The 54,429-nt window shown below is 62.4% G+C and carries 63 protein-coding genes (1 of these 63 cut by a window edge); 20 read left to right on the top strand and 43 right to left on the bottom strand.

The window, feature by feature from the left end; translation table 11 throughout:
• Window positions 1-46: 46 nt before the first annotated feature.
• The 6 genes from Q0X85_RS10060 to Q0X85_RS10035 form a co-directional block, all read right to left on the bottom strand.
• Window positions 47-823 (bottom strand): hypothetical protein, encoded by a 777-nt coding sequence (locus Q0X85_RS10060; RefSeq protein ID WP_297771755.1) that lies wholly within the window; start codon window positions 821-823, stop codon window positions 47-49.
• Between the two features lie 54 nt (window positions 824-877).
• A complete protein-coding gene (locus tag Q0X85_RS10055; RefSeq protein WP_297771754.1) occupies window positions 878-1,177 on the bottom strand; it encodes a helix-turn-helix domain-containing protein in 300 nt (99 codons plus the stop codon).
• 73 nt (window positions 1,178-1,250) lie between these two features.
• Window positions 1,251-1,583: a hypothetical protein gene (locus tag Q0X85_RS10050; RefSeq protein ID WP_297771753.1), complete on the bottom strand. Its 333-nt coding sequence runs from the start codon at window positions 1,581-1,583 to the stop codon at window positions 1,251-1,253.
• A gap of 572 nt (window positions 1,584-2,155) precedes the next feature.
• A complete protein-coding gene (locus Q0X85_RS10045; protein WP_297771752.1) occupies window positions 2,156-5,230 on the bottom strand; it encodes an efflux RND transporter permease subunit in 3,075 nt (1,024 codons plus the stop codon).
• On the bottom strand, window positions 5,227-6,525 hold the full coding sequence (locus Q0X85_RS10040) for a hypothetical protein (protein WP_297771751.1): 1,299 nt from the start codon (window positions 6,523-6,525) through the stop codon (window positions 5,227-5,229). The genes Q0X85_RS10045 and Q0X85_RS10040 overlap by 4 nt, the downstream gene beginning before the upstream one ends.
• 4 nt (window positions 6,526-6,529) lie before the next feature.
• A complete protein-coding gene (locus Q0X85_RS10035; protein WP_297771750.1) occupies window positions 6,530-6,745 on the bottom strand; it encodes a hypothetical protein in 216 nt (71 codons plus the stop codon).
• Between the two features lie 95 nt (window positions 6,746-6,840).
• Here Q0X85_RS10035 and Q0X85_RS10030 point away from each other — a divergent pair, with 95 nt between their 5' ends.
• Complete coding sequence (locus Q0X85_RS10030) at window positions 6,841-7,464, top strand: TetR/AcrR family transcriptional regulator (protein WP_297771749.1); 624 nt, start codon at window positions 6,841-6,843, stop codon at window positions 7,462-7,464.
• Between the two features lie 322 nt (window positions 7,465-7,786).
• Here the strand turns inward: Q0X85_RS10030 and Q0X85_RS10025 are convergent, their stop codons facing one another.
• Window positions 7,787-8,152 carry a hypothetical protein gene (locus tag Q0X85_RS10025; RefSeq protein WP_297771748.1) on the bottom strand — a complete coding sequence of 122 codons (366 nt, stop codon included), beginning with the start codon at window positions 8,150-8,152 and terminating at the stop codon, window positions 7,787-7,789.
• Between the two features lie 92 nt (window positions 8,153-8,244).
• Between Q0X85_RS10025 and Q0X85_RS10020 the strand changes: the two genes are divergently transcribed.
• Window positions 8,245-8,595 carry a hypothetical protein gene (locus Q0X85_RS10020; RefSeq protein WP_297771747.1) on the top strand — a complete coding sequence of 117 codons (351 nt, stop codon included), beginning with the start codon at window positions 8,245-8,247 and terminating at the stop codon, window positions 8,593-8,595.
• 506 nt (window positions 8,596-9,101) lie between these two features.
• A complete protein-coding gene (locus Q0X85_RS10015) occupies window positions 9,102-10,889 on the top strand; it encodes a DUF3987 domain-containing protein (RefSeq protein WP_297771746.1) in 1,788 nt (595 codons plus the stop codon).
• A gap of 69 nt (window positions 10,890-10,958) precedes the next feature.
• On the opposite strand, the gene Q0X85_RS10010 is transcribed toward Q0X85_RS10015, so the two are convergent.
• Window positions 10,959-11,552, bottom strand: coding sequence for a hypothetical protein (locus tag Q0X85_RS10010; RefSeq protein ID WP_297771745.1), 594 nt, complete (start codon window positions 11,550-11,552; stop codon window positions 10,959-10,961).
• 94 nt (window positions 11,553-11,646) lie between these two features.
• On the opposite strand from Q0X85_RS10010, the gene Q0X85_RS19805 reads away from it, so the two are divergent.
• Window positions 11,647-12,102, top strand: a complete 456-nt coding sequence (locus Q0X85_RS19805) for an HNH endonuclease signature motif containing protein (RefSeq protein WP_366129747.1) — start codon at window positions 11,647-11,649, stop codon at window positions 12,100-12,102.
• A 71-nt stretch (window positions 12,103-12,173) separates the two neighbouring features.
• Here Q0X85_RS19805 and Q0X85_RS10000 read toward each other — a convergent pair whose 3' ends face one another.
• Both Q0X85_RS10000 and Q0X85_RS09995 read right to left on the bottom strand, forming a co-directional pair.
• Window positions 12,174-12,773: a DEAD/DEAH box helicase family protein gene (locus tag Q0X85_RS10000; protein WP_297771743.1), complete on the bottom strand. Its 600-nt coding sequence runs from the start codon at window positions 12,771-12,773 to the stop codon at window positions 12,174-12,176.
• Between the two features lie 15 nt (window positions 12,774-12,788).
• On the bottom strand, window positions 12,789-13,979 hold the full coding sequence (locus tag Q0X85_RS09995; RefSeq protein WP_297771742.1) for a plasmid recombination protein: 1,191 nt from the start codon (window positions 13,977-13,979) through the stop codon (window positions 12,789-12,791).
• Window positions 13,980-14,452: 473 nt separating this feature from the next.
• Between Q0X85_RS09995 and Q0X85_RS09990 the strand changes: the two genes are divergently transcribed.
• The 3 genes from Q0X85_RS09990 (at window position 14,453) to Q0X85_RS09980 (ending at window position 15,331) form a co-directional block, all read left to right on the top strand.
• A complete protein-coding gene (locus tag Q0X85_RS09990; protein ID WP_297771741.1) occupies window positions 14,453-14,728 on the top strand; it encodes a hypothetical protein in 276 nt (91 codons plus the stop codon).
• Window positions 14,725-14,979: a hypothetical protein gene (locus Q0X85_RS09985; protein ID WP_297771740.1), complete on the top strand. Its 255-nt coding sequence runs from the start codon at window positions 14,725-14,727 to the stop codon at window positions 14,977-14,979. Before Q0X85_RS09990 ends, Q0X85_RS09985 begins: the two co-directional genes overlap by 4 nt.
• 76 nt (window positions 14,980-15,055) lie before the next feature.
• Entirely contained in the window at window positions 15,056-15,331 is a 276-nt protein-coding gene (locus Q0X85_RS09980) for a hypothetical protein (RefSeq protein WP_297771739.1), read from the top strand.
• Here Q0X85_RS09980 and Q0X85_RS09975 read toward each other — a convergent pair.
• From Q0X85_RS09975 to Q0X85_RS09965, 3 genes are read right to left on the bottom strand one after another with little or no spacing between them, the layout of a single operon-like run.
• A complete protein-coding gene (locus Q0X85_RS09975; RefSeq protein WP_297771738.1) occupies window positions 15,302-15,580 on the bottom strand; it encodes a hemerythrin domain-containing protein in 279 nt (92 codons plus the stop codon). The two genes, Q0X85_RS09980 and Q0X85_RS09975, sit on opposite strands and share 30 nt — an antisense overlap.
• 6 nt (window positions 15,581-15,586) lie before the next feature.
• Window positions 15,587-15,799: a hypothetical protein gene (locus Q0X85_RS09970; RefSeq protein WP_297771737.1), complete on the bottom strand. Its 213-nt coding sequence runs from the start codon at window positions 15,797-15,799 to the stop codon at window positions 15,587-15,589.
• Window positions 15,800-15,814: 15 nt separating this feature from the next.
• Window positions 15,815-16,270, bottom strand: coding sequence for a group III truncated hemoglobin (locus Q0X85_RS09965; protein ID WP_297771736.1), 456 nt, complete (start codon window positions 16,268-16,270; stop codon window positions 15,815-15,817).
• 85 nt (window positions 16,271-16,355) lie between these two features.
• Between Q0X85_RS09965 and Q0X85_RS09960 the strand changes: the two genes are divergently transcribed.
• The 10 genes from Q0X85_RS09960 to Q0X85_RS09915 are packed head-to-tail and all read left to right on the top strand — an operon-like array spanning window position 16,356 to window position 21,992.
• Window positions 16,356-16,781, top strand: a complete 426-nt coding sequence (locus Q0X85_RS09960; protein ID WP_297771734.1) for an Rrf2 family transcriptional regulator — start codon at window positions 16,356-16,358, stop codon at window positions 16,779-16,781.
• Window positions 16,782-16,826: 45 nt separating this feature from the next.
• A complete protein-coding gene (gene ccoN, locus Q0X85_RS09955; RefSeq protein ID WP_366129742.1) occupies window positions 16,827-18,467 on the top strand; it encodes a cytochrome-c oxidase, cbb3-type subunit I in 1,641 nt (546 codons plus the stop codon).
• Window positions 18,468-18,471: 4 nt separating this feature from the next.
• The gene (gene ccoO, locus Q0X85_RS09950; RefSeq protein WP_297771733.1) at window positions 18,472-19,200 is read left to right on the top strand and encodes a cytochrome-c oxidase, cbb3-type subunit II; all 729 of its coding nucleotides are present in this window, start codon (window positions 18,472-18,474) and stop codon (window positions 19,198-19,200) included.
• A complete protein-coding gene (locus Q0X85_RS09945) occupies window positions 19,197-19,364 on the top strand; it encodes a CcoQ/FixQ family Cbb3-type cytochrome c oxidase assembly chaperone (protein WP_297771732.1) in 168 nt (55 codons plus the stop codon). Before ccoO ends, Q0X85_RS09945 begins: the two co-directional genes overlap by 4 nt.
• Complete coding sequence (gene ccoP / locus Q0X85_RS09940) at window positions 19,361-20,314, top strand: cytochrome-c oxidase, cbb3-type subunit III (RefSeq protein WP_297771731.1); 954 nt, start codon at window positions 19,361-19,363, stop codon at window positions 20,312-20,314. Before Q0X85_RS09945 ends, ccoP begins: the two co-directional genes overlap by 4 nt.
• Window positions 20,315-20,322: 8 nt before the next feature.
• On the top strand, window positions 20,323-20,478 hold the full coding sequence (locus Q0X85_RS09935; protein WP_297771730.1) for a hypothetical protein: 156 nt from the start codon (window positions 20,323-20,325) through the stop codon (window positions 20,476-20,478).
• 12 nt (window positions 20,479-20,490) lie between these two features.
• Window positions 20,491-21,288, top strand: coding sequence for a DUF2189 domain-containing protein (locus tag Q0X85_RS09930; RefSeq protein ID WP_297771729.1), 798 nt, complete (start codon window positions 20,491-20,493; stop codon window positions 21,286-21,288).
• A complete protein-coding gene (gene ccoS, locus Q0X85_RS09925) occupies window positions 21,285-21,461 on the top strand; it encodes a cbb3-type cytochrome oxidase assembly protein CcoS (RefSeq protein WP_297771728.1) in 177 nt (58 codons plus the stop codon). Before Q0X85_RS09930 ends, ccoS begins: the two co-directional genes overlap by 4 nt.
• A gap of 1 nt (window position 21,462) precedes the next feature.
• Entirely contained in the window at window positions 21,463-21,696 is a 234-nt protein-coding gene (locus Q0X85_RS09920; protein ID WP_297771727.1) for a hexameric tyrosine-coordinated heme protein, read from the top strand.
• Window positions 21,693-21,992 (top strand): DUF6522 family protein, encoded by a 300-nt coding sequence (locus tag Q0X85_RS09915; protein WP_297771726.1) that lies wholly within the window; start codon window positions 21,693-21,695, stop codon window positions 21,990-21,992. The genes Q0X85_RS09920 and Q0X85_RS09915 overlap by 4 nt, the downstream gene beginning before the upstream one ends.
• A 352-nt stretch (window positions 21,993-22,344) precedes the next feature.
• Here Q0X85_RS09915 and Q0X85_RS09910 read toward each other — a convergent pair whose 3' ends face one another.
• Genes Q0X85_RS09910 through Q0X85_RS09865 form a run of 10 tightly spaced genes read right to left on the bottom strand, consistent with a single transcriptional unit; the run spans window position 22,345 to window position 35,631 of the window.
• Entirely contained in the window at window positions 22,345-22,866 is a 522-nt protein-coding gene (locus tag Q0X85_RS09910; RefSeq protein WP_297771725.1) for a DUF2478 domain-containing protein, read from the bottom strand.
• Between the two features lie 11 nt (window positions 22,867-22,877).
• A complete protein-coding gene (locus Q0X85_RS09905; RefSeq protein ID WP_297771724.1) occupies window positions 22,878-24,155 on the bottom strand; it encodes a molybdopterin molybdotransferase MoeA in 1,278 nt (425 codons plus the stop codon).
• Entirely contained in the window at window positions 24,152-24,769 is a 618-nt protein-coding gene (locus Q0X85_RS09900; protein WP_297771722.1) for a carbonic anhydrase, read from the bottom strand. The genes Q0X85_RS09905 and Q0X85_RS09900 overlap by 4 nt, the downstream gene beginning before the upstream one ends.
• Before the next feature lie 3 nt (window positions 24,770-24,772).
• Window positions 24,773-25,318, bottom strand: a complete 546-nt coding sequence (locus tag Q0X85_RS09895) for a hemerythrin domain-containing protein (RefSeq protein ID WP_297771721.1) — start codon at window positions 25,316-25,318, stop codon at window positions 24,773-24,775.
• A 19-nt stretch (window positions 25,319-25,337) separates the two neighbouring features.
• Window positions 25,338-26,132, bottom strand: coding sequence for a peptidylprolyl isomerase (locus Q0X85_RS09890; protein ID WP_297771720.1), 795 nt, complete (start codon window positions 26,130-26,132; stop codon window positions 25,338-25,340).
• A gap of 5 nt (window positions 26,133-26,137) precedes the next feature.
• The gene (narI, locus tag Q0X85_RS09885) at window positions 26,138-26,923 is read right to left on the bottom strand and encodes a respiratory nitrate reductase subunit gamma (RefSeq protein WP_297771719.1); all 786 of its coding nucleotides are present in this window, start codon (window positions 26,921-26,923) and stop codon (window positions 26,138-26,140) included.
• A gap of 1 nt (window position 26,924) precedes the next feature.
• Window positions 26,925-27,623, bottom strand: coding sequence for a nitrate reductase molybdenum cofactor assembly chaperone (gene narJ / locus Q0X85_RS09880; protein ID WP_297771795.1), 699 nt, complete (start codon window positions 27,621-27,623; stop codon window positions 26,925-26,927).
• A 2-nt stretch (window positions 27,624-27,625) separates the two neighbouring features.
• On the bottom strand, window positions 27,626-29,152 hold the full coding sequence (narH, locus tag Q0X85_RS09875) for a nitrate reductase subunit beta (protein ID WP_297771718.1): 1,527 nt from the start codon (window positions 29,150-29,152) through the stop codon (window positions 27,626-27,628).
• Window positions 29,149-32,895 carry a nitrate reductase subunit alpha gene (locus tag Q0X85_RS09870; protein WP_297771717.1) on the bottom strand — a complete coding sequence of 1,249 codons (3,747 nt, stop codon included), beginning with the start codon at window positions 32,893-32,895 and terminating at the stop codon, window positions 29,149-29,151. Before Q0X85_RS09870 ends, narH begins: the two co-directional genes overlap by 4 nt.
• Window positions 32,896-32,910: 15 nt before the next feature.
• On the bottom strand, window positions 32,911-35,631 hold the full coding sequence (locus tag Q0X85_RS09865) for an MFS transporter (protein ID WP_297771716.1): 2,721 nt from the start codon (window positions 35,629-35,631) through the stop codon (window positions 32,911-32,913).
• 257 nt (window positions 35,632-35,888) lie between these two features.
• Between Q0X85_RS09865 and Q0X85_RS09860 the strand changes: the two genes are divergently transcribed.
• Window positions 35,889-36,587: a helix-turn-helix domain-containing protein gene (locus Q0X85_RS09860; RefSeq protein ID WP_297771715.1), complete on the top strand. Its 699-nt coding sequence runs from the start codon at window positions 35,889-35,891 to the stop codon at window positions 36,585-36,587.
• A 10-nt stretch (window positions 36,588-36,597) separates the two neighbouring features.
• A complete protein-coding gene (locus tag Q0X85_RS09855; RefSeq protein ID WP_297771713.1) occupies window positions 36,598-36,909 on the top strand; it encodes a carboxymuconolactone decarboxylase family protein in 312 nt (103 codons plus the stop codon).
• 27 nt (window positions 36,910-36,936) lie between these two features.
• On the opposite strand, the gene Q0X85_RS19800 is transcribed toward Q0X85_RS09855, so the two are convergent.
• The 20 genes from Q0X85_RS19800 to Q0X85_RS09755 form a co-directional block, all read right to left on the bottom strand.
• A complete protein-coding gene (locus Q0X85_RS19800) occupies window positions 36,937-37,164 on the bottom strand; it encodes a DUF6455 family protein (protein WP_366129767.1) in 228 nt (75 codons plus the stop codon).
• A 151-nt stretch (window positions 37,165-37,315) separates the two neighbouring features.
• Window positions 37,316-37,978 carry an NnrU family protein gene (locus tag Q0X85_RS09845; RefSeq protein WP_297771710.1) on the bottom strand — a complete coding sequence of 221 codons (663 nt, stop codon included), beginning with the start codon at window positions 37,976-37,978 and terminating at the stop codon, window positions 37,316-37,318.
• An 11-nt stretch (window positions 37,979-37,989) separates the two neighbouring features.
• Window positions 37,990-39,198 carry an NnrS family protein gene (locus tag Q0X85_RS09840; protein WP_297771708.1) on the bottom strand — a complete coding sequence of 403 codons (1,209 nt, stop codon included), beginning with the start codon at window positions 39,196-39,198 and terminating at the stop codon, window positions 37,990-37,992.
• Window positions 39,199-39,219: 21 nt separating this feature from the next.
• The gene (locus Q0X85_RS09835) at window positions 39,220-40,131 is read right to left on the bottom strand and encodes a U32 family peptidase (RefSeq protein ID WP_297771707.1); all 912 of its coding nucleotides are present in this window, start codon (window positions 40,129-40,131) and stop codon (window positions 39,220-39,222) included.
• 5 nt (window positions 40,132-40,136) lie between these two features.
• Complete coding sequence (locus Q0X85_RS09830; RefSeq protein WP_297771706.1) at window positions 40,137-41,135, bottom strand: peptidase U32 family protein; 999 nt, start codon at window positions 41,133-41,135, stop codon at window positions 40,137-40,139.
• Window positions 41,132-41,662, bottom strand: a complete 531-nt coding sequence (locus Q0X85_RS09825; RefSeq protein WP_297771705.1) for an SCP2 sterol-binding domain-containing protein — start codon at window positions 41,660-41,662, stop codon at window positions 41,132-41,134. Before Q0X85_RS09825 ends, Q0X85_RS09830 begins: the two co-directional genes overlap by 4 nt.
• Window positions 41,659-42,345 carry a 5-formyltetrahydrofolate cyclo-ligase gene (locus Q0X85_RS09820; protein WP_297771704.1) on the bottom strand — a complete coding sequence of 229 codons (687 nt, stop codon included), beginning with the start codon at window positions 42,343-42,345 and terminating at the stop codon, window positions 41,659-41,661. The genes Q0X85_RS09825 and Q0X85_RS09820 overlap by 4 nt, the downstream gene beginning before the upstream one ends.
• Window positions 42,342-42,827: a hemerythrin domain-containing protein gene (locus Q0X85_RS09815; RefSeq protein ID WP_297771703.1), complete on the bottom strand. Its 486-nt coding sequence runs from the start codon at window positions 42,825-42,827 to the stop codon at window positions 42,342-42,344. The genes Q0X85_RS09820 and Q0X85_RS09815 overlap by 4 nt, the downstream gene beginning before the upstream one ends.
• 77 nt (window positions 42,828-42,904) lie before the next feature.
• Window positions 42,905-43,432, bottom strand: a complete 528-nt coding sequence (locus tag Q0X85_RS09810) for a DUF2478 domain-containing protein (protein WP_297771702.1) — start codon at window positions 43,430-43,432, stop codon at window positions 42,905-42,907.
• Window positions 43,433-43,544: 112 nt separating this feature from the next.
• Entirely contained in the window at window positions 43,545-43,925 is a 381-nt protein-coding gene (locus Q0X85_RS09805; protein WP_297771701.1) for a hemerythrin domain-containing protein, read from the bottom strand.
• Window positions 43,926-44,447: 522 nt separating this feature from the next.
• Window positions 44,448-45,368: an FAD:protein FMN transferase gene (locus Q0X85_RS09800; protein WP_297771700.1), complete on the bottom strand. Its 921-nt coding sequence runs from the start codon at window positions 45,366-45,368 to the stop codon at window positions 44,448-44,450.
• Window positions 45,369-45,380: 12 nt separating this feature from the next.
• On the bottom strand, window positions 45,381-45,941 hold the full coding sequence (locus Q0X85_RS09795) for a nitrous oxide reductase accessory protein NosL (RefSeq protein ID WP_297771699.1): 561 nt from the start codon (window positions 45,939-45,941) through the stop codon (window positions 45,381-45,383).
• Window positions 45,938-46,759: an ABC transporter permease subunit gene (locus Q0X85_RS09790; protein WP_297771698.1), complete on the bottom strand. Its 822-nt coding sequence runs from the start codon at window positions 46,757-46,759 to the stop codon at window positions 45,938-45,940. The genes Q0X85_RS09795 and Q0X85_RS09790 overlap by 4 nt, the downstream gene beginning before the upstream one ends.
• Window positions 46,756-47,652: an ABC transporter ATP-binding protein gene (locus Q0X85_RS09785; RefSeq protein WP_297771697.1), complete on the bottom strand. Its 897-nt coding sequence runs from the start codon at window positions 47,650-47,652 to the stop codon at window positions 46,756-46,758. The genes Q0X85_RS09790 and Q0X85_RS09785 overlap by 4 nt, the downstream gene beginning before the upstream one ends.
• Window positions 47,618-48,949 carry a nitrous oxide reductase family maturation protein NosD gene (locus Q0X85_RS09780; RefSeq protein WP_297771696.1) on the bottom strand — a complete coding sequence of 444 codons (1,332 nt, stop codon included), beginning with the start codon at window positions 48,947-48,949 and terminating at the stop codon, window positions 47,618-47,620. The genes Q0X85_RS09785 and Q0X85_RS09780 overlap by 35 nt, the downstream gene beginning before the upstream one ends.
• Window positions 48,950-48,952: 3 nt before the next feature.
• A complete protein-coding gene (nosZ, locus tag Q0X85_RS09775; RefSeq protein WP_297771695.1) occupies window positions 48,953-50,902 on the bottom strand; it encodes a TAT-dependent nitrous-oxide reductase in 1,950 nt (649 codons plus the stop codon).
• Window positions 50,895-53,192 carry a NosR/NirI family protein gene (locus tag Q0X85_RS09770; protein WP_297771693.1) on the bottom strand — a complete coding sequence of 766 codons (2,298 nt, stop codon included), beginning with the start codon at window positions 53,190-53,192 and terminating at the stop codon, window positions 50,895-50,897. The genes nosZ and Q0X85_RS09770 overlap by 8 nt, the downstream gene beginning before the upstream one ends.
• Before the next feature lie 3 nt (window positions 53,193-53,195).
• Window positions 53,196-53,582 (bottom strand): DUF2946 family protein, encoded by a 387-nt coding sequence (locus Q0X85_RS09765; RefSeq protein WP_297771692.1) that lies wholly within the window; start codon window positions 53,580-53,582, stop codon window positions 53,196-53,198.
• Between the two features lie 44 nt (window positions 53,583-53,626).
• Window positions 53,627-53,881 (bottom strand): DUF1858 domain-containing protein, encoded by a 255-nt coding sequence (locus Q0X85_RS09760; RefSeq protein WP_297771691.1) that lies wholly within the window; start codon window positions 53,879-53,881, stop codon window positions 53,627-53,629.
• A gap of 147 nt (window positions 53,882-54,028) precedes the next feature.
• Window positions 54,029-54,361, bottom strand: a complete 333-nt coding sequence (locus Q0X85_RS09755; protein ID WP_297771690.1) for a hypothetical protein — start codon at window positions 54,359-54,361, stop codon at window positions 54,029-54,031.
• A 30-nt stretch (window positions 54,362-54,391) separates the two neighbouring features.
• On the opposite strand from Q0X85_RS09755, the gene Q0X85_RS09750 reads away from it, so the two are divergent.
• A protein-coding gene (locus Q0X85_RS09750) for an ABC transporter ATP-binding protein (protein WP_297771688.1) crosses the window boundary here: on the top strand, window positions 54,392-54,429 show its beginning. The gene runs 1,669 nt beyond the window's last position; only the first 38 of its 1,707 coding nucleotides appear in the window; it begins with the start codon at window positions 54,392-54,394; its stop codon lies off the right edge, out of view.

Raw genomic sequence — 54,429 nt, 5'->3', positions numbered from 1 at the left:
GTCGTGGGCTTCCGCGAAATTTTCTCTATTCCCTTATTTTTTTGACTCACCCAATTCTGTAATTCGGGCTCTCACGGGTGATCTGCACGTCAATAGCATCGAGATCCCAAAGGATTTGATCGGTGAGCATCTCTGGAAACACACCGCTCCTGGTGGCGCATCCGAGTTCAAGCAGCATCATGTGAAGGTGATGAGGAAATACGCAGGCATCGATCAGCTTTCCGATTTCCTCGAAGCTGACATGCCGCCCCTTTGGATCCCGATCCATCGGTGATGTCCGCCCCGCCACTCGAATCGTGGGCACAGGGCTCGGGCCCACGATGATCCTCTCCTCGAGCAGGAAATTCAGTGTGGCCCTCGCGATATTCACGAGGTCTTCTATTGTGTTGGGATGAATGGGCTGGTGCCTCACTCCACGGCTGTTGTTGCGACCATCTCCGGTCCAGCCGCTCAGCATTCGATCTCGCATCTTTCGGATTGCGTCAGGAAGATCGCTCGCCGGAACTTTCGCCAGGGCTGGTTTGAAATAGAGTTTATAGGCCTCTTCGAGGCGACGGACGCGACCTTCCGACAAGTTCGGCTTCTTCTCGCGACAATAGAAGTGCCAGAGTTCTTCGAATGTCGGGTTGTTCGGGCGCTCGATCACGTCGTCCGGCGAGACGAGCGCCGCCATTCGTTTCCATGCTTCACTCTCAGCGCGCTCTTGGTCTCGCCCAAAGCTCTCGGATTCCTGCTTTCCCGTATTCTTGTTCGTCCACCGGAGATGGTAAGTGTTCCGGTTCAGTGCGATCGTGAAGTGCCCGATCCTCTCGACTGTCTTCATGCCTGCATCTATCTCCGTGACTTTCGCTCACGTCTATAGATGCAGCCTGAATGGTCAACCGAGAATTCCCTTCCGAAGGGCAGCCTTACTGTGATTGGTCTTGTAGGTCGTGCAGCGCTTTGGTGCTGGATCAGGTGCCACTTTCTTCGCTGGGATCTCCTGAGCTTTCATCCATTCCAGGAGCGATGACCTCAGGTAGCGGATTGGCTTCTGCGGATTGTGCGGTATTTGCTCGGCACGACGCATCGCACGGAGTTTTGTCAGGCCGATGCGCAGGAACTCTGCAGCCTCGGGCTCGGTCAGGATTTCTGGGCATACAGTGGAAAATTCGGTGGGACTGGATTCAAACGACACGTGGGACTCCTCATTTTAGAGGAGTTCGGTCGATCCAAATTCACCCGGAAATCGGGAGACAGGTGTTGCGTGATCACGCGCCCCGGGGTGCATCATCCCGATCTTGCACGGCTTGTGCACGGCGCTGATGGAGTTCCTGCGCGTTACCGGCCTCGCCATATGTCTCGAGAATCCAATCATAGCTGAACTGATGGGCCTGCAACTGGCCGTCGTGCATGTCATACAGGATCACTGCACCGTTCCATTCTTTGGGCTTGAGACGACTGGGCGGCTGGAATGTGCCAATATTCACCGCCTGGATGAATGATCCACCGATCTCTCGCTTCATGTCCAAACCAAAGTAGTGCGTATGCGAATACACAAATGACCGGTGTGCTTCATTTAAGACAGAGCAAAGGGCATTCATCCACTCCGTCAACGTCTGGCACCGCACACCAAACCAGCGCGGCTTCGGAAACGGAGTTCGGATTGGGCTTTGTCGACATGATATTTCCTGCCTTTGCCCTGGACATGTGTCCAATCAGCTCAAACGCGGCCGGTGTTTTTGTGCGGTGGCATTTTTGCGATTCATGCACGAGAACGCTGCAAGTCGCTCGCCCTCCGCATTACCAGGGACCCCGGGATGCCAGCCCTTTGCATTTCGTGGTGCAGATGAGCGCAGAGGGCTCTGAATGCAATGTCCGTTTCGAGCCCTTACTGACCGCGGCTCGCCACCTCGAATTCGCGCATGCAGCGTGTCTCGCCTCATCACGGACGGCCCAGTCCAGAACTTCACCTATCAAACAAACGCTGCAAGGCGGCTTAACAGGGCCGTCATTCGTGCGTTTCGCAGCGCACCTTTCTGGCGCCCGGGGTTGGCAACGCGATGAAGGCAGCAAGTCGCGTCGCGGCACGAAATTTCGGTCTATGGGATTTCTGATCAATTCCTGTTGCCTATGGAGTGTAAAAACGCCTCTCTCCGCAACAGCGTTCCGCGTCTCACCGATTGTCCGGACGCATGTCATCGAGCATCGCGTATAACGCCGGAAGCACCAGCAGGGTCAGCACCGTGGCGGCCAGAAGGCCAAAGACCACTGCGATCACCAGCGGCTTGAGCGTCTGCGCCTGGGTCGAGGTTTCCCGCAGCAGCGGCGCCATGCCCATTATGGTGGTCGAAACGGACACGACGATCGGCCGGAACCGGGCGCGGACGGCGTCTCCGGCGGCATCCGTGGCGGAACGGCCTTCGGCGCGGCGGGTCTTGATCACGCCGACCAGCAGGATGGCGTTGTTCACGACGATCCCCGCCAGCGAGGCCGCCCCCACCAGCGACGGCATGGAGATGTTGTAGCCCATCAGCACATGCCCCCAGATCACGCCCAGAAAGGCCAGCGGGATGCTGATCATGACGATCAGCGGCTCGATGTAGCTGCGGAACTGGAAGCTGAGCACAATGTAGACGCCGACAAGGCCGATCGCGAAGCCCCGCAGGATCGAGCCGACGGTTTCCGCAGAATTCGCGGCCTGCCCGCCAATCTCGAAGCCGAGGCCGGAGGTCGTGACGACGAGCTCTGGCAGGAATCCTTCGGCCATCCGGGCCGTGATCGCGTCGGCATTGCCGACACGTCCGTCGACATCCGCGGAAACGGTCAGGGTGCGCTGACCGTCGCGGCGGGTGATGATGCCCCACCCCCGACCCTCAGTCTGGGTGGCCACGGTTCCCAACGGAACAGTGTCGCCTTCAGGCAATGCGATCTCGAACTCGGTCAGGTCGGCGCGGGTGGCCCTGTCGGCGTTGTTCAACCGGACTTCCAGATCCCAGGCAAGGTCGCCGCGCCGGATCTCGGCAAGCTGCGTGCCAAGGAAGGCGGCGCGCAGCTGCGCCGCGACATCGCTTGCCGTCAGCCCCAGGGCCTCGGCCCCTGGCGACAGGCTTAGCCGCAACTCGGGCGTGCCGGGTCGCAGATCGAGGATCGCGTTGCGGACGCCCGCGTAGGTCTGCAACTCGGCCATCGTGGCGCGGCCCGCATTCTCCAGCGTCGCGATGTCGGGATGGGTCAGGCGCAGTTCCACCGCAATCCCCTGCGGGCCGATGCCCGGTTCAGTCAGGATCGGCGAGGAGACGCCGGGCAGCGGGCCGATTTCCGCGCGCCAGAGGCTGGCGATCTCGTCGAGCGTGGTGGTCCGCGTCTCGGCCCCCAGAAGGTCTACCGCGACGGTGGCGACATGGGCGCCGGCCTCGCCGGCCGACAGGTTGCGCCCCATGCGCGTGATATGGCGGATCACCAGCGCCTGTCCGTCTGGCTGCTCGGGCGTGAGGCGCGCGTTCACACGGTCGAGCGCAGCCTCGACCAGCGCGACAGCCTCCGACGTGCGCGCCACCGGTGCGCCCGCGGGCAGCATCAGCCGCGCTTCCAGCACGTCACCGTCGATCTCGGGCATCGCCTCGCGCTTGACCACGCCGCCGCCGAGGGCGCCGACCGTCACGATCAGCGCGGCAACGGCCAGCCCCGCCACCAGCCAGCGGCCCCGGATCGCGGCATCGGCCAAACGCCCCACGCCGTGCTCGCGGAGCGCGTCGAACCCCGCTTCGAAGCGGCGGCGAAAGCGTGACGGCGCGCGCTCTTTCATCCCGCCCTTCAGGTGATGCGGCAGGATGAAGAAGGCCTCGACCAGCGAGGCGGCAAGGGCCGCCAGCAGAACGACCGGCAGAACCTCCAGCACCGCGCCCAGCTCGCCGGCCAGAAAGGCCAGGGGCAGGAACACGGCCAGCGTGGTCAGGAAGGACGAGAGGACACCGGGCGCTACGGCGGCAACGCCAGCGGCCACGTTTTCAACCGTTGCCCCCTTGGCGGCATGCACCGCAATCGAATCCGCGATCACGATGGAATCGTCCATCACGATCCCGATCGCCATGAGCAGTGCCACCAGCGTCATCATGTTCAGGCTGAAGCCGGTTAACGCCATCCAGGCGAAGGCCCCGGCAAAGGCCACGGGCAAGCCCATCGCGGCCCAGATCGCGAAACCGGGGCGGAAGAAGAGGCTCATCACGGCGACGACCAGCACAAGGCCGATCACGCCGTTCTGCACCAACATCAGCAGACGGTCGCGGATGATGGAAGTCACGTCCTGCACCACCTCAACCTTGACGGTGTCTGGCAGGCGCGCCGTTTCTGCCGCCACCAGCGCCGTCACGTCATCGAGGACGCCCAGCGCGTCGGCGTCCAGCGCCTTGGCAACGTCGATCAGGATGGCCGGCCTGCCATCGACGAAGGCACGGTCCTGCGGCGGCTCGAACCTTTCCTCGATCAAGGCCACGTCGCCCAAGGTCAGGGTCGCGCCGTTGGGCAGGACCAGCACCGGGATCGTGGCAAGCGCCGTCGCCGTGTCCCGCTCGGCGGCAAAGCGCAGGGTCAGGTCGGCGCCCGCGCCCTCCAGCGTGCCGGCGGGCAGGTCGATGTTCTGGGCGGCGATGGCGTTGGCCAAGGACGCGGGCGTCAGCCCGTGGCTGGTCAGCACCGCCTCGCGCGCCGAGATGCGCAGCGTGCGCGCCCCGAGCCCCGACCGCGTCACCGTCGCCACCCCGGCCAAGACGCTCAGCCGGTCGGACAGGTCGTCGGCGTAGAGGTCCAGTTCGGCCAGCGGCAGATCGCCCGAGACGGCGACGGAGGTGACCGGATCGGTCCGGTTCAGCTCGCGTGTGATGGCGGGATCGGCCGTGGCCGGAAATGTATCGATCGCCGCGACCTCGGTGCGCAGGGAATTGACAAAGCGCAGGGCGTCGTTGCCGGGGGCCATGGTCGCGACAGCACGGGCGCGGCCGGTCTGCGCGGTGCAGGTCAGGGTCTCGAGCCCCTCGACGCCCTGCACCCTGTCCCAGAGCGGCGCGCAGATGGCACTTTCCACGTCCTCCGCCGTGGCGCCACGCCAAGGGACGATTATCTCGGCCTCGGTTGCGCGGAAATCGGGAAAGGTCTCGCGCAAGAGGCCGGGCGCGGCGAAGACACCCGCGGCCAGGAACAGGAGCAGCAGAAGGTTGCTTGCCGTCGGATGGCTGGTGAACCAGCGGATCATTCCTTAGCCTCTACCGGCGACAGCACCATGCCGGGAATGGCGGGCGCGATATCGTCGATCACCACGCGGTCGCCCGGGGTAAGCCCCTCGGCAATCACCACCTGCCCGTCCTGGGCGAAGGCGGGTGTGACGGCGCGCAGTTCCAGCAGATCATCGGGGCCGGCGACACGCACCATTCCGGCGTGCAACGCCGCTTCGGGGATCGCGATGACCCCGTTTCGCGGCGCGCCCTTGAAGGCAAGCTGCACCTGCATGTTGGAGACCAGCGGCAGACGACGGGGCGGGTCCGCGCCGGCGTAAGGCTCGTCAACCGTCACCACCACGGGAACGGTGCGGACGCGGATGTCGAGCACCCCCTTTATCCGGCTGACGCGCGCGGGCCATTCCTGCGCGGGGTCGGACAAGGGGCTGAGCGTCACGTCGATCTGCGTGGCAGGCAAGTCGCGCATCATGTCACCCAGGGTGACACCGCCGGGCACACTGGCGACGAGGCGGCGAAAGCTGTCGATCGGCAGATGCGCTACGACCTCGGCCGCGGCGATCCCGTCGGCGCGGATGACCACCTGGCCGGGTGCTATGGTCTGAAAGCGTTCGGCGCTCACCTCGGTCACGCGCAGGTCGAAGGGCGTCGTCAGCGCGGTCCGGTCAAGCGACCTTCGGGCGCGGTCGAGGGCGGCCTGCGTCCGCGCGATCTGCGCCACGATCCGCGCCTCGCGCGACGGGATGAGGGCCAGCGTGTTTTCCAGCTCCGCCACCGTGCGCCGGGCCAGAAGTGTGGCACGCTCAGCCTCGTCCAGACGCGCCTGGGGCACGGTGCCCTGTTCGGCCAGCCGGCGGGTCCGGGCAAGGTCGCCCTCGGCCAGCGCCAGCCGTTCGCGCTCCAGCGCGAGGATACGGGTCGTGTTGGCGGTCTCGGCGGTCAGTTGCGCGGCTTCGGCGGAAAAGGCGTCGATGTCGGCCTCGGCCTGCGCCAGCGCCAGTTCGTAATCGGCCGGATCGATCCGCAGCACCTCCGTCCCGGCCGGGATCAGGCGGCCCGGCTCAAGGTCGGGGTGACGCCAGATCACCTCGCCCTGCACCTCGGACACCGCCACCCAGCTCTCGGCGGCCCGCAGGTTGCCCCAAGCGGTGGCGCTGGGACGGATCTCCTGCGCCGCGACGGTGAGGACGCGGACAGGATGGGCCGGTGCTTCCCCTTCGAGCTGTGCGGGGCCTGGGGCCGATGAAATCATCCAGACCGCGGCAGCGATCCCGAGCGCGATGGGCGGCAGGGCGAAGAGAGGCGCAAACCGCATGCGCTCAGCCCTGCGCCCGGCGCATCCGCGCGAGCGCCGCGCCTGCCCCGTGGGTTAACACAAGCGGGTCGAACTCGGCCTCGGGGCCCTTGGCGATACGATCCCATGCCTCGGACATCGCATCCTTTGACAGGTATTGCCGCGCAATCAGCGCGCAAACGGGCCCGTGCAGTGCGAGTTGCAGGCCGGAATGGCCGTTTGGGGCAGTCTCGGGGCGCATGCGCGGCCTTTCTGTCGGATAGGTACGACTCGGAATGGAGGTTGCGGATGACGGAAGTGTATGTAAGTTATCTATCACTAACAAGAGAGGCGCGCATGGCAGGCCGCAAAAGTGCGGAAGATCGAAAGGCCCAGATCGTCGCAGAGGTGCTGCGGCTGGCAGACGAGACAGGCCCAGACCGTCTCAGCACGACGGATGTGGCCCGGGCGGTCGGGCTCAGCCAGCCGGCGATCTTTCGACATTTCCCGTTCAAAGGCGCCCTCTGGCTGGCCGTCGCCGAGGACATCGCGGAGCGACTTCGCCAGCGGTGGAGTGCGGCCGAGGCACGGGCCACCGCGCCAGACGCGCGCCTGAAGGCGCTGATCGAGGCGCAACTGACCGCCATCGCCAGGACGCCCGCCCTGCCCTCGATCCTGTTCTCGCGAGAGTTGCAGGTGGACAATGCCGCACTAAGGGACGTGTTTCGCGAGCTTCTCGCCACGTTCCAGGGGCGCCTTGTCGCCGCGCTTCGGGATCAACAGGCCTCGGGCGATCTGCGCCGCGACGTCGCGGCCGAGGATGCCGCGATGCTGCTGGCATCGCTGGTGCAAGGGGTCGCGATCCGGTGGACGCTGGGCGCGCGCGGCTTTCCCCTCGTCGAGGAAGGCCTCCGTCTCTTCGAGCTACAGACGGCGCTGCTACGCACGCAGGAGGACCCACCAGATGTGCAAGACAAATAGGGCCTCGCGCATCGCGGGCGTCATGGGGACCCCTCGGTTTTGGTCGCTTGCTGCAAAGCAAAAACCCCGGCGCGGTGGCCGGGGTCAAAAGGCTAATCGACCATTGTCTTGCGTATGAAAGCAAGACGCTCATGCGCAGATTCGCTATCGAGCAACGCCTGGAGTCGGCCTGCAGCGATACATCTGAGATGATCTGTGTCAGCATCCGGAGATGCATTGAGCGTGTGACCATCTATTATGACGCCGTTGTAGCTGACGTCGTGTCGAAATTGATGCGGGTGAGGTCGGCGATGGACTTCAATGAGGGCGGGGTCTATTTTCATCAGTCCGGCCCGAACACTGGATTTCCATCCTCGAGCCATACAAGAGTATTCAACCAGTCGATCGGAAGCGGCGGCACAGCGTCTGACCACACCCCGGCGGCGATAGGCTCGCCGCTATACCAGCGAACATGCCAGTCGTATTTCTTCAAGCATCGCTTTGCTTCGGTGACTGCCAGGCCTGGGTCCAGGCCCTCTCCGTTGGCTTCAACCAGGACTGCAGCGACCTCGCGGAAAGGTACGCCTGGGTCTTGGAGTGCGCTATGGATCCGGATCCGCCCGAGCTCGGGGAAGCGGTGTTCTATCCACGCCGCAACCCGGCCCAGGTCTGATTCCAGTTCGTCGATGCGCGCTTCGATGGGTATCACAGCAGGTCCCCCCTCTCGCGTGCCGACATTCTCTCATGCGCGCTCAGACTCTTGGCGGATCCGCATAGGGTGTATGTCATGGGCGCGCCGCGGTGCCATTCGACGCGGTAGCCGAAGAGGTGGAGAAAGAGGTGGGCCTTATCGTTGACGGGACCTCGGAATGTCACGTTACCGAGATAATCGACCATCACATTTGCGATAACCCGGTGCTCGATGAAACCCTGCTGACCTACCGCAATGATCATCACCGGCGCGCAGTCCGGAAATGCGCTATCGAGGTTCCCGGCTATAAGGCTGAGATCGCGCTCCACCTCTGTCTGTATGTCTCTCATGGCTGGCGTTGCTCCCTTTCTGTTCAGAATTGGGAGATTGGCCAGGTTGAGAGGGGCGAAGGATTTCACACTTTCCGCACCAAGGCAGGGCGTATTTTTGTGAAAAACTGAAAATAACCTGGTTTTACTGGGGGTTTTCGGGACTAAGCACTTCAATTTCAGGCCAAATCGCCCATTTTGACCGTCTCGATTTCCTGTTCATTGTCAATGGTTTAGGACTTTTTCACAATTTCCGCACTTGCGCGTGTGTGAGAGACAGGATCCCCAGTATGACATGGAAGACAGACAGATACCCTTAATGATCTATGGGTATGGGTGTTAAAAACAATTGAAGTACTACTTTCGCGCGCGCAAGTGCTGTTTTTGTGGAAACATAAAAAGCCCCTGTTTTTACTGGCATTTTTAACGGCCCTCGAAACGCCAAAAATCGACGAAGAACGCCGCCAACGGAATAAAAAAGTCCCTGTTTTTACGGAGGTTTTTTCACCTTTCACAAAAAAACACCGTACCCAATGTGATTTTTGTGAAAATCTGATTTCCGAGATGCCGGTGCCGGGACCCATGTCCCTTTTGCTCCCGTCAAGAGGAGTAGATAACTACCGAGCACTGAGGTCATTATGACAAAGCACATCACCGCGCATGAGCGCAATGTCGCCGCTTCATACGACGACATCCTGGAAGAGATCGCCGGCGAGAGCCGCACCATCCGGAAAAATGCAGAAGACGATCAGGATGAAGATGGGGAAACCGAAGAGACGGACAGGTCTCCGTCAGCGGTTGAGCCTCTCGACATCTTCGGATCCATTGACCTGACAGGCGAGCAGGTTCTCGACGCGACAATGATCCCGCCGGAGATCTTCGAGTATGCAAAGGACCAGGGACGCATCAACGGGATCAACGCTGCCGCGATCGCGATCCCGGCCCTTGGATCGGTTGGCACCGCTATCCCTGCCGGGTGGAAAGTGCAGCCCAAGCCGAAGAACCCCTATTGGAAGGAACCTCCGATAACATGGACGGGTCTGACAGGGGACTCCGGCGTCAAGAAGACCACGGCCATCAAGTTGGGCGCTTTGCCTCTGCTGGTCCTTCAGAAAGAGTGGCGTGCAGAGTTCGAAGAGGAGATGGAGGAGTATCGTCGCGAGTTCGCGATCTGGAAAGAGGCCTGCGAGGATGTGAAGGCCCAGCGCCGCGAGCTTCGAAAGGAAGGCAAGGCCGGCGTCAAAATTGAGATGCCCGAGAAGCCCGAAGCACCGATCCTCAAGCGCGCTTTTGTCGACGACGCCACGACCGAGGCACTCGTTGCGATCTGCGCCGAGAACGAGCCCGGTGTGACAATGGTGCGGGACGAGCTGACTGCCCTGTTCGGATCATTTGGAGCATACACAGGTGCCAGCGACAAGGACCGCGCCATGTGGCTTTCCGCTTACAATGGCGACCCGGTGACTGTCGATCGAAAGGGGGCGGTCAAGGACGGTCAGCCACGGGAGCCACTCATCGCGGATCCTTTCTCGGTCTCGCTCATGGGCGGCATTCAAGACAAGCGCCTGGCTGATATCTTCAAGGGAAACACCGAGGACGGCTTCCTGGCTCGCTTCATGATCGTGCGCGGTTTCGAGTTGCCGGAAAGTGAGGACGCCCCGAATGAGACATTGGTCAAGCAGTATGTCGATGTAGTCCGGACGATCTCGACCAAGTTCGAGTTGATGCCAGACACCCAACAGACCGTCATTTTCTCAAAACAAGCCGCGGCGGTGCGCCGCTATCTCAAGATCTTCACCAGCGCGATGAAGAGTATGCCGGGCGTTCCGGCTGGTCTCGCGCTGCACCTCAATAAATGGGCCGGTATGCATGCGAGGATCTCGATGGTCTTCCACTTCATCAAGTGCGCCCAGTCCGGCAAATGGCCCAGCTCCACCCCGGTCTCCGGATCGACTGCGCGGCAAGCCTACCGCCTCCTGACGAAGTTCCTCCTGCCCGAGGCAGCCCGGGTCTATACCGAGGTCATGGGTGAGGGCGATAAGGTGATGGATGAGGGCCGCTGGATTGCGGACTACATCCTGACCCATGGTATCGGTAAAGGCGACGATACATCGAAGCCCGACAACAAGCGCGAGAGGGTCTCAGTCTATGATCTCACCCGCGTCCGCAAGGGCCTCAAGAATGATCAGGCGACCCTTGATCAGTCGATGAAAATGCTCGAGATGTCGGCGTGGGTGCGCCCATCCGAGGGGTGCTCTCGGCGGGACTTCGGCAAAATGAAGTGGATCGTAAACCCTCGCGTCCATGAGATCTTTGCCCTGCGCGCTGAGAAAGTACGTGCTGAGCGTGAGGCGGTAAAGGCGGAGATCGCGAAGGCGGCCACTCGTGTCCGTCGGATGCGAAAGGCGGTGTCTAAGGCTGCCTGACAGTTCCCTGGCTCCGGGGTAATGGGCACTCGGTAGTGAACTTGCCCCGGCCCAGCGCCGGGGCCTTTTTTATGCGTCAGCGTGAAGCTCCAGGAAGAGTATTTCCGCGATCCCGGATCCAGGTTTATCCATGACATCCGTGGTTCCATCGTCGAGCACATCGAAGGAAAAATACTGATCTCCGCCATCGTGAGCGACATATGCCGCCCGGCCCTCTTCTTTGATCCCCGGAATTCTGTCGATCGGATGCGCGGTCCATGTGTATCCCGTCGCGGGCTCGGAGATTTCGGGGTTGCGCGCGAGAGCGTCGGCGAGTTGGCTAAGATACCGCTTGTCCATCTCTGACTTGATCGCGGTGACAGTCTCCTCATCAGCGTGCACCGGAAATTCATACCGGCCCGAGATCGCGCCAAGAAATGTCGTTCTGTCAACGTCATTGAAGAACTGCGTGATCAAAAACAGGTCGCCACTCCCCGTCGGCTCCTTGATGCCGCGCTCTGCCGCGATGTCGTCCGGGATCCTACGCATCCTGAAGCCTGGGCCGGGCACTTCCGCGACACCATCGTCATATAGATGACAAGTAAAGTCTTGCTTTGTGTCATCGCCGAGCTGAACCAACAAGTCACCGAGACTATTCGTCGATCTGTAAAGTGTTTTTTCCATTCTGCTCAATCCTTTCCTGATTCTGGCCGAACCTGCCAGCGGACTGTGACGAAAATTTGGAGCGGATGCGAAATCCGGGCCCGACTTCCCGGGTATGGCACACCGCGTCAAATATCGCTGGATCAGCCAGGACGGATATATCCACCTGGGCTTCCGCGACGGCCGCATCGTCGCCGAGCACCGGCATGTGTGGGAATGCGCGCATGGCCCGATCCCGGGTGGCTACCAGATCCACCACCGAGACGGCGACCGGACGAACAATAAGATCCGGAATCTCGAGGCGTTGCTGCCCCAAGATCACAAGCGCGAGCACTGCGGCCACTGGACTGACCAGGACGGCCGCTGGTGGAAGCGATGCACGACATGCCGTCGGCCAGCGCCCGAGGATGACTTCCCGACCAAGCGATACCGCGACGGTGTGAGACTCACTCGCGGCAACTGCAAGACCTGCGAGAGAGACAGACAGAGAGCCAAAAACGGCTACCAGGGCTGCTTTGAGAAAAACCTGGGCCTCCATTTTGGACCGAGATCTGCGGGGCGTATCCCCTGAGAGAGCAGGAACGAAGCTCGAACATCAGGAGTTACCAATGTCTGAAGAAAAGAAAACCACGGTCCGAGATCTCATCGCGCAGGGGCGGGTGAAGAATACGAATAGCCCTGGGCGATGAGCACAGAGAACGCAGGGCCGACGATCATCTCCTGGTAAATGTCGGAGAGCGACTGGCCATCGAGACGGTCAGGCGTCGCGGTGACACCGACATGCCTGGCGCGCTCGAAATGCGCATAGACCCGGCGGTAGTTCGCGGCGCAGGCGTGGTGGCATTCGTCGATGATCAGCAGGTTGAAGTCACCCACACGATCGAGTCTGTTTGCGAGCGTTTGGATGGACGCGACCTGGACGATCTTGTCGAGTTCCTCCGGGTAGCCTGCTCTTATCATTCCGGCGTCGATGCCGAATAGTTCGAGGCGCTCCCGAAGTTGCTGACAGATGCGCTCGGTGTGTGCGATGACACAGACGCGCCACAGCTTGTCGATTGCCGCCAGGACTGCGACCAAGCGGGAAAGTTCGCTCAGCGTCGTTGTCTTGCCGGACCCAGTGCAGCTTTCCACCAGGACAGACTTGAGCCCGCGCCGGAACGCCTCTCGGATCGCCTGGATCTGGGCTTCTTGATAGTATCTGAGCGTGACCTTTTGCATACCGAGAATATCGGTCCCGACCACGAATTTGTTGCGCCGTCAGCGGGCGGCCTTGTCCTTCTTCTTGTCCGCGACCACAAGATCTCGCATGCCCTGGAGAGCGCGCATCCCGCCCGCGACAATGGGGTGATCTCCGAGACCAAGTTTCGTCGCCGCGGCCCGGATTGCGTCGCCGAACTCCATGAACTTGTTGGCGCCCTCGATCATCATTTTTTCGCGCCTGGTGAGATCGGCCTCCTTCGATTTTGCGGCCTCCTCGCGATCGACCAGGGCTGCCTCACGCTCAGCGATTTCCGCGGCCCGGGCTTCGCGCTCCTGGCGATCCCGGCGCGCCTGTGCCGCGGTCTCCGCCCGCGCCTTGCGCGCCTCCGCTTCCATCCTTTCGACGCGCTCCTGGGTCTGCTTTGCGGCGGCTCCTTTGCGCCTCGCTTGCTGCCACGCCCTGGCCGCCTTCTTTCGCTTTTCGTAGAGCCTCACGGCTTCATCTGCGCGCCATTCATGACACGGAACATTCTCCCGCGGCAGCTCGCTTTCAGCCTCAGCCGCGAAGGCATCACGCCGGGCCTGGGCGCGCTTTTCACCACGCACCAGGCCGGCAGATTTGAAGTATTCAGCGGCGATGTCGTGGCCGGCCTCGTAGGACTTCACGACCGGAATTGATGACGGCTCCAGGCGGCGCTGCTTGCCCGCTTGCTTGCTCTCAGATACGACCCACGGCGCGACGACAAAGTGAATATGGAACGCCTCTTCATCGGAGTCCGACCAGGCCGCTACGCAGCTTTCGCCGAACTGATCGACCAGGAATTTCATAGCTGCCCGGCGGAATGCGTCCTCTTTTTCGACGCTCGGAAAGCCAGGCGTGTCTCCCTCAAAATGGACCTTGTTCGCCGTCAAGACGCCCTCTCGCAATGGGCCTTCCGCACGATCTCTTTTCCACGGATCGACCGGGCCAGCGCGTCGGATTTTCTGTGCCTCGCTTTTGCGCTTCCGGGTCCATCGCCGCGCCGAATAGGCGTGCCTATAGTTGAGCTCGGAAGCGCGGTCGATGTCTTCCTCGAGCTGTTCTCTCCAGCCCGGCCCACCGATCAGGAACTGGTTCAGATGTGTGCGGCCAGGGCGAATGTGTGAGAGGTCTCCGCCGGTCCGAGTCTGGTGCATTTCCACGCGGACGAGTTGGCCGGGCCAAAGCGATCGCATGCCGAATACCAGGGGGTGTTTCTTTTGTGTCATCGTAGGGGCTCCTTTTGGAGGAGGTGGGGCCCCAATCCTGATCCCGCTCCTGCTGGGTGCGGGGTGGATACTCACTAAGCAACCTGCACTGCGCCCCTTCGGCGCTTGTTCAGGATTGCATCGTTCGGGCCTGCCAGCCGGGCCGCCTTCCGCGGGACACAAGAGAGGGGCTATCGCGCCGCCTCTCCTGGACCTCTCCACTCCTGGGTCATCGCTCGCCGCTCCCCCAGACCCCCTGGCGCCTCCCGGCGGGCATAGGAGCGTGTGCCTGCCCCTATGAACCCTGCACCAGGATGGGACGTCCGCACTGCCCCCTCCTGGACCTCCCCAAGCGCCCCGCCGGGGGCAAAAAGAGTCATTCAGATTCAACGTGTTGCGAAAAGTTTTTGCCGGCTCGTTTCAGAAAAAATTTCTTCGAAGGCATGTGGTTAAAACCGGCGCCGAGGCGCTCACACACACCACAGGAGATACACATGTTCGACTACAATTTCGCACCCTTCGACGGCGGCTGCCGCTTCAACATTACCTCAGATAGTGGCGAGCGTTACGACGTCGTCGTGCTGCCGGGGCACTGCGTCGTTGCCCGCCCTGGCGAGCCGGCCGAGGTCCTGCGGCTCAGCGCTACAGCACAGAAGGAGCCGATCAGGGACCGCCTTATCGACTCAATCTGCGCGTTGCCGTCGAATTTCATCTGCCAGAACTGTCTCAGAGACGCAGTTCAGTGGGCCGTCGATCAGCTCGACGAATGAGACATTACATCAACACCGACCTCGGCCTGATCCTGTTCGATATAACCAGCGAGGACGGCCTATCCAGTGCATCGTTCACTACCGAAATCCTGACCAGTCATGTCGCTGTCTACTACCGGGACAATATCTGGAGATCGGAGGTAGAGGGTGCCTGGGAAATCGACAATATCGCCCGCCAACTCGGCGAACTGATCCACCTATGCGGCGCGCCGAATTGGATGCGCGCGCTTGCATATGAAGAGCTGCATTAGAGGGTGCCGGCCGCGTTTTGAGCGGCCGGATCCCGTCTCTATGTGCTCTGCACACACCCCAGAACTGGAGACCCAAATGACGAAAAATCGCAACACACCCGAGTTCGTATCTACCTTCTTAGACGACATCCTCGCGCGGATAAACCGCATGCCGGATCAGATCCCGAGCCGAGGCGGAAGGATGATCGACGGACCACTCTGGAAAGCCGCTGCGAGCAAGACGGTCGACGAGCTGAAGGCGATCTCAAACCTCGTCCAATCCCACGGTTTCGACTGGCTCGAGAACGAGTTCAACGAGCGGATCGTGAGTCATTACAACGAGTCAGTTGATGCTCATAACGCCGCGGCATGAAGAAAATTGCCCGGCCGTTTTGGCCGGCCTCTTCCGGGGCGTATGCTCAATCAGGTCGCAGGTGAACTCTGCAAGCCCCTCGTAAAGCGTCACCCAAGGCGTGCAGGCCCCCTCGGGCAGGGTGAAATCGCCAGTCAGACGGCGGACCGTGGCAAGGTCGCGGTCGTGGTCATCATGGTCGGCGCGCATGGAAGCGATCCGCTCGGCCAGCGGTGCCCCACCGCCCTTGCGGAGGAGTGGAAATACCATGAGTTCTTACTTTTTCATGGGAACTTCCATCTCGCCGATCATCCTGCGGAGAATGGCGATTAGCCCCTCAGGTACGTCACGGTCGGGCTCATGCAGATCCTCGACCATCTCGACAAGCCTGATAAGGCTGGGCAACTGCTCCCTGTGCCGCGCGTGATAACGCGTCTCGATATGCTGGGTCAGCTCGCCGGCATTGTGGTTCAGGACGGTATCGGACATCGGGGGCTCCTTTTCTCACCGGAAAGATGGAACGGCATCGGGGACGGATTTTGCCTGAACGACGGCCATATGAAGCGAACGGGCAATTCGTTCGGCTCGTTCAATGACATGGGTCGCGCCCGCAGGCGGACAGACCTCTTGCGCGGTTTCCCGAAAGAGGTTTAGCCAGCGTGCGAAATGCGCACCGTCGATTGGCAGAGCCGTGTGCGCTGGCACAGGGCGACCGTGGTATTGCCCAGTCATGAGCGCGACGGAAGACCAGAACGCAACCATGCGATCCAGATGCGCCCCCCATTCGGTGACACGTTCGGCGAAGATAGGCCCGAGCATCGTATCGCCCCGAATCTTCGCATAAAGTTCATGGACCAGATCGTGCAGAATCTCCCCGGTGAGACCTGTTTCCTCCGTAATAGCGGCAGTCATCGCAGGCCGGGCAGAGATGCTCTGTGGTGAATTTTCGTCGGTTTTCATGGTAATCTCGTGATATGCTCTTGTTTTTGACGGTACGTCTGATAATAGGTATTATAAATACCGATTAAGAGCGAGATCAAGCTAAATGCGTCTCACCTCCTTCACCGACTACGGCTTACGCATGCTGATGCGCATGGCCAGTTCTCCGGATCGGGCCTTCTCAACCACCGAGTTGGCAGACGAGTTCGGACTGTCGCGTAACCACCTGGCGAAGATCATGCAGCGTCTTGCCCGGGCCGGGATCATCGAGACGCGCCGCGGCGGTGGCGGCGGTGCGGTTCTTGCGCACCCGGCTCGCGACATTGGGCTCGGCACCATTGTTCGCGTGCTGGAAGAGGGACAGCCTTTGGTTGAATGTCTGAGCAATGATGGAGGTGCCTGTACGCTTGACGGACGCTGTCGGCTGAAAAGCCGCCTACGGGCTGCAGAGAAGGCCTTCCTTGCCGACCTCGATCGCGCCACGCTCGCCGATATCGCGCTCACACCGCTCACATCGCTTGAAACAAACTGACAGAGAAGCATTTGACATGATAACATCGGAACAGGGTATTTTGGCATGGCCATGATTGGCACGCTGACAACCAAAGAACGCCAGATCGGTATGGGGCTTTCGGCCATACTGCTTGTACTCGGCCTTGCGATGGCCGGGGTCGCTCGGCAGGGACCGATGGCGCTGCATGGTGCTATCGCGATGATCCTCGGTCTCGCGCTCGTGTTCATGCTGGGAGGCTCGCTCTATGATCAATCGGAACCATCGGCCAGCCGTCTGACACGGTATTATGACGCGCCCACGCGTTTCGGCATTGTGATGACACTGATCTGGGCGGTCGTCGGAATGGCCGTGGGTGTCTGGCTCGCCGCTCTGATGTACTGGCCCGAGGCGACGCCGCCCTGGCCTGCCACAAGCTACGGACGGTTGCGCCCCGTACACACCTCGGGGGTGATTTTCGGCTTTGGTGGCAATGCGCTGATCGCTACCTCTTTCTACGTGCTGCAGCGCACGTCGCGGGCGCGGCTGGTGGATGCCGTCAGCCCGTGGTTCGTGCTGATCGGGTTCAACCTGTTCTGCGTCTGGGCCGCGACCGGTTATGTCATGGGCCAAACCCAGTCCAAGGAGTATGCTGAACCCGAGTGGTATGCCGATCTGTGGCTGGTCGTCGTCTGGGTGACCTATTTCGTGCTCTATATCCGCACGCTGGCGCGTAGGGCCGAGCCGCATATCTACGTCGCAAACTGGTACTACATGGCCTTTATCCTGGTCGTGGCGATGCTGCACATCGTCAACAACCTCGCCTTGCCTGTCACGCTGGGCTCGGGCGAGAGCTTCACCATCTGGTCGGGTGTGCAGGACGCGATGATCCAGTGGTGGTATGGCCACAACGCCGTGGCCTTCTTTCTGACGGCCGGGTTTCTGGGGATGCTATATTATTTCCTGCCGGTGCGCGCACAGCGCCCTATCTGGTCGTACCGGCTGTCGATTCTCAGCTTCTGGGGCATCGTGTTTTTCTACATGTGGGCGGGCTCGCACCATCTGCACTATACAGCCCTGCCCTACTGGGTTCAGACCTTGGGGATGACCTTTTCCATCATGCTGCTGGTTCCAAGCTGGGCCTCTGCCGGTAACGCCATCGCCACGCTGAACGGTGCCTGGCACAAGGTGCGCGACGACGCCACGCTGCGCTTCATGTTTGTGGCCGCCGTATTCTATGGCCTGTCTACCTTCGAAGGCTCGTTCATGGCCATTCGCCCCGTCAACTCCCTGTCGCATTACACCGACTGGACGGTTGGGCATGTTCATTCCGGCACGCTGGGCTGGGTGGCGATGATCGTCTTCGGCGCGATCTACAGCCTGGTCCCAAAACTCTGGTGCCGTGACGACATGGCATGGCCCAAGGCGGTCGAATGGCATTTCTGGCTCGCGATCACAGGCACGCTGATCTACGTCGTCTCGCTCTGGAATGCGGGGATAACCCAGGGCCTGATGTGGCGCGCCTATGACGAGGGCGGTGCGCTCAGCTACAGCTTCATCGAGTCGGTCGAGGCGATGCTACCCTATTACGCGGCCCGCACGCTGGGCGGCGGGCTGTTCCTCGCCGGTGCGCTGCTGTGCGCGTTGAATTGCCGGGCGACGATGCGCGCCGCAGGCGACCGGGTGGACGAGTCCGACCGGCCCCTTGCCACGCAACCCGCGGAGTAAGTCGATGCTGAAGCTGCACTACAACCTCGAAAAGGTCTCGATGGGGCTGGTGGGCGCAATCATCGCGGTGGCCTCGGTGGGCGGCATCGTCGAGATCGCGCCGCTTTTCACCATCGAGGAGACGGTCGAGATCCCCGACGACATGCGCCCGCATACGCCGCTGGAGCTGGCAGGGCGCGAGATCTACGTCCGCGAGGGCTGCTATGTCTGCCATTCCCAGATGGTGCGCAGCCTCGCCGACGAGCTGGATCGCTACGGCCCATATTCGCTGGCCGCCGAGAGCGCCTATGACCACCCGATGCTGTGGGGGTCAAAACGCACCGGTCCCGACCTTGCGCGCCTTGGCGAGAAATACTCCGACGACTGGCATGTTGCTCATCTGATCGACCCGCGCGCCGTCATTCCGGTGTCGATCATGCCGGCCTATCCCTGGTTGACCCGCCCGCTGGACACCGCGCTGATCGAGGATAACCTCGCCGCGCTGGCGCGGCTTGGCGTGCCCTATGACGAGGCGATGATCACGAATGCAGAGGCCGACGCGCTGGCCCAGAGCCGCCCCGATTCCGAGGGTGCGGACGGCGTACGCGCGCGCTATGGCGAAGATGTCGCGGTGCGTGCCTTCGACGGTGATGCGGGCCGCCTGACCGAGATGGACGCGCTGGTGGCCTATCTGCAATCGCTGGGGACGCTGACCGATGCGCCCCAGAAGATGTTCGCGGAGGAAGCTCAATGAGCCACGAAACACTTGTGATTATCGCCAAGGTGTTCGGCCCGATCTGGATGGGCGGCTTCATGCTGATCGTGCTGATCCGGGCCTACAATCCGCGCAGGCGGGCCGAACAGGAACGGATTGCCCGATCCATCCTGTCCGCCAAAGATGCGGAGGAGCGCACATGACCACCGACCCCAAGGAGCTGGACCACGCTGACCCGCATACCGGTAACCGCGACGTCGACCCGGTTAGTGGCTACGATACCACGGGTCATGACTGGGGCGGGATCAAGGAGTTGAACACGCCTTTCCCAAAGATCGCGCTGGTGGCCCTGGTCCTGACATTCGTTTACTCAGTGGTTACGTGGATTCTGCTGCCCGCCTGGCCCTTGGGTCGCGACTATACACGCGGGCTGCTCGACCTCGATCAGCAGGCGATGGCGGTGGAGCGGCTGAGCACCATTGAGACCCTGCGCGAGGATTGGCTCACCCGCTTCGATACGCCGGATTTTGAAACTCTTTCCGACGATCCCGCGCTGATGGCTTTCGCGATGCCTGCGGCAGACCGGCTCTATCAGGACAATTGTTCCGCCTGCCACGGGCGCTCTGGTGGTGGCGGTCCCGGATATCCGGTTCTAAGCGATGATCATTGGCTCTGGGGTGGGACGCCCGAGGACATCGCAATGACTCTGCAGGTTGGGATCAACGCACAGCACCCCGACACACGCTGGGCACAGATGCCGGCCTTCGACTGGATGGAGCGGTCGGACCGGCACGCACTGGCCGAGTATGTCGCGGCCCTCCCGTCGGGCGCGGCCGATCATGACGGCGCGGCGGCGGCGCTGTTTGCCGAGAACTGCGCATCCTGCCACGGCGATCAGGGCGCGGGCGGGCTGCTCAACGGGGCACCGACCCTTACCGACGACGCGGTGATCTACGGGCAGGATACGGCTTCGGTGCTGGCGACGCTGCGAAATGGCCGTCAGGGCGTGATGCCCTACTGGTCCGACCGCCTGAGAGACGCCGAGATAAACGCGCTCGCGCTCTACGTTTCGCGCCTGCCGGACGATGGCGCTGCGGACGGCGCGGAAACCGCGCAAGCGTCCGGTGACACTGCCCCAGAGGCCACGCAATGACGGCGCGGATGCAGAAACGCCTGGCCATAGGCGGCGCGCTTGCGCTCGTGGCGCTGCTGTTCGCCTACAAGGCGGCGATGGTGTCAGCGGCATTCACATCGCAGACTGCCTGTGTTGCCGTCGACGATAGCCCGGTCGCGAGGCCGGCGCGGCGCGCCTGCTGAAGGGACAATATTATGCTCGAACCGCTTCCCACGATTCGCCGGCCGCAACGCCCCGCCTCGACGCTCGCGCGAAACCTGCCTGCGCGCGCCGCGCTCGACTGGCTCGCCGCGGGCTGGCGTGATTTCCGTGCCGCCCCGGGTCAAAGCCTGGCCTATGGCGGGTTTCTCGTCGCGCTGTCCTACGCCGTGCTGTGGGGGCTGGCAGCCTCGGGGCTGCTCTATCTCGCCCTTCCCGCGATCTCGGGCTTTCTGATCGTCGGCCCGTTCCTGGCGATCGGGCTCTACACACTCAGCCAGAGGCGGGCGCAGGGCAAGACGACAACCTTGCGTCAGATGCTGCTGGTGCGGCCCGCTTCAGGGGCGCAACTGGCCTATGCTGGTCTGCTACTGGGACTGCTGGTGCTGTTCTGGCTGCGCGCAGCCGACCTGCTGTACGCGCTGTTCTTCGGGTTCGCACCGCTGCCCGGGGCGGGCGATGCGCTGTCCAATGTGTTCATCACGCCGCGCGGCTGGGGGCTCTTGCTGGTGGGCTCCATCGTGGGCGGCCTCTTCGCCGCCTTCGCCTTTTCGCTAAGCTTGTTCGCGGTTCCGATCCTGTTAGATGAGCGACGCGACGCCCTGACGGCGCTTGGCCTGAGCCTTGCCATGACGACGCAAAATCTGCGCCCCTGCCTCATATGGGGCGGAATCGTCGCCATCGGCATGGTACTCAGCGCCGCAACCGGGCTTCTGGGGCTGATCTTTGTCTTTCCCGTACTCGGGTTCGGAACCTGGCACGCCTGGCACGCCATCGCGGCGGAGACATCATGAACTCGCTTCTGATCCTTATCCCGATCTCGCTCGGCATGGGAGTGATCGGGCTATGCGCATTTTTCTGGGCAATGCGAAACAACCAGTTCGACGATCCCGAAGGCAACGCCTGGCGCGTGATTACGATCGACACTCACTCAGATGACAATCCACCCGAAAAGGAAGGTAGATAACATGACCCCTTGGCTCCCAACGCTGAAGACCGAGACGCCCCAAGATGGCTATGACCTCGCCGTCAAGATGGCCCGCGTTGCCATCAAGATGACCCAACCGGACCCAGACGTTCGCGACAAATTGCGCCCGGTCTATGCCGAGGATGCGGACGCCCTGATCGCCTCCAGCCAGGTCGTGGCAACGCATTTCGCGACCGTGGCGGCGGCCAACAATTATTGGAGAGACGTCTCGTGACAACTGTTGATCGCAAGGAGGGCAGGTTCGTTGTCGATGCGGCCGTGCTGGCCAAGGCTTTTAGTCTCTCCCAAGCGGAAACCAGGGGGAGGATGCGCGAGGGGTTGATCACTTCGCGCTGTGAAACCGGTGCCGATGAGGACGCAGGCCGCTTTCGACTTACCTTCTATCACCGAGACAGGGCTTGTCGGCTGATCGTCGATGAAACGGGCAAGGTTCTGACAAGGGCGACATTCCCGGTTCAGACCAGACCCGGTGCGAACGTTACTGGGCCCGACGCTGAGGATGCTACGTGACCACTTGATCACCTGACGCGCATGTTGGTCGGTGTCTCTCCTGGGCGTGGTGAGGGCCAAAGCCCGATAATACACTGGAAAATATTCTTGGGGTGTTTGGGAACCTTTTGTGTCACGCCGCATCAAACGGGGCGAGGCGATCAGAAAAGGATCTTCGGCGCAACCTAACGTAAGGACATGTCAAATGACCAAGACTTTCACCCTCGTCGCCGGGTTTCTGGCTGCAACCACCCTACCGACGCTGGCCCATGACGCAGACAAGTTAGCCGAACTGCCTCCGGGCGATCCCTACAAACACTTCGAAAGACGCTCACCTTTTCAAGATGCGTTTCACTGCATGCGTTTCACTATCTCACATTTGTCCTGCCGGGAGTCCGCAAACTGAAACCACCCATTCCGTAAGAACTGCCTGCACCGGCGACAAACACACCGCATGCCCGGCGGCGAACGTGTCGAATGCCGCCCGGTTCAATTCATTGAGACCGACGAGGACAGGCACGCCCCGCGTCAGCGCCTCGGCGATCGCGTCGCGGAAGCCCCGGCCCTCGGCCTCGTGCTTGCCGAACTTGTTGACGATGAGCAGATCGGCTCCCAACGTGAGCTGTCTTTTAGCCAGCCCCACAGACGTCTCCAGCGCGTCCGGGTCGAGCCGGCAGCCGCGCGCCTGAGGCCCGCGATCCTGGCTTATGCGCAGCACCGGGCCATCGGGCAGCACCCGCACATCCATGTCGCAGGCGCGGGCATCAGTGCGCGCGGTGTTGATTTGCACGGTACCGCAGCATCGCAGGCCGCGCGCGTCGAGATCGGCGGCCAGCCCCGCAAGCAGCAGGTCGGTATCCCCCCGCCCCGGGGCCATTGTGTAGGCAAGATTCATCTGGCGGCTCCTCAGATCCGGGCAAAGGGTTGAAACAGGACGCGCGCGCCCTTCGGCAGATGCGCGAACTCGACGGGCAGAATCATCAACCCGTCCGTCTGCGACAGCCGCGCGACACGGCCCGAATGGGTGGCATCCTCGAAACTAATGACCTCCCTGCCATCGACGTCGAAACCGGCAAGCGTGGCGGGCCTGAACTCACAGCGACCAGGCTTACGGTGGATCGCAGCGTCGGTGATGACGTGCCGCTGGACCAGGCCGGTATCGGCCGCACCGGTTAAGGCCCGGACCAGAGCCAAGCCAAAGATCTGCCATGTCACAAAGGCCGAGAGCGGATTGCCAGGAAGGCCAAGCCAGGCAGTGGTGCCGATCCGACCGACCGAGACCGGCTTGCCCGGCTTGATCGCCACACCACTGAACAGGGTCTCGCCCCCCAAGACAGCAAAGCTCGGTTTTACGTGATCCTCCTCGCCGACCGAAATCCCGCCGGTGGTAATGACGAGATCGGCCCTTTCGGCGAGATCGCCGAGTTGCCGGGTCAGTCCCGCGCGGCTATCGGCCCCGAGTTCGGTGGCGACAAGCTCGATATCTGCGCGCCTCAGCGCCGCCTTCAGCATCGGACCGTTCACATCCGGTATCTGCGCAGCGTTGCGCAATGAGCCCGCCTGCCGGACCTCATCACCGGTCACCAGCAGTGCGACGCGCAACCGGCGCATCACATCGACATGATCCACCCCGGCCGCGGCACAAGCGGCGATCGCCCAATCCCCGAGCCGTGCACCCTTGGCCAGCACCTCTGCGCCCGCGGCTATATCGCTGCCCGCCGCACGGATGTTAAGACCCGGCGCAGGGTGCCGCAGGAACTGAATAACATCCCCGTCGCGCGTGACATCTTCCTGCATCACCACGGCATTAGACCCCGCGGGGACCGGTGCGCCGGTGAAGATGCGGGCCACCGTGCCGCGCGCCAACGGGGCGGCGCTCTCGCCCGCAGGAACCCGCACCGCCACCGGCAGGGACCAAGGCCCCTCCCCGGTCAGATCAGAGGTCGCGACCGCGTAGCCGTCCATTGCGGCATTGTCAAAAGAAGGGGCCATCGCCCGCGCCAGGACCGGTCGGGCGAGGACCCTGTCAATCGCGCGGTCGAGGGCCAGGGTTTCGACACCCTCAATGGGTGCTGTGCAGTTCTTGATTCGGGCAACCGCCTCCTCCACGCCTATCAGGCGCTTGAGCGCGTCTTGCCCGTCACATCCACAGTGCGCAGTCTCGATTGCCCGATGGATGGTCATGCGTCTGTCTCCTTGGTGAAATGCCCCGGCCCGATACTGCAATCGAGATTGCGCAACAGGCCGTCCTTCAACCCGTAGATCAGGCCATGCACGCGCAGATCTGCCCCGCGCGCCCACGCGCCTTGCAGGATCGGGGTCTCGCAAACGCGCCGCACCCCTTCAACGACGTTCAACTCTGACAACCTGTCGCGCTGCGCCTCGGCATCCGACTCCTGTGCGAGATCAACGGCATAGCTGCGGGCGAGACGCCGGATCGGCTCCAACCAGTGATCGGCAAGGCCATGCGGCAGATCCTCGGTCGCGGCCTTGATCCCGCCACAGCCGTAATGACCACAGACGATGACCTCGCGCACCCGCAACGCCTCGACCGCGAATTCCAGCGCCGAGAGCAGATTCATATCGGCGGAATGGACGATATTGGCGACGTTGCGATGCACGAAGACCTCGCCCGGATCGAGCCCGGCGACCACGTTGGCCGGAACCCGGCTGTCCGAACAGCCGATCCAGAAGAATTCGGGGGCCTGCTGTGCGGCAAGCCTGGTGAAGTAGCCCGGATCCTCGATATGGCGTGCCTTGGCCCATGTGATGTTGCGCTCAAGCAGGTCGTTCAGCATTTGTCAGTCCGTATTTGTTTCAAGACCGCGCCGCCGCCTCATGGAGGCGCGGAACGTTTCAAGATCGGCCTCGGTCAGGCGAAGCCGCGCAAAGGGCATGAGGACGGCCTTCTCCAGGATAAGGTGGCGTCTCGCATGCCCTGCAAACCGGCGCAGGTCAGTGATATCATCAGCCCCCAGATCTGACGCGGCTGACTTCAGAATCCTTATTACGCCGGTGGCGTCGAAATGTGCGTGGCGATGGTCGTCCATAAGCTTGTCAAGCAATCGGTCGATATCGTCGTCCCGCTCGCACCGCAGGCGCAACAGCGGGAAAAGATCCTGCTCCTCATCCTCGAGGTGTGTCGGGAATTCATCCGACAGGAAGGCTGTCGCGGCCTCGATATCTTCCGAGGAGGCGGCGCCGCCATCTGCGATTCGTTCCAGCAGGGCGCAAAGCTCGCGCTTGCACAGATGCACGGCATGCAGGTAGTCGATCGGCGAGGCCGGCAGGGCCGAGTCGATAGGTGTACGAGCGGCCCCGCCCTGTGCTTGATTAGACTGTTGCATAACCCGCGCCGCCCGAGGTTCAGATCGGCGCGAGGCTTGCGCCGGTGATGGCAGCCCCTGCGGCAAGCGTCTCGACGAACTCCCGCGAGGCGCGCGCCCAGGCGGCCTTTTCCAGCGCCTGCGCGATCTTGGGCCGGACGGTGTCATAGGGCAGCACCTGCCCCGGCGCGATGGCATTGAGGCGGATGATGTGCCAGCCGTGCCGCGAAAGCACCGGCGCAGGGCTCATGTCACCTTCATCCAGTTGGCGCAGCGCCGCTTCGAATTCCGGCACGGTGTCGCCGGGGCCAAGCTGACCCAGGTGACCACCCGCATTCTTCGATCCGCAATCGCTCTCGCGGGCGGCTGAGGCAAAGCCCTTGGCCTCACCATCCAGCTTGGCAAGTAGCGCCGTTGCCCGTCTCTCGGCTGACGCACGCTCTTCGTCATCGCGCGGGTCGCAGGCACAGAGGATATGCGACACGTCCCACAACGGGGCCGAGCGGTAGCGGTCGGGGTCTTTCGACCATTCGGCACGCACCGCTTCCTCGGTGATGGGCTGAATGCTCAGCGCCTCATCGAGAAGCGCGCGAATGAGCGCCTCCTCTTCGGTCTCGAAACGCCCGGGGGCCAGTTCCATCGGGTCAGGGACCAGCCCGCGTGCCCTTGCCTCCTGCAATAGAAGCGCACGGATCGCCAGCGCCTGCGCGGCCTTGCGCCATGCGATGCCGGGCTTTTCACGCGGACCGGTGTGGTTCTGGGCCTCGGCGGCAATCGCCGCCGAGGGTATGGTGTCATCGTTCACGACGACATCGGGGAAAAGAGCCACGTTCATCGCACTTACTCCGCCGGGGTCGTGGTTGCGGGGCTGCTCTCGCCCTGCCGCTTGTCAAAGGCGCGGCGACGTTCGTCCAGCGGGCGGCGGCGGCGCGAACGCACGATCTGGTAGCCCGAGCGCGCCAGAAGGTAGCGGAACGGAGCGGCGAAGCCCGACCAGATATGCACCAGCCGCGTGAACGGGAACAGGATGGTGATGATCAGCCCGAGGAAGATGTGCAGCTTGTAAAGCCAGTGCACATTCACCACCGTGACCCAGGCGTTGACGTTCCACGTCACCACGCTTTGCGACCAGGTCATGAAGCGGACCATCTCGGCCCCGTCCATGTGCTGGAGCGTCTGCGTGATAGTCAGAAGGCCAATGGCAAGCTGAAGCCAGATCAGCCCCATGATGACGATATCCGGCATGGTCGAGGTCACGCGAATGCGTGGATCGGCCAGCCGCCGGTGCAACAGCATGGTCGAGCCGATCAGCGCGGCGATGCCCGCCGGGCCGCCAATCAGAACCGCCATCCACTGTTTCAGACCATAGGGAACACCGAGCGCATCCAGTACCCAGATCGGCGTGAAGAGACCGATCAGATGGCCGAAGAATACCGTCAGAATACCGACGTGAAACAGAATGGATCCCCAGACCAGCTGCTTGCGGCGCAAGAGTTGGCTGGAAGAGCTTTTCCAGGTGAAGGGGTCGCGTTCATAGCGCACTACGGAGCCCACGAGGAACACCGTCAGCGCGACATAAGGCATGACCCCGAAGATGATGAAATTGATATCGAAATTGCCGAACATGTCATGCGCTCCTGTTCAGGGGTGTGGTGGGGGCGTCCATGCCCGCCAGCATGTCGCGGACCTGCGGGCAGCCTGCGTTCGGGTCTGGGCCAAAGGTAACTTCGGTTTCCTCCCAGACCGCGTCGAGCGCCTCGAGATCGGTCGGGTCGTCGTCGGGCTGAGCCAGCATCTCGGTCAATGCCTCGGCGTCGGGCTGCGTTCCAGAAAGCTGCGACAGCGCTTTGAAAACGTTGGCATAACCACTTTCGCGCCGCTCCAGCCGCGTGCCGAGCGCGTCGAGGATATGCGCCGCGTCGGCGAGGATGTCCTGTGCCTCGGCAAAGGGCCGCATGGAGAGGAACTCCAGAAGTACCGGCAGGTGATCGGGCAGTTCCGAGGTGGCGGGCTCGACCCCGCCCTCCCGGTAGGTCTCGATCAGGCTGACCATCGCGCCGCCCCGGTCCCGGCTTTCGCCATGGACGTGCTCGAAGAGGTTGAGTGACAGGCTCCGCGAGCGGTCGAAGAGCATCACGTAACCCTCTTGCAGGGCATAGATATCGCCCTGCCCCAGGTTTTCGGTAAGCGTTTGCAACGCCGCGCGGTGGCTTGCGTCGATGCGCGTATCCGTTGCCAGGACGTCCGCGATTTCTGGCATCGCCGCCTGCAACTCCGTTGAGGGGTAGCTCAGCAGCAGCGACAGGGCTTTCAATGTACGGTCCATCATCAGAATGTCTCCGTCGGAAGGGCAAAATTCTTCTTCTTTCCGCCAAAGAGCGTCGTCTTGCCGGTTTCGCCGGAAGAACAGCCATTGCCATCGGTAAAGCCGCAGCCGCCGCGAATGTTAGCCCCGTCTTCGTTCTGTTCGCGGTGCGCCGTGGGGATCGCGAAACGGTCCTCGTAATCGGCGATGGCCATGATCTTGTACATGTCCTCGATCACCCGGCCCGACATGCCGACGCGGGCGGCAATCGCCTCGTCGCGCACGCCATCGACGCTGAGGGCCCGCATGTAAAGCCGCATGGCCGACATCCGCTCCAGCGCGTGCACGATGGGCTCCTCATCGCCCGCCGTTAGCATGTTGGCGAGGTACTTCACCGGGATGCGCAATGAGCGCACGTCGGGCATCTGGTCGCTCATCGCGATCTGCCCCGCCTGCGCGGCGTTCTGGATGGGTGAGAGCGGCGGGATATACCAGACCATCGGCAGGGTGCGGTATTCCGGGTGCAGCGGGAAGGCTACCTTCCAATCCATCGCCATCTTCCAGACCGGGCTGACCTTCGCCGCCTCGATCCAGTCCTCGGGAATGCCGTCACGGCGCGCCGCTTCGATCACCTCCGGATCGTTGGGGTCAAGGAACACATCCATCTGTGCGCCATAGAGATCGGTCTCGCGTTCGGCGCTGGCCGCTTCCTCGATCTTGTCGGCATCATAGAGGATCACGCCCAGATAACGGATGCGACCGACGCAGGTCTCCGAACACACGGTCGGCTGGCCGGACTCGATGCGCGGATAGCAGAAGGTACATTTCTCGGATTTGCCGCTTTCCCAGTTGTAGTAGATCTTCTTGTAGGGGCAGCCCGAGATGCACATCCGCCAGCCGCGGCACTTCTCCTGGTCGATCAGGACGATGCCGTCCTCCTCGCGCTTGTAGATCGCGCCCGAGGGGCACGACGCCGAACAGGTCGGGTTCAGACAATGTTCGCACAGGCGCGGCAGGTACATCATGAAGGTATTTTCATACTCTCCATAGATCTCCTTCTGCACATTCTCGAAGTTGTAGTCCTGCGACCGCTTGGAGAACTCGCCGCCGAGGATTTCCTCCCAGTTGGGGCCCTTTTCGATCTTTTCCATACGCTCGCCGGTGATCGCAGAGCGCGGGCGCGCGGTCGGGAAATGATCCATGTCAGGCGCGGATTTCAAGTGATCATAGTCGAAATCGAACGGCTCGTAATAGTCGTCGATCTCGGGCATCGAGGGGTTGGCAAAGATATTCGCCAGAATTCGCCACTTGGCCCCCTGCTTAGGCTGCAGCTTTCCGCTCGCCGAACGCACCCAGCCCCCGTTCCAGCGTTTCTGGTTTTCCCAGTCAGTGGGATAGCCGGTGCCGGGCTTGGTCTCGACATTGTTGAACCAAGCGTATTCAACGCCTTCGCGGGTCGTCCACACGTTCTTGCAGGTCACCGAGCAGGTGTGACACCCGATGCATTTATCAAGGTTCAGGACCTTGCCGATTTGCGCACGAACTCTCATTCCGCTGCCTCCACTTTTCCGGTTGCGGGCTGATCCAGCCAGTCGATCTTCTTCATCTTGCGCACGATCACGAATTCGTCGCGGTTGCTGCCAACGGTGCCGTAATAGTTGAACCCGTAGGAAAGCTGCGCGTAGCCGCCGATCATGTGCGTGGGCTTGAGCGTGGCACGGGTGACCGAGTTGTGAATACCACCGCGATGGCCGGTCTTCTCGGAGCCGGGCGTGTTCACGATCTTTTCCTGCGCGTGATACATGAACAGTGTGCCCTGCTTGATCCGCTGGGACACCACCACTCGCGCGGTCAGCGCGCCGTTGATGTTGTAGGCCTCGACCCAATCGTTATCGACCAACCCGGCCTTTTGCGCGTCTACCTCGGACATCCACACGACCGGTCCGCCCCGGTTCAGCGTCAACATCAAGAGGTTGTCGGTATACGTGCTGTGGATGCCCCATTTCTGATGGGGCGTGATGAAGTTGAGCACCACATGCGGGCTGCCCTCGGCCGCGTCGTTGTTGACGGCGGCGGTGATGGTCTTGAGGTCGACCGGCGGGCGGTAGCCCACGAAGCCTTCGCCAAAGGCGCGCATCCACAGGTGATCTTGATAGAGCTGTTGTCGCCCAGTGAGGGTGCGCCACGGGATCAACTCGTGCACATTGGTATAGCCCGCGTTATAGCTGACCTTGTCGCTCTCGATGCCCGACCATGTGGGCGACGAGATGATCTTGCGCGGCTGTGCCGCGATATCGCGAAAGCGGATCTTGTTGTGATGCTCGCCCTCGGCCAGATGCGCGTGGTGCCGCCCGGTGGGTTTCTCCAGTTCTTCCCACGCCTTGACCGCGACATTGCCGTTGGTTTCCGGCGCCAGCATCAGGATCATTTCACAGGCGTCAATGGCTGTCTCAAGCTTCGGCTGTCCCTTGGAGACACCCTCGTCCAGAACCTCGCCGTTGAGGTCGCGCAGGGCCTGCACCTCATCACCGGTGTTCCAGTTGATCCCCTTACCGCCATTGCCAAGCTTTTCCAGGAGCGGGCCTATGGAGGTGAACTTCCTGTAAAGGTTAGGATAATCCCGTTCCACCGCGATATAGTTGGGCGCGGTCTTGCCCGGGATCAGGTCGCATTCACCCTTTTTCCAGTCCTTGACATGGGCCTGCGCCAACTCGCCCGGTGTGTCGTGCAAAAGCGGAAGCTGCACGATATCGGTCTCGACCCCCAGTACCTCGGGCGCGACCTCGGAGAATTTCTTCGCAATCGCCTTGAAGATCTCCCAGTCGGACTTGCTCTCATAGGCCGGGTCCACCGCCGCCTGCAGCGGGTGGATGAACGGGTGCATGTCGGACGTGTTCATGTCGTCCTTTTCATACCAACTCGCCGTCGGCAGGACGATGTCGGAATAGACGGCGGTGGTGGACATGCGGAAGTCGATGCAGACCAGCAGGTCAAGCTTGCCCTTGGGTGCCTCGTCATGCCAGACGGCCTCTTTCGGCATGGCCTGCCCTTCCTCGCCCAGATCCTTGCCCATCACGCCGTGATCGGTGCCCAGAAGGTGCTTGAGGAAATATTCGTGCCCCTTGCCTGAAGACCCGAGCAGGTTCGAGCGCCACACAAACAAATTGCGCGGCCAGTTCTCGGGCGCGTCCGGGTCCTCGCAGGACATTTGCAGATCGCCGGATTTCAGCTGTTCAGCGACATAGTCCTTAATCTCCTTGCCCGCCTTCTTTGCCTGTTTCGACACCTCCAGTGGGTTGGTTTTCAACTGCGGGGCCGAGGGCAGCCAGCCCATCCGTTCGGCACGGATGTTGTAGTCGATCAGGCTCACGTCCCAATCGCCATCGGGTGCCGTGGGCGACAGGATTTCGCCCGCGCGCAGCGTCTCATAGCGCCATTGGTCGGTATGGGCATACCAGGCGGAGGTCGAGTTCATGTGCCGCGGCGGGCGGTTCCAGTCGAGCGCGAAGGCCAAGGGTTGCCAGCCGGTCTGCGGGCGCAGCTTTTCCTGCCCGACGTAATGCGACCAGCCGCCGCCCTCCTGCCCGATGCAGCCGCACATCACCAACATGTTGATGATGCCGCGATAGTTCATGTCCATGTGGTACCAGTGGTTCAGACCGGCCCCGAGGATGACCATCGACTTGCCGTGGGTCTTCTCGGCATTGCCCGCGAATTCGCGTGCCACGGCGATGATTTTTTCGCGGTCCACTCCGGTGATCTTTTCGGCCCAAGCCGGGGTATAGGGCATGTCGTCGTCGAAATCGGCAGACACCCAATCCCCGCCCAGACCACGGTCAAGCCCGTAATTGGCGCAAAAGAGATCGAACACGGTCGCGACCAGCACCTCCTCGCCACCCGCCAGTTTCACCCGCTTGGCGGGGATGTTGCGGGTGAGCACATCGGGGTGATCGCACTTGACGAAATCGCCGGTGGCGACGCCGCCGAAATAGGGGAAATCAACGCCCACTACCTCGTCGTGATCCTCATCAAGGATCTGGCTCAGGCGCAGGTTGGTCTCGGCATCCTTCGCCCACTCTTCGAGGTTCCACTTGCCCTCTTCGCCCCAGCGAAAGCCGATGGATCCGTTGGGTGCCACGACCTGCCCGGAGGTCTCGTCAAAGGCCACGGTCTTCCAGTCGGGGTTGTTGGTCTCACCCAGCTTGTCGTCAAAGTCGTCGGCGCGCAGCATCCGGCCTGGCACGAGTTGACCCTGCTTTTCATCGAGCCGCACAAGCATCGGCATGTCGGTGTATTTGCGGGCATACTCCTCGAAATACTCGGCCTGCCGGTCGAGGTGGTATTCGCGCAGGATCACATGGCCCATGGCCATCGCCAGCGCCGCGTCGGTGCCTGCCTGCGGGTTCAGCCAGATATCGCCGAACTTGGCGGCCTCGGAATAGTCGGGGCTTACCACTGCTGACTTCGTGCCGCGATAGCGGACCTCGGTGTAGAAATGCGCGTCGGGCGTGCGGGTCTGCGGCACGTTCGAGCCCCAGAGCATCAGGAAACCCGCATTGTACCAGTCAGCCGATTCCGGCACGTCGGTCTGTTCGCCCCATGTCTGCGGGCTGGCGGGGGGCAGGTCGCAATACCAGTCGTAGAACGACATGCAGGTGCCACCCATCAGGCTCAGGTAGCGCGAGCCTGCCGCGTAGCTGACCATCGACATGGCCGGGATCGGCGAGAAGCCGAAAACCCGGTCGGGGCCGTAGGTCTTGGCAGTGTAGGCATTTGCGGCGGCGACGATCTCGGTCGCCTCGTCCCAAGTGGCGCGCACGAAGCCGCCTTTGCCCCGCGTCGTGGTGATCGAGGCGCGCAACGCCGGGTCTTTCTGGATCGCGGCCCAAGCGGCCACCGGCGTCATCTTGGCGCGCATCTTGCGCCAGGCGCGCATCAGGGCACCGCGGATGAGCGGGTTCTTCACCCGGTTGGCAGAGTAGAGATACCAGCTGTAGGAAGCCCCCCGCGCGCAGCCGCGCGGCTCGTGGTTGGGCATGCCCGCGCGGGTGCGCGGATAGTCGGTCTGCTGCGTCTCCCAGGTGACGATGCCGGACTTGACGTAGATCTTCCACGAACACGACCCGGTGCAGTTCACCCCGTGGGTGGACCGCACGACCTTGTCGTGCCGCCAGCGGTTGCGATAGGTTTCTTCCCAGTCGCGGTTCTCTGACGTGGTCTGGCCCCAGCCGTCCGAGAATTGCTCCAGTTCCTTGCTCTGGAAGAAGTTCAGTTTGTCGAGCAGATGGCTCATCTGGCTTTCCTTTCGTTACTCGGCGGGTTGGGTGGAGTCGCGCGGCGCGCGTGCGTGTTCGATGTCGTGAAGCAGGCCACCCCGGCAGGTGTAGACGGCCCAGGTGATCGCCACACAGATCGCGTAGAAGATCAGGAAGCCCCAGAGCGCACCCACGGCCGTTCCGGTCATCGCGATGGATGTGCCGTAGGCTTTGGGGATGAAGAAGGCGCCATAGGCTGCGATGGCCGAGGTGAAGGCGGTGATTGCGCCCGATTCCATGGCAATCTGCCGCTTGCACTCTTCCGGCCCCAGCTGTGGCATGAGGCGCGGCACCTCGCGGCCCATGATCACCGGGATCATCTGGAAGGTCGACGCGTTGCCGATGCCGGTCAGCAGGAACAGCGCCATGAAGCAGGCGAAGAACCCGATGAAGGAGCCTATTCCGAGGAAGAAGATCACGCCGAAGGTGGCCACGATCATCGCGGCAAAGGTCCAGAAGGTTACCCGCCCGCCACCGAAACGGTCGCTGATCCAGCCGGTCGCTGCGCGGCTCAGCGCCCCCACCAGCGGTCCAAGGAACACGTAGTTGAGCGCGTTGATCTCGGGAAAGGCCAGCTTGGTCAGCAGCGGAAAGCCCGCCGAGTAGCCGATGAAGCTGCCAAATGTACCGGTATAGAGGACACACATCAGCCAGTTATGCTTGCGCGAGAATATCACCGCCTGATCGGCAAAGCTGGCGCGCGCATCGGCGATGTCGTTCATGCCAAGCCAGGCTGCAATGGTGGCCGCAAGGATGAAGGGCACCCAGACAAAGCCTGCGTTCTGCATCCAGAGCTGACCACCGTCAGACATGGTCTGCGGCTGACCGCCCAGGGCCCCGAACACACCCGCCGTGATGACGATGGGCACCAGGAACTGCATGACAGAGACGCCGAGATTGCCCAGCCCCGCATTCAGCGCAAGCGCATTGCCCTTTTCGGCCTTCGGGAAGAAATAGCCGATATTGGCCATGGAGGAGGCGAAGTTGCCGCCGCCGAAGCCACAGAGCAACGCAAGCGTCAGGAAAATGAAATAGGGGGTTTCCGGGTTCTGCACCGCATATCCGATCCCAAGCGCGGGCAGGAGCAGCGATGCGGTCGACAGCGTCGTCCAGAGCCGCCCGCCAAAGATCGGGATCATGAAGCTGTAGAAAATACGCAGCGTTGCACCCGAAAGTCCCGGCAGTGCCGCCAGCCAGAACAGCTGACCCGGTGTGAAATCGAAGCCGATGGCGGGCAGACGCGCCACCACCACCGACCACACCATCCAGACCGAAAAGGCCAGCAGCAGCGCTGGGATCGAAATCCAGAGGTTGCGCTTGGCGATCCGGCGTCCCTTTTCCTCCCAGAACGCCGGGTCCTCGGGGTGCCAGTCCTCCAGCACTTTGGGCATGTCGGTCTTGCCGGGGACGTGGATTTCCTGCATCTCGGGCAGGGCCGGAAGCTGATCGAGTTCGGCACCGCGCGCCTTGCGCTCCATCGCGCGGACCGACAGGTGCATCCAGCCGAGCGAGATGGCCACGAGACCGAAGAGGATCACGAAACAGGAGGTGTAGATCCCCGTCAGATCGAGCGCCGCACCGAAGATGATCGGCAGAACGAAGCCGCCAAGGCCTCCGATCATGCCGACAAGACCGCCGACCGCGCCGACATGGCCCGGGTAATACACCGGGATGTGCTTAAACACCGCCGCCTTGCCAAGGCTCATGAAGAAGCCCAAGCCAAAGAGGACGATGACGAATGGCCAGAGCCCCATTTCGGTCGAGAAGGCAATCGGACCATCCCTGCCGGCAATGACGTATTCGGTCGGCGGATAGGACAGCATGAACAGAAAGATCAGCGAGAAGCCGAAGGTCCAGTACATGACCTGACGGGCCCCGAACTTGTCGCTCAGATGCCCGCCATAGGCCCGGAAGAGCGAGGCCGACAGGCTGAACGAAGCCGCAGCCATGCCCGCCGTCTTGACGTCGATGCCGTAGACGTCGATCAGGTAATGCGGCATCCAGAGCGCCAGTGCCACGAAGGCCCCGAAGACGAAGAAATAGTAGAGCGAGAAGCGCCAGACCTGCAGGTTCCGCAGCGGCGCGAACTGCTGCGCGAGCGAGGGGGCCTTCGCCCCCGACTTGCGCCGCGCCACCAGTTCGGGATCGTCCTTGGCCAGCAGGAAGAACAGAACGGCGATAACGGCCAGCCCCGCCGCCCAGACATAGGCCACCCCGTGCCAGCCATAGGCGACAAGGACAAAGGGTGCCGTGAACTTGGTCACCGCAGCCCCCACGTTGCCAGCACCGAAAATGCCCAGTGCGGTGCCCTGATGACCCGCGTCATACCAGCGACTGACATAAGCGACACCAATGATGAACGAGCCGCCCGCCAGACCGATGCCAAGCGCCGCAACCAGATACATCACATAGGTATCCGCCAGCGTCAGCGCCCAGGTCGCGAGGGCTGTCAGAAGCATCTGAGCGGGAAATACCAGTCGGCCGCCATACTTTTCCGTCCATACCCCGAGAAACAGGCGGGTGATGGACCCGGTCAGAATGGGCGTTGCGACCAGCAGGCCGAACTGCGTGTCATTCAGGCCGAGTTCGGCCTTGATCGAGACACCGATGATGGAAAAGATCGTCCACACGGCGAAGCAGGCAGTGAAGGCGATCGTGCTCAAACCCAACGCGCGTGTCTGTTCTGCTGGTGAGGCTGAAGCTACGGTCTGCATGGCAAGGTCTCCGGCATATTGACGTGGGACTCCCTTCGAGACCCTCGGTCAAATCTATCGAGCCAGGCAAACGCATGATTTGATCTGAATCAGATAAAATGCCAAAAATCATTTGAAATGAATGACTTATTATCATTTATCAACTGTTCAATCTAACTGAAACGAATGACCGGGAGATAAAGATCAGCTTGGCCCTTGATGTTTGTCAATTGCGGCTGCGATAAACACGAAAGGACAAAAGCCGGAAAGTGACATGGATGCCTGATTTCATCCACGAGGATATCCGAAAGCTGCATCTGTTCGATGCCATGGCGCAGGAGCATTTCCAGACGCTGATGCGCGGTGCCTTCGTGCAAACCTTTCCGCCGCAGATCGACCTGATCACAGAGGGCGATCCCAGCGACTTTTTGCATGTGCTGGTGTCCGGGTCGGTCGATCTGTTTTCGGCGTGGAACGGAAGGGAAACCAGCATGGCGACCGTGCGGCCCGTCTCGACCTTCATTCTCGCCGCCACGATACGCGAACAGCCCTATCTGATGTCGGCCCGGACCCTTGAGAAAAGCCGCATCGCCCTTATTCCGAGTGTCGAGGTCCGCGCCATATTCGATACCGACAGCGACTTTGCCCGCGCCATCGTGACCGAACTTGCGCTATGCTATCGCTCAGTCATCAAGGCGCAGAAGGACCTCAAGCTGCGCACATCATCGGAACGGCTGGCAAATTACCTGCTGCGCGCGCAGGCGCGGGCGGGTGGGCAACCCGAGTTCGAGCTGGGCTTCGAAAAGCGCCGCCTCGCCTCGGTGCTCGGCATGACGCCGGAACATCTTAGCCGGGCCTTCAAGGGCCTTCATCCCCATGGCGTCGCCGCAACGGGGACAAGAGTTCGAATTGCAGACCGGACCAGTCTCGAACGCTTCGCTCAGCCAAACCCATTGATAGATGACCCCAAAGCATAAGGAGACAATCATGTCCAAGCAAATGCCCGGTGCGGCCGGAGACTTGGCAGAGCAGTACCCTGATATCTGGCAGGCCTATGCCGCTCTCGGCTCTGCAACCGGCACATGCGGGCCGCTGACAGAGCGTGAAATCCGATTGGTGAAGCTCGCCCTCGCCATTGGTGCGAGATCGGAAGGAGCGGTGCATTCGCATACGCGCCGTGCAAAATCGGAGGGAATCGAAACGGAGGCTCTCAACCAAGTCGCGATGCTGGCCATCGGCCCGCTCGGCTTGCCACGCGCGGTGGCCGCAAAGACCTGGATCGAGGATATCACTGGGTGATGCGTCCCGTCCGCATGGGCCGGGTATTTATGTGTCCTCCAGTCTGATCCGCGCATCATTTCGCAGCGCTTCGATCAGAGTCCTGTTGTGGCAGAATTGGGGGATGCCTGTATGGACCGGTCCCGCTTCGAGCCACCTGCCACAGGCGTCATCGGAGGTACAGGCGAGGCAGGTCTCTACGGTCCGGCGCGCGGTGTCAGCCAGATCGCCTGTCGCGTGCAGCGCCGCGAGACTGACCCCGTTTCGCGAGAACATGCGGCGACGTAGGCGCATTCGGTCTTCGAATGCGTTGATGGTAAGCGTATTGCGCGTCAGTGCGGGCATAGAGCACCCCGAATATCCAATTTCGCAGGTTAGTTTACCACAAAAGGCAGTCGAGGTCGCGTCTCACGGAACGATCTTCCGATCACGATAACGGGCTCACCCCGAACAGCCACGGATGCAGCCAGAGCAGCGTCGCATAGAGCCCCCCACCGAGGGTGAGGCGGAGACACGCGCCGGGCCACGATATCGGACGGGGCGGCGCGTGGCGGCGCGCTGCGTCGAGCTGTTTCCAGTCTGCGCCCATCTCGCGTCGCCTGCGCCGGTCGATGAGGCGCATGCCGAGCAAGGCAAAACCTGCGAAGGTGCCGAAGAGGATCCCATGCGCCAGATCACCGTTGGCCAGCAGGTGCGCCCCAGCCCAGAGCGCGAGCGCCAGAAGGAGCGGATGGCGCGTCAGTCGCATGAGACCAGGCCGCGCAGGATCGAAGCGGTCGTTCTGCGCACCCCCGAAGGAAAACGGATTGGGCCGCGCGATGGCAAGCGCAAGGATCAGGCAGACCGGCAGCATCACCATAAGCACCACATGGTTCTGCCAAGGGGCCCAGGGCCAGAGCGGCAGGTAGGGCGCGCGCCCCGCCGCCCCGATGAGCCAGGCCAGCACACCGAGCGACAGCGCCGAATATATGAGACCGAACCCGGCATGCCCAAGGCGCGCCACCAGCCAGGGCCGCACAGGCGGGCGGATCGGCACCGAATGCGTGAGAAAGAATGCCCCGAAGGCCAGTGCGTATTCGCCCCATCCCATGCGCGATCTCCTCAGACCGGCTTTGCGGCGGGCGGGCGCAGCAGAACCCGACCGTAGAGCAGTGCGAAGCCACCGAACGCCGTGATCCAGGTCAGACCCGACAGACCGTGCAGCCATGCCGCCTGGTCGGGCCAGAGACCCGCAGCAGCCCTGGCCAGAACGGCCAGCACGAGCGCTATGTAGATCGCGATGGTGCCGGGCCCCGCGCTCAAAGCCTGACCTGTATGCCCCAGCGTGGCACGGGTCATCACCGCCAGCGTCATCAACCCTGTTGCGCCAGCCATCCACAGATGCTGCGCCCCGGCCATTCCGAGACCGCCGGGCGACAGGATTTCGACACCGAGCGCAAGCGCGCCAAGCGGCAGAAAGGCATAAGCTATATGCAGCACCGTCACCAGCGGCTCGGCCAGGGTCCGATCTCCGGCCCAGCGGGCAAGGCGGATCAGATGCATCAGCCCCGCAAGCAGCAGGGCGAGGCCGCTTGCAGCATGATACGGGGCTGCGACCCAGGCCAGCAGCGCGGCCAGCAGCGCCAGCAGCGACAGCTTGTCAAACGTCTGCATCGGCGGCACCGGCAGACGCCCCGGCCCGCGTTTGGCCAGCCAGTTGCGGGTGAAGGAGGGCACGATGCGCCCGCCGATCACCGCGATCATCATGATGCCCGCGCCAAGGCCGAGCCGCAGACCATAGCCTTGTGCGGCGTAATCACCGCGCGCAGCCTCCAAATGAAAGACCGCGTTCGCAAGCGCGAAGACCGCCAGCATTGCCAGCACGATCAGGTTCCGCCAGTTCTTGCCTGCGACGATCTCGCGGAGGATCACCGCTCCGAGAACCACCGGGAAGGCCAGATCGGCCACGGCGACAAAGAGCGGCGGCAAGGCCAGGGAGAGCGCCACCGCCAGTCGTCCCAGCAGCCACAGCACGGCAAGCCCGCCCAGCGGCCAGCCCACCAGCGGCAGGCGACCGGTCCAGTTCGGCACCGCAGTCAGCAGAAACCCCGCGACCACCGCACCAAGATAGCCGAACAGGAATTCGTGAGCGTGCCAGCTGACCGGGTCGAAGGCCGTCGGCAAGCTCACACGCCCCGACAGCATCGGCACCCAGAGCACCATAGACAGCGCCGCCCACACCGCCGCCCCGAAAAAGAACGGGCGAAATCCGTAGGTCAGGATCGCCGGACCGCGCCATGCGCGCATCCGTTCAGCCGTCGTTGTCGCCATTTGATCGTCTCCCTCGCGCCGTCATGTCTGCGCCGCCATGGCGATCCGGCGATAGCCCGCCGCACCGTGATAAAAGCCGTTGCTCAGGGTCGAGGACCCGGTGAGCAAGCAAAGTCGGTTATCCGCCTCTTCAACCGCCAGTCCCCCATGCAGCACGTCGCGAAACACTTCCGCCACCGCTACCATGTCGACCGCCTGCGGCATGAGCCGCAGGTGCGTCACACCATCGGCCACCAACTGGCCCGACTCGGGCAGGAGGCCGAGATAGCTCTCGGATTGGGTCTGGATGCCGTTCACCCGCAGGATCGGCGCGTCGTCGCGCGTCCTGAGCGGCATCCCGTCGGGATCCTCCTCGCAGACGAACTGACAATTGTCCTTGGTCCGGCCATGCGCGCGGGCATGATAGCAGCGCGCCGAAACCGCGAGCGAGGCGCGGCCGAAGACCTGCACCTCGACCCCCAACCCCAGATCGTGCGCCGCCTGCGCCGCCACGGCGATCGCAGGGCCCGGCAGTTCCGCAGGCAGGCAGACATGGGTTGCGCCCTGCCCGGCCATCCATGCGATCGTTGCCTCGTTATAGGCATTCATGAATGGACCAATCCGGTGCGGGCGCGCGCCCCGTGCATAAAGCCCTGCGGCGTTGTTCACCTCGATCTCGGGGGGCTCCATCGCCGCCAGATCGGCGGTCGCCTTACGCTCGCGCGTCAGCATCACCTCGGCGAGCGTAGAGACGATCACCGTCTTGCCGGCACGCTCCAGCCGGTCGATGGTCTCGGGCAGATCGCCCTCGTGGAAGGGCGCGCGCTTGGAGCAGATCACCTCGCCGAGATAGACCTCGTCCACCGGCGCCTCGTCGGCGATGCGCGCGTAGAAATCGCGCCGCGTCTCGGCGGACCAGTGATAGGCGATGGGGCCAAGGGTCAGTTTCGTCATGTCTTTTACCGCCATTTCTTCGTCTCGAACGCGCCCTGCGTCTGTTTCTGCCCCTCGGTCAGCGCGACCAGATCGGCCATGTTGGCCTGCCGCCCTGCCCGGATATCGTCCACAGCCGCCCGGAATGCGCGCACCACGCCGCGAACGTAGGATTTTGACCGCTGCCGCCCCTCGATCTTGAAGGCATGCACGCCCGCCTCGATCAGGTCCGGCAAGAGCCGCGACAGATTGAGGCTTACCGGTTCCTCGAAGGCGTAATAGCCCTCGGGCCGATGCGGCGCGGTGTAGCGGCCCTTGCAGATCGTGGGGTAGCCCGCCTTTTCCTGCGGCCCGAACCGGTCGATAGTAAAGCCCGCAAGCTGCGACGACATCGCGCCGTCCTCGTGCCGGGCATATTCGACATCCGAGGCGGGCGAGCAGACGCCGTCCATATTGGTCGACTGCCCGGTGAGGTAATTCGTGAGGCTGCACCGCCCCTCGACCATCAGCCCGTGATTGCCGAAGATGAAGGTCTCGATCTCGCAGGGAATCTCGCGCTTGATCTGGCGGATTTCCGGAATGGTCAGGATTCGCGGCAGCACCACGCGCCGCACGCCGAAATGCTCGCAATAATAGCGGATCGCCTCAGGGGAGGAGGCCGCCGCTTGCACCGACAGGTGCAGCCGCGCCTGCGGATGGGTGCGCGCGATGTAATCGGCGACGCCCATATCGGCCACGATGAAGGCATCCACCCCAAGCCGCACGCCCAGATCCGCCGCCTGCCGCCAGAGATCGACCTTGCCCGCCGGCGGGTAGGTGTTGAGCGCGAGAAGCACCTTGGTGCCGCGCGCATGGGCATAGGTCACCGCCTCGGCCAACTCGTCGGGGGTAAAGTTCAGCCCCGGAAAATTGCGCGCGTTGGTGGCATCCTGAAAACCGCAATAGACCGCGTCTGCGCCCGCATCGACGGCAGTGCGGAGTGCTGCGGGGGTGCCTGCGGGGCAGATTAGTTCGGCAAGGCTCATACGACCTCCTGTTCGTTCGTGTCATTGGAATAGCCGCGCCTGAGCCGCGCGAGGATGGCGCGACCCGGCGGGCCGAACATCGCCGCCGTCTCCTCGGCGATGGAGCCCTCGACATCATCGAGCGCATTGCGCAGCCGTACCACCGCCTCGGTATCGCCCGTCACCTCGAGATCGCGTGAGAAGAAGGCGGCGTCGCCGTCTTCCTCGGAATCGACCAGTTCCAGAAGCAGCATGAATCGCCCCCGGATGGTGGCGCCTGCCTGCGGCGCGGCATCGCGCGGCACAACCCGGAATACCAGAGCTTCGGGGTCGGGCCGAAGATGCAGGGCGAAAGGCATGTCGACCGGGTCGATCAGGAAATCAGTGCCCTGATGCGGCCCGAGCCGCGCGAAAAGCGACGGGTGCCGCGCAGCGATGCGCCGCGCAACACGCGACAGGAGCGGTTGCAAAGCACCACACGCCAGCCGCGAGAAAAGCCCGCTGCCGGGTAATCGGGTCGGGTAAACGCTTTGACTACTGTCGGTCATGAGTTGGACGTTCTTTCGGTGGACACACCCGCCTCGTTCACGATGAGATCGAGCGGGATGTCATGGGGTTGCGGATAAATCGTCGGCAGGTGCGCAGAGGAAAGCGCGATGCCAATGACGATGGGGCGCGGGTCGAGCACGGCCAGCGTGCGATCGAAATACCCGCCGCCCCAGCCCAGCCTATAACACCCATCGGACCAGCCGAGACAGGGCGCCAGGGTGATGTCGGGCGTGAGAAGTTCGGCCTCGGGCGGGGGCACAGGAATGTTCCAGTCGCCACGCACCATCTTCGTCTCTGGCGTCCAGCGGCGGAAGACCAACGGTGCGGCCCGCGTCTCCACCACCGGCAGGGCGATGGTGACGCCTGCGCCGTGCAACTCCTTCAAAAGCGGGCGCAGGTCGGGCTCGCCCTTGATCGGCCAATAGCCCGACAGAACCGTGCCCTGCCCTGCCCCGCGCGCCTCCAGCACCCCGGCAAGATGTTTAGCGATTTCTTCGGAAACTCGCGCGCGCCCCGCCTGCCCGAGGTCGTCGCGGAGCCTGGCCAGCCGCTGCCGCTCCGCCCTACGCCAGCGCGCCACGTCCCGCACCTGATCTGCATCCACGCCAGATGGGTCGAAATAGGCGGGGTCCACCTCATCCGCCATGCAGGGCGGCGAGGCATATTTGCGCCTGTCGGTCATTGTCCGGCCTGGAGACGTGGAAAGAGCACACTGTCTTCGAGATATCTGTGCTCGTCGAGATCCTCGGCCAGCTTACCCAGACCGGCATAGAGACGAGCCCAGCTGTGGCAGGCATAACTGGGCAGTCGAAAGCCATGCGTGATCGCCGCGATCCGGTTCAATGCCGCTTCGTGTCCTTCGTGATCATGCCGCAGTCCGGCGATGCCTTCGCCTGCCGACGCATCTCCGGTCGCGAGCGTGGCAAAGACATCCTCCTCCTCGCGGCGCATGTGTTCCTCCAAGTCCGCAATCATCGCTTCAAGTGCCTGTGTCAGGCCGTGCGGTGTGTTTGGATCGGTGGCGTGCGATGTCTCGACCTTTCGGGCGAGCGCGAGCAACTCGGGCAGTTCGCGCCGATGCGTGTCATGGTAGCGCGACAGGATATGCGCGATCAGCGCCGCCGTCGGCGTTTGGCCTGCGCCATGCGGATCGGTTTCCATCATCGTAAACTCCTTTGAAACGTGCCTTCGAGCCGGAGGCATCCTGCCATCCGGCCCGATGGGTATGGGTGAGGACATGCTCACACCACATGACCACCCTCGGTCATCTGTGTAATCGCCTGGCGGCACCAGGCCAGAACCGCGTCTTCCTCGGGAAGCAGTGCTATCGCCATGCCACCTGCAAAGCGATCAAAGGCCGCCCGATGCACATCGGATACGCCGATTAGAACCGGCAGGTCGCGCCCAAGCGCCTCGGCAATCAGCGTCCGAAACCCGCGCCCCTCCGCCTCGCTTATCCCGAACTTGTTGAGCACCACGAGGTCGGCCCCCTGTGTCGCCAATCGCTCCGTGGCACCCGCCACCGCCAGTTCAAGCGCACCGGCATCCATCCGGCACGCCGCAGATCCAGTGCCCAGATTCTGCGTGATGTCGATGACCGGACCATCCGGCAACAGCCGCAAGGCGCTGGCGCAATGGCCCGCCCCGGCCCCGACCGCGCGCAGGGCACCCGTTAGGCGAATTCCGTTATCGCTCAATCGCCTAACGACCGCGGTCAACAGGCGATCGGTCGCCCCACGCCCTTTTGCATTCACGCACGCAAGTTGCATAGCTTACACCTCATTGCGGCTCGAAGCGGGGGAAAAGCACGTCATTCTCCAGCGCAATATGCGCGGCAAGATCGCGAAGCAGCTTATCCGTTCCCGAACAGAGTGCTCGCCATTACCCGCAGGCATGTTCGGGCGGCGTCAGGTCGTTGGTCAATCGCCGTATCAGGGCAATATTCCCGGCATGATCTTCGTGATCGGCGCGCATGGCGGCTATGGGATGCTCCAGGCCCGGACCAACGCCCGCGCGCATGGCCGGGAACAGGATTATCTCCTCCTTGGCCATGTGGTCTTCCATTTCCCGGGCGAGCACGTCGAGCGCATTCGCCAGCCCCTGCGGCACGTCAGGATCATCCTCATGCACCGTTTCGACTTTCTGTGCCAATGGCCGCAAGTCAGCCAACTCTGCACGGTGGACCTCATGGTAGCGCGCCAGGATATGATCAATCAGTTCACCGGTTTCATGAGGAACTGCAGCGTCGGTTTCACTTTGCATGGCCAAGCCTTTCGATGCCGATTTAGACATTCCGTACGAATAGGTATTTTAATTACCTATATATTAGCATGAAGTCTGACGTGTAAATGCCAAAGCGAAAGCGCGACGTTGCGCCTCACCAATCCTAATTTTTCAGACGCACACAATGCGAGAACCTCCGCAATGGTGAAGACCGCAAAAGCTTTGATCTAAATCAGATCGGTATTTCCTATACCGATATAGGATTGTACGAGGAGGGAGTGCTGCGGAGGCTAATGCATACTCAGCGTCCCGAGTTGCGGATCGTCGTAAGCCGTTTTGCGTGGCAGCTTTCGCAGCCTTCGCACATCCCTCCGCACTCATGTCTATTCTGCATCTCAGGTCGATAAGCGGTATTGGACTGGATTATTTCACTATTATGCAAGATGAAGTTTGACGACGTCCGGATCTGTCAGCCAGCACAATTGGTGATTTGTCCGCACGGTTCACGCGAACGGCAATATCAGGAAGATTACTCGCCACATCTGCGGACCATACCGTGTCTCAGGAAACATGCCGCAAAATCATTCCCGGAAAGCCGGACAAACAGTTTTCCATTTCTTCACGGTCCATCAGGCAGAGTGCAGTACTCAGCCCGTCAGCCAGCGCGGCACTCGGCCCACCGACACTGATTACCTGCCAGCCCGTACGCGCTGATTGCCCGGTTCGTGGATCGAAAATATGGCCGGTCGTTTCGTTTTCACCAATGAGCGTGCCGTGCGGTGCTGACGTCGCCAGCGCCAGGTCGCGCAACCCGAGATACTCCAGGACATTTCTGTCCGGCGCGCGCAGTGTCACTGGCCAGTCCGACCCGTCCGGACGCCCGCCCAAGGCCCGCAATTCGCCAGTATCAACCATGATGTCTGTCAGCCCCTCCCGGGTCAGAAGCGCCACCACCCGATCGGCGATATAGCCTTGCGCGATCCCATTGAGCGTCAGGGCCATGCCGGGCCGTTCGAACTGCGCGGTTTGACTGTCGAACCGAACGCCTGACCAGCCTACAAATGCTTGCGCCCGCGCAATCTCCGCACGGTCTGGTGCCCCGGTTGCATCACGCCGGGAATGAGCCGCCCAGAGCGGCTGAACGGTCGGATCGAAACGCCCACCGCTCGCATGGTGGATGCGGTCACAAAGGCTGAGGCAGTCCAACAACTCGAAGGGCGGCGCGCGCAAGATGCCCTCGGCATTGAGCACAGTTATCGCCGAATCCGCTCGGTAGAGGCTGAATATGCGCTCCAGCCTGCGCAGCTCGGCCCAGACTCGTTCAGCAACGGCTTCTGCCTCGGGATGCGCAAGGCTGAGCGTGGCCCGCGCGCCAAGCGCGGTGGCGTGCCATTGCGTGACCTGAGCGGCGGCGGGCCGGGCCCCCAAAGCCCCGGCACAGGCAGCTATGCTAAGGAAACGGCGTCGGGACAGGCTCTGCATCTGGATCATCCTCTATTGTGACAGCGCGCGAAGGCGCGTCTTGAAATTGTCTGCTCCATCGGCGAAGTCATCAGCAGCTTCGATCGGGGCAAGAACCTCGGCACCTGTGATCTCGTCCAGAGCAGCAACACGCCCGCCATGCTGGCTGACAAATGCCTGTGCCGCGCTCAACTCGGCGAATGGAACGACCTCGGGTGCGCCCATTCCACCCGCGCGATCCGAACCGATGACGAAATGCGCCCTGTCGGCCTCGATCCAGTTCTCCGCGCCAGGCGCGTCCCAGCTTGGCGCACGGCCCATGTCACTGACATAGACGGTGGCGATGTCGTAATTCTGTTCGGGCATGCGCAGAAAGGCGATGCCATCGCGCACCTGGCTGAAGAATAGTGGCGTGCCGGGCAGTCCCACCAGATGCACCTGCGCTTTCGGCCCTGGATGCTCGAGCAGGTTCATCTGGCAGAAATGCCCCACCATCGAGGCCGTCATCGAAACAGGATCGGGGCGGTCGACAACCTCTTCCTTGCAGGCCCCCAACAGCAGGGCAAGGCAAAGCAGTGGAACGAAGCGTCTCATGGTGTAATCCTTCTGAAGATCAGGACCGCCGCCCCAAGTGCCAGCACGGGCCAGGCCAGCATCGAGACGAGCGCATGCATGGGCGGGATGGCGTTGGCGGCACCGCCGATTCCGGCCGCTGCTGCGGTCGCCTCGGAGGCGGCGAGATTGTAGAGCCGGAAGGCATCCGCCGGATTGCCGATCAGAAGCCAGGGGAAAAGCTCGGTCGTGAACCAGCCGCCGCCATCGGCCACGATCGCGGCCAGCAGGCCAAGATCGTAGAGCACGATCATCGCGAGCCAGAGCCCGATGGCCAGCCCCGCCGCCCCCGAGGGCCGCTGCGCCAGTGCCGACAGCGCGTAGCCGAGGCAGAGGAACGCCGCACCCAGCAATATCGAGGTCCAGAACAGCCGCCAGAGCGCTGGGGTCCCGGCAAGCGCTGCGCTATCCGTCGCGATGGCAGACAGCGCGGCGCTGCCATAGCCTGCAGCCACTGCGAAGGTCAGAACCGCCACATGCGCAAACAGCTTGCCCGTCAGCAGTTCCGCGCGGCTCAGCGGATAGGTCAGAAGCAGCGGCAGCGTGCCCCGCTCGACCTCGCCCGCGACCCCGTCAAAGGACATCAGCAGCGCCACCAGCGGCACGAGGTAGACAGCAAGCGAAGTCAGACTTGCCACCGTGACCGATAGCCGATCCGCCCCAAGCGCACCGGTCGGGGCAGAACCGGCCGCTGACAGGACAAGCGAAAACACGACCATCATCGCCACGGCGATGCTGACCCAGCGGTTGCGCAGCGCGATCAGAAACTCACTGCGCGCGGTTGCCAGTATCCGGCTCATTGCCCGTCCCTCCGGCTGAAATGACTGTAAATGTCTTCGAGGCTGGGTGGGGTCACATCGACGTCGCTCACAATTTCGCCCAGTCCGGCGATGCGCGAGAGCGTGGCGAGCTTCTCGTCCTGCCCACAGCTCATATGCAGCGCGGTGCCGTTCATGCGCCCCTGCGGCAGCGCCTCGGCCAGACGCCCCGAGGCACCGGTACGCGGCGTGACATGCAGCATGATCGGCAGATCTGCCTGCCGCCGCAAATCACTCAGGCTGCCCTGGGTCACCAGCCGACCCTGCGACAGGATCACCAGTCGGTCTGTGCGTGCCTCCACCTCGGTCAAGGCGTGGCTCGACAGGAGCACCGAAGCCCCCTCGGCCGCCAGCCCGTCGAGCAGCGCATAGAAATCGCGCCGCGACACCGGATCAAGCCCGCTTGTGGGTTCATCGAGCACCAGAAGCCGCGGATGACCGATCAGCGCCTGCGCGAGCCCCACGCGCTGCCGCATGCCCTTGGAATAAGTGCCGATACGGCGTCTGCCCGCATCTGCAAGACCAACGCGCGCCAGAAGTTCGGAAGCAAGACGCGCGGGTTCGCCGCGCAGGCGCAGATAGTGGCGGATCTGCTCCAGCCCGGTCAGGGCCGGGTGAAAGGCCACGCTCTCGGGCAGATAAGCCACCCCGGCGCGCGCCGGCCCCGAACCCGGGGCGGCACCCAGCACCTGCACCTCACCACTGTCGAAGGAGATCAGCCCGAGGATGATCTTCATCAACGTCGACTTGCCCGCACCGTTATGGCCCAGCAGCGCCACGCGTTCGCCCGGTGCGACGTCGAGTGAAACGTCGCGCAGCGCCTCGGTATCGCGATAGCGTTTAGTGAGACGCGAGAGGGTCAAAGTTTGCATCATTTGTCTTTCCATCGCGCCATTTCCCGGCGCTTTCGTCTGCAAGAGTCCGTATCCGTTGCGGCGTATCGATCTGCACGGGCTGCATCAGTGGGTGACTGTCCAACACCCCGCCGGGCAATGTGGCCGGAAAGCTCGACTGCGCCCACCGGATCAGCTGCACCGCCGGCGCGCCCACCAGCAACGAGGCGGCGGGTTGCGACCACAGGATGTGGTCCATCAGGTCGTTGGGACGAAACGGGCTGTCAGCCAACCCGTCGCCGTCGAGGTCGAAGGCCGGGTGGTCCGACCAGTAGTTGCCACGCCCCTCAAAACTCCATTCCACATCGGTGGTGCCGACGTACTTCACCTGCGTTCGATTGCCGACAAAGGCGTTTCCGGTCAGCGCGTTGCGCTCTGACCCGGCGGTGAAATGGATGCCGATGTCGCAGTTCTCGAAGCGGTTGCCGACGATCAGGTTGCGATGTGCGTTGTAGATGAAGGTGCATTTCCCAGCCGTGCCGCGCACCAGATTGCCGCGCAGGTCAGAGCTGTTGGCATAGTTCAGCATCACGCCGTGATCGCGATCGTTGAGCGACAGGTTGTCCAGCACCTTCAGCCGGTCAGAGAACATCAGGGCATAGCCGAGATGATTGCCGATCGAGATGTTGCCCGACACTTCGCTGTCATGGGCATGCATGTAATGCACCGCAAAGCGCAGATCGCGGATAAGGTTGCCGCTGAAGATGTTGCGTTTGGATGTGTTGACGAAAATTCCGTCGCGCCCGTAGCGGATATCGTTGCCGATCACCTGCGCGCCCGGCGCATTCCAGACATAGACGCCATTGCCTCGGGCGTTCATCTGCCGGTCCTGACGGCCTCGGATGGTGTTGCCCTTCACAATGCTGTCGTTCGCGCCGTGAATGTCCACCCCGTAGAGATTGTCGAGAATGCGGTTATCCTCGATCAACGCGCGGCGTGCCGTCTTGGTCAGTTGCACGCCCGAGTCGATGCCCTGATGATCATCGCCCGAACCGGTAATAATGAGGCCGCGAACGGTGATGTCCTTACCTGTCACGGTGAGGACAGAGCCCACACCACCGCCGTCGATGGTTGCCGCGCCGCGCCCGTCGAGCGTGACGGGCTGCGACAGCGTCACCGGGCCAATGTAACGGCCTGGTGAGAGGATCAGCACGTCGCCGGATTCAGCCCCGGCGACGGCCTCCGTCAGCGCCCCGTCCCGCGCCGGCACGATGACCTCTGCCGCCTGCGCCAGCGGCGCGAGCAGCAAAAGGACCGCGAGGAGAAGACGGAGCGCCATGGCTCACGCGCCCCGCGGCTTGACCAGCATCCGTCCGCGCATCTCCATGTGGAGCGCGTGGCAGAACCACTGGCAGTAATACCAGTAGACGCCGGGTTTGGCTGCGGTGAAGGTGACCGAAGCGGTTGCCTGCGGTGCGAGTTCCATCGCCACGCCGTGGTTGTTGAGGCAGAAGCCATGGGTCAGGTCGTCGATATCGTCGAGATTGGTGACGATGACGGTGACCTCATCGCCTTCGGTGACCTCGAACTTCTCCAGCGAGAAGGTCGGCGCGACGCTGGTCATGTAAACCCGGACCTTGTCGCCGTCGCGAATGACGGCATCGGCCCAGTCGTCGATATCCACACCATCGGCTTCAGCCTGGGCGCGCGTTTCGGCCCACATCGGGTCGTTGCGGTCCCAGGCATTGCGCGGGCTCAGAATGTCGCGCCGGACAATGATGCTGTCATGTGGCTCGGCAAAGGTCGGCCCGTCGTGGACCAGCGTCATCCCGCCATCCTCGATCGCGAAGAGCTGCTCGTTCTCGGGCTTGAGCGGGCCCACGTTGAGGAACCTGTCCTTCGAGAACTTGTTCATCGAGATGTACCACTTGCCATCCGCCTCAAGCGTCTCGCCCATCGAGGTGGAGTTGTGGCCCGGCTGGTAATGTACATCCTCCTTCTGCAGGATCGGGTCAACGTCCTCGCCGTTGTGGGCGCGAATGGCGGCATCGACGTTCCACTTCACCACCTGGCTGTCGAGAAAGAGCGTGGTAAAGGCGTTGCCCTTGCCATCGAAACAGGTGTGAAGCGGCCCGAGACCCAGTTGCGGCTCGGCCACAACGACCGAACGAGGATCGCTGCTGTCGTCATCGAACAGCGCGTCGAACTTGCGTACGTCGAGCACCGAAACCGTCGGTGAGAGCTTGCCGTTCACGCAGACATGAATCTTGTCGGGCGCGGTGTTGATGCCATGGGGACTGTTTGGAATGGGAACGTAGCGGGTGTATTTCTTGTTCCGTTCCTTGCGCCCGTCGATCACCTTGACGCCATTCATCTCGGTGTAGTCGCCTGCGGCGATGCCCTGTTCGATCTCGGCCAGGTTGAAGATCACGACGTGGTCCATCTCGTTCTCGGTCATCTCGGCCAGGGTCATGCCCATTTCCGAGTTGTAGGAGGTCGAGAAGGCGTATTTGCCCTGGTAGTCGCAATCGGTGTTGTCGAGATTGCCCGAAACCATCACCTGCCAGGCGATCTCCATTGTGTCACCGTCGATGGCAGTGAAGAAGTTAACGTATTTGTCTGGATCGTCCAGGATCGAGCCGTCGTTGACGATCGGCACCTCGTCCTCGCCATTGGCAAAGACATAGCCAGTGCGCGGCCATTTCTGCGGACGCAACCCGTGGATCGCTTTTGCATTGGGAATCTCAATGATCTTGTCGGGCTTCATCACGTCGCAACGGACCCGCGCGACACGGGTGTTCGCCTTGTCATTCATGAAGATGAAACGCCCATCATAGGTGCCTTCAGTGAATGACATATGCGGGTGATGCAGGTCGCCGTTGTCGTGAATACGCTTGCCATTGGCATTGAGGAACGCCTTGGTCTCGGGCAGCATGCCGTCCTCGAAGATCTTCAGGCTCTCGTTGGTCTGGCCCCAGCCGGTGGCCGAGCAGCGATTGAAGACGGGAATGCGCATCAGCTCGCGCATCGACGGCACGCCAAGGACGCGCAGCTCGCCGCACTGTCCCGAGGACCAGATGCCGTAATATTCGTCCAACTCGCCGGGGGCGAGACTCGCCGATCCTGCGGCGGCCTTCGCCGGAGTTGCACTCGCAGCCGCTGTCACGCCTGCCGCACCGCCCAGCATGGCAAGACGCGCGCCACCTGCGCCGCCGAGGAGCGCCGCGCCCCCCGCCGTCGCGCCCAGCAGGCCGCGCCGACTGATACCGGTTTTCTTATCTTTGTCAGACATTTGTCTTCTCCTTCAGGTTGGGATGATTGTGGAGCGCCCGATCCAGATCGGCCGCCCCGCGCGAGGCAGTCTCGCGCCGCTTCAGCCGCTTGATCACGACCGGGCATTTTGCTTTCGACTGGTAAAGCACTTGGCAGTGCATGCAGTTGAGGCATTCGTTGGGGTTGATCTCACCCGTCGGGTGGATCGCCTGCACGAAACACTCATGCGCGCAGGTCTGGCAGGGGTTGCCACACTCCTTGTAACGCTTGAGCCAGTCGAACATGCGCATCCGCGCGGGGATCGCCAGCGCGCCGCCCAACGGGCAGAGGTAGCGGCAATAGAACCGTTCAACGAACAGCCCTGCGATCAGCAGCGCCGCCGCGTAGGCCACGAAAGGCCAGGCGCGCACGAATTTCAGAACGATGGCGGTCTTAAAGGGCTCCACCTCAGCCAGCGCCTCGGCCTGTTCGATCGAGGCCAGCGAGACGCCAAAAAGGCCGAGAAAAATCATGTATTTCAGCGGCCAGAGCCGTTCGTGCAGGCCCCATGGCAGGGTCCATTGCGGCACCCGCAGCCGCCGCGCGATCTGGTTGGTCAATTCCTGCAGCGCGCCGAACGGGCACAGCCAGCCGCAATATGCGCCGCGGCCCCAGAAGATCAGCGAGGCCGCCACCGCGAACCACAGTATGAAGGTCAGCGGATCGAGGAGGAAAGCCTGCCAACTGAAATCAGAGGTCAGGGCACCGAACAGCGCCATGAGATTGACGACCGACAGTTGCGCATTGGCATACCACCCCAGAAACACCAGCGTAACCGTGAGAAAGCCCATCCGGAACCAGTAGGTCACACGCTCGGACCGGGTAAGAAATCCCTGAAAGAAGAATGCCCCTGTCAACACCAGCAGCATGAGGCACAGTCCGGCAATCTCGACGGTCTTGTCCTGCCAGATGCGTTTCCACAGCGCGGCCTGCGCCGCGTGTTCCTCCTGTGCGGCCACAGCCTGCGCCTCCGGCGCTGTGCCCGCAGAGGGGGCCGGCAGGGCGCGCAGGTAGCTCTCCGGCAGGCGATACCCCATCTCGAAGGTGGTGAAGACCCGCTCGATCGCGGCCACATCGCGCTGTACCAGCAGTTGCAGACGGAACGGTTCGGTCGGATCGAACCCGCTGTCGGCAGGGATCTTGAACAGATCCATTTCCGAGAATTCCGGCGCGCCGGTGGCGGCGATATCACCCAGCCTGCGATGCATTCGGTCGCGGAACCGCACCGACATGTCACCCTGAATGAGCACGATCCTATCGAAGATTCCGCCCCGCACATAGCCCGACCCCTTGAAGGAATAGAGCCCGCGGCCCGTCACCATGATCGCGTGCTCGCCATCCTCCAGCCAACCCTGCAGATTGGCGTTCTCGGCCTCACCCAGCAGCGCCTCGCCCACCGGTGGCACCGAGACCAGCGCCATGTACATGTCTATGAACGGGGTCTCGCCGGGCGCGTCGATGGGGCGCTCGGCGGCGCGCGGATCGTCCACCCCCTCGAAGGCGGCATTGACCTGCCCCACATCGAGCGAGAGTCGCCGAAGCGTGCCGTCGCCCTCCAGCGTCATCCAGTCCCGGGCGGCGGTTGCCTCGGGGTCGATCTCGTAGCGCGGCCCGGTCGGGGCCTCGGGCGCGCTGAGGCCACCCAGACCGAGATGCCGCGCGACTTTGAGCCCGGCGCGCACGATGGAGTCGTCGATCACCATGATGGTTACGGTCGCGCCTGCGATGATCTCCAGATCATGGGTGGTGCCACCCGAGGTTGCCTCGGCCACGAGGTCAAGCCCCGCGTATCCGGCCACAAGCGCCTCGATCTTTGACTCGGGAATCCCGATCAGCACGATCGGCTCAGAATGCTTGGCGAGCGTCACGCCCTGCACCACGGCCTCATTGTCGACGGCAACCATTGTGTGAATGGGCTTGCCCGAATAGCCCGTCGTGCCGACGAAATCCGAGGCGATGAACGTCCAGCCGATCCGCTCGCCGCCACGCATCAGAGGGGCTACCGGGATATCGTCCCGGATCTGGCCGAACCCGTCTGCGCCATCAACCAAGTCGCCCGGCGTTACATCATCGATCAGTTGCGATAGGACGGATGTGACGGGTTGGGCGCTTGCAGGTTGCGCCCCGAGAAGAGCTGCGCCAGCGATCAGGAGAACCGCGCCGACCAGCGCAACGACCCGATGATACCATGCCAAAAGGCGGTTTACGGCGACAACCTTCTTGCGCGGCAGACGCAGACCGAAACTGGAAGAGAGAGGCGGGACAGACATGTATCAGCTTTCCTTCGGGGGCGCGCGTGCGAGGTGGCCAGTCTCTACCGCGCCTGCCTCACGCATCGCGCGAAGACCTGTGTCGAGGTGCCGGGCAACCCATGATGGACGCGTCCACATCATTGGTTCATCGGCCGTGACCTCGGCCTGGGCGGTGCAGACCGGACAGGGGGTACAGTCATGACCTGACGTCGGCTTTTGCGGCTGCCCGTCATGATCAAGCCTGACCGTCACGCTGCGAGCACCATCACCGGAACAGATCACCATGGTGATCGCGCCATGCTGACCGCTCTGCATCAGCAACGCGGCAGCAGGGCGTGCAATCGCAGCAGTCACCGTCGCAAATGCCAGCAGCAGGCCAAGCAGGATATGGGTACGCGAACGTATCATGGGGTTCGGATAGGTGGTTGGGCAAACGCGTGACATGACATGAATCAAATCGGTATAATTTTTGCCGGTTTAATTTTTTCATCGTCGTAGTCTGCGTCTACGGCGAGCATCAGTTCTTTCATGAACGTCTCCTCGTCCAGGTGATACTCGGCGCAGGCGTCGATCACCGTGTGGAACGGGCTGACGAGGCATCCAACGCAGAGCATCCGGTGCCGAACGAAGACCGGCACGGTCTGGGGCCATCGTGTCATCAGATCCGCCAGTGGCAGATCGGGGTCATCGGGTCGAGGGTGCCGCATTGCGCGCTCCTTTCTCCGACCACTTTAGTCGCGCAATCGCGCCAAACGTTGCGCTGGCACAAACTCCGTGACCGGGCGCCCGCATAAAACAGGTCATCCCGAATTCCCGCGAGGTCTGAATGGGGCAAGAAGCGCCCGGGGTCGGCGTCACATCAATAAATAAATGCACCGAAAAAGTGCCGATCCTTGATCAATATCAAATCCGCAATCAAAATACTGATTCAATGTGACGACCATCTTGGTGCCGCAAGCTGAATGGCACATTCCCGGCTGAGCGATGCAGGCTGCACGCTCACGCGCGCACCCAATCTTCGCGACCGCGCCATGACAGAGCAACGTCCCAACAAAAAGGCAAACGCCGATGAGGCTCTCGAGCACGTTACAACCACGTTCCTGCGATGCATTGATCCGACTCTCCGCGATAACAACAGATCCCGCACCGCCCGTTGAAGCGGTAAAACGGCCCCCAATCCGGATCACCAGCGCAAGACATCACGGGAGCGCCCAATCATGCGCTTGATGCTTCACCTCTTCCGCACCTATCCCAC

This window comes from uncultured Roseovarius sp., assembly GCF_947259555.1.
Taxonomy (GTDB): Bacteria; Pseudomonadota; Alphaproteobacteria; order Rhodobacterales; family Rhodobacteraceae; genus Roseovarius.
This window is presented reverse-complemented; position numbering and strand designations above follow the sequence as displayed.

Bases quoted from the DNA above. Each gene is read 5' to 3' on its own strand.
- Q0X85_RS10060 (WP_297771755.1), bottom strand. From the start codon at position 823: ATGAAGACAGTCGAGAGGATCGGGCACTTCACGATCGCACTGAACCGG.
- Q0X85_RS10050 (WP_297771753.1), bottom strand. From the start codon at position 1,583: ATGAATGCCCTTTGCTCTGTCTTAAATGAAGCACACCGGTCATTTGTG.
- Q0X85_RS10045 (WP_297771752.1), bottom strand. From the start codon at position 5,230: ATGATCCGCTGGTTCACCAGCCATCCGACGGCAAGCAACCTTCTGCTG.
- Q0X85_RS10040 (WP_297771751.1), bottom strand. From the start codon at position 6,525: ATGCGGTTTGCGCCTCTCTTCGCCCTGCCGCCCATCGCGCTCGGGATC.
- Q0X85_RS10035 (WP_297771750.1), bottom strand. From the start codon at position 6,745: ATGCGCCCCGAGACTGCCCCAAACGGCCATTCCGGCCTGCAACTCGCA.
- Q0X85_RS10030 (WP_297771749.1), top strand. From the start codon at position 6,841: ATGGCAGGCCGCAAAAGTGCGGAAGATCGAAAGGCCCAGATCGTCGCA.
- Q0X85_RS10015 (WP_297771746.1), top strand. From the start codon at position 9,102: ATGACAAAGCACATCACCGCGCATGAGCGCAATGTCGCCGCTTCATAC.
- Q0X85_RS10010 (WP_297771745.1), bottom strand. From the start codon at position 11,552: ATGGAAAAAACACTTTACAGATCGACGAATAGTCTCGGTGACTTGTTG.
- Q0X85_RS19805 (WP_366129747.1), top strand. From the start codon at position 11,647: ATGGCACACCGCGTCAAATATCGCTGGATCAGCCAGGACGGATATATC.
- Q0X85_RS09995 (WP_297771742.1), bottom strand. From the start codon at position 13,979: ATGACACAAAAGAAACACCCCCTGGTATTCGGCATGCGATCGCTTTGG.
- Q0X85_RS09990 (WP_297771741.1), top strand. From the start codon at position 14,453: ATGTTCGACTACAATTTCGCACCCTTCGACGGCGGCTGCCGCTTCAAC.
- Q0X85_RS09985 (WP_297771740.1), top strand. From the start codon at position 14,725: ATGAGACATTACATCAACACCGACCTCGGCCTGATCCTGTTCGATATA.
- Q0X85_RS09980 (WP_297771739.1), top strand. From the start codon at position 15,056: ATGACGAAAAATCGCAACACACCCGAGTTCGTATCTACCTTCTTAGAC.
- Q0X85_RS09975 (WP_297771738.1), bottom strand. From the start codon at position 15,580: ATGGTATTTCCACTCCTCCGCAAGGGCGGTGGGGCACCGCTGGCCGAG.
- Q0X85_RS09970 (WP_297771737.1), bottom strand. From the start codon at position 15,799: ATGTCCGATACCGTCCTGAACCACAATGCCGGCGAGCTGACCCAGCAT.
- Q0X85_RS09965 (WP_297771736.1), bottom strand. From the start codon at position 16,270: ATGAAAACCGACGAAAATTCACCACAGAGCATCTCTGCCCGGCCTGCG.
- Q0X85_RS09960 (WP_297771734.1), top strand. From the start codon at position 16,356: ATGCGTCTCACCTCCTTCACCGACTACGGCTTACGCATGCTGATGCGC.
- ccoN (WP_366129742.1), top strand. From the start codon at position 16,827: ATGGCCATGATTGGCACGCTGACAACCAAAGAACGCCAGATCGGTATG.
- ccoO (WP_297771733.1), top strand. From the start codon at position 18,472: ATGCTGAAGCTGCACTACAACCTCGAAAAGGTCTCGATGGGGCTGGTG.
- Q0X85_RS09945 (WP_297771732.1), top strand. From the start codon at position 19,197: ATGAGCCACGAAACACTTGTGATTATCGCCAAGGTGTTCGGCCCGATC.
- ccoP (WP_297771731.1), top strand. From the start codon at position 19,361: ATGACCACCGACCCCAAGGAGCTGGACCACGCTGACCCGCATACCGGT.
- Q0X85_RS09935 (WP_297771730.1), top strand. From the start codon at position 20,323: ATGCAGAAACGCCTGGCCATAGGCGGCGCGCTTGCGCTCGTGGCGCTG.
- Q0X85_RS09930 (WP_297771729.1), top strand. From the start codon at position 20,491: ATGCTCGAACCGCTTCCCACGATTCGCCGGCCGCAACGCCCCGCCTCG.
- ccoS (WP_297771728.1), top strand. From the start codon at position 21,285: ATGAACTCGCTTCTGATCCTTATCCCGATCTCGCTCGGCATGGGAGTG.
- Q0X85_RS09920 (WP_297771727.1), top strand. From the start codon at position 21,463: ATGACCCCTTGGCTCCCAACGCTGAAGACCGAGACGCCCCAAGATGGC.
- Q0X85_RS09910 (WP_297771725.1), bottom strand. From the start codon at position 22,866: ATGAATCTTGCCTACACAATGGCCCCGGGGCGGGGGGATACCGACCTG.
- Q0X85_RS09905 (WP_297771724.1), bottom strand. From the start codon at position 24,155: ATGACCATCCATCGGGCAATCGAGACTGCGCACTGTGGATGTGACGGG.
- Q0X85_RS09900 (WP_297771722.1), bottom strand. From the start codon at position 24,769: ATGCTGAACGACCTGCTTGAGCGCAACATCACATGGGCCAAGGCACGC.
- Q0X85_RS09895 (WP_297771721.1), bottom strand. From the start codon at position 25,318: ATGCAACAGTCTAATCAAGCACAGGGCGGGGCCGCTCGTACACCTATC.
- Q0X85_RS09890 (WP_297771720.1), bottom strand. From the start codon at position 26,132: ATGAACGTGGCTCTTTTCCCCGATGTCGTCGTGAACGATGACACCATA.
- narI (WP_297771719.1), bottom strand. From the start codon at position 26,923: ATGTTCGGCAATTTCGATATCAATTTCATCATCTTCGGGGTCATGCCT.
- narJ (WP_297771795.1), bottom strand. From the start codon at position 27,623: ATGGACCGTACATTGAAAGCCCTGTCGCTGCTGCTGAGCTACCCCTCA.
- narH (WP_297771718.1), bottom strand. From the start codon at position 29,152: ATGAGAGTTCGTGCGCAAATCGGCAAGGTCCTGAACCTTGATAAATGC.
- Q0X85_RS09870 (WP_297771717.1), bottom strand. From the start codon at position 32,895: ATGAGCCATCTGCTCGACAAACTGAACTTCTTCCAGAGCAAGGAACTG.
- Q0X85_RS09865 (WP_297771716.1), bottom strand. From the start codon at position 35,631: ATGCAGACCGTAGCTTCAGCCTCACCAGCAGAACAGACACGCGCGTTG.
- Q0X85_RS09860 (WP_297771715.1), top strand. From the start codon at position 35,889: ATGCCTGATTTCATCCACGAGGATATCCGAAAGCTGCATCTGTTCGAT.
- Q0X85_RS09855 (WP_297771713.1), top strand. From the start codon at position 36,598: ATGTCCAAGCAAATGCCCGGTGCGGCCGGAGACTTGGCAGAGCAGTAC.
- Q0X85_RS19800 (WP_366129767.1), bottom strand. From the start codon at position 37,164: ATGTTCTCGCGAAACGGGGTCAGTCTCGCGGCGCTGCACGCGACAGGC.
- Q0X85_RS09845 (WP_297771710.1), bottom strand. From the start codon at position 37,978: ATGGGATGGGGCGAATACGCACTGGCCTTCGGGGCATTCTTTCTCACG.
- Q0X85_RS09840 (WP_297771708.1), bottom strand. From the start codon at position 39,198: ATGGCGACAACGACGGCTGAACGGATGCGCGCATGGCGCGGTCCGGCG.
- Q0X85_RS09835 (WP_297771707.1), bottom strand. From the start codon at position 40,131: ATGACGAAACTGACCCTTGGCCCCATCGCCTATCACTGGTCCGCCGAG.
- Q0X85_RS09830 (WP_297771706.1), bottom strand. From the start codon at position 41,135: ATGAGCCTTGCCGAACTAATCTGCCCCGCAGGCACCCCCGCAGCACTC.
- Q0X85_RS09825 (WP_297771705.1), bottom strand. From the start codon at position 41,662: ATGACCGACAGTAGTCAAAGCGTTTACCCGACCCGATTACCCGGCAGC.
- Q0X85_RS09820 (WP_297771704.1), bottom strand. From the start codon at position 42,345: ATGACCGACAGGCGCAAATATGCCTCGCCGCCCTGCATGGCGGATGAG.
- Q0X85_RS09815 (WP_297771703.1), bottom strand. From the start codon at position 42,827: ATGATGGAAACCGATCCGCATGGCGCAGGCCAAACGCCGACGGCGGCG.
- Q0X85_RS09810 (WP_297771702.1), bottom strand. From the start codon at position 43,432: ATGCAACTTGCGTGCGTGAATGCAAAAGGGCGTGGGGCGACCGATCGC.
- Q0X85_RS09805 (WP_297771701.1), bottom strand. From the start codon at position 43,925: ATGCAAAGTGAAACCGACGCTGCAGTTCCTCATGAAACCGGTGAACTG.
- Q0X85_RS09800 (WP_297771700.1), bottom strand. From the start codon at position 45,368: ATGCAGAGCCTGTCCCGACGCCGTTTCCTTAGCATAGCTGCCTGTGCC.
- Q0X85_RS09795 (WP_297771699.1), bottom strand. From the start codon at position 45,941: ATGAGACGCTTCGTTCCACTGCTTTGCCTTGCCCTGCTGTTGGGGGCC.
- Q0X85_RS09790 (WP_297771698.1), bottom strand. From the start codon at position 46,759: ATGAGCCGGATACTGGCAACCGCGCGCAGTGAGTTTCTGATCGCGCTG.
- Q0X85_RS09785 (WP_297771697.1), bottom strand. From the start codon at position 47,652: ATGATGCAAACTTTGACCCTCTCGCGTCTCACTAAACGCTATCGCGAT.
- Q0X85_RS09780 (WP_297771696.1), bottom strand. From the start codon at position 48,949: ATGGCGCTCCGTCTTCTCCTCGCGGTCCTTTTGCTGCTCGCGCCGCTG.
- nosZ (WP_297771695.1), bottom strand. From the start codon at position 50,902: ATGTCTGACAAAGATAAGAAAACCGGTATCAGTCGGCGCGGCCTGCTG.
- Q0X85_RS09770 (WP_297771693.1), bottom strand. From the start codon at position 53,192: ATGTCTGTCCCGCCTCTCTCTTCCAGTTTCGGTCTGCGTCTGCCGCGC.
- Q0X85_RS09765 (WP_297771692.1), bottom strand. From the start codon at position 53,582: ATGATACGTTCGCGTACCCATATCCTGCTTGGCCTGCTGCTGGCATTT.
- Q0X85_RS09760 (WP_297771691.1), bottom strand. From the start codon at position 53,881: ATGCGGCACCCTCGACCCGATGACCCCGATCTGCCACTGGCGGATCTG.